49 protein-coding genes (1 of these 49 cut by a window edge) are annotated in these 57253 nt (G+C 63.1%); 38 read left to right on the forward strand and 11 right to left on the reverse strand.

Annotated elements, in window-relative coordinates; translation table 11 throughout:
• On the reverse strand, positions 1-251 hold a 251-nt coding region (locus tag BLR77_RS24075; protein WP_139202984.1), incomplete at its 3' end, for an Ohr family peroxiredoxin.
• Between the two features lie 314 nt (positions 252-565).
• Here BLR77_RS24075 and BLR77_RS24080 point away from each other — a divergent pair.
• From BLR77_RS24080 to thrC, 3 genes are all read left to right on the forward strand, one after another.
• Positions 566-1294: a thioredoxin fold domain-containing protein gene (locus BLR77_RS24080; RefSeq protein WP_074682550.1), complete on the forward strand. Its 729-nt coding sequence runs from the start codon at positions 566-568 to the stop codon at positions 1292-1294.
• A 102-nt stretch (positions 1295-1396) separates the two neighbouring features.
• A complete protein-coding gene (locus BLR77_RS24085; protein ID WP_074682552.1) occupies positions 1397-2701 on the forward strand; it encodes a homoserine dehydrogenase in 1305 nt (434 codons plus the stop codon).
• Between the two features lie 57 nt (positions 2702-2758).
• The gene (thrC, locus tag BLR77_RS24090) at positions 2759-4168 is read left to right on the forward strand and encodes a threonine synthase (protein WP_074682554.1); all 1410 of its coding nucleotides are present in this window, start codon (positions 2759-2761) and stop codon (positions 4166-4168) included.
• Positions 4169-4226: 58 nt separating this feature from the next.
• Here thrC and BLR77_RS24095 read toward each other — a convergent pair whose 3' ends face one another.
• Positions 4227-4478 (reverse strand): hypothetical protein, encoded by a 252-nt coding sequence (locus BLR77_RS24095; protein ID WP_074682556.1) that lies wholly within the window; start codon positions 4476-4478, stop codon positions 4227-4229.
• Positions 4479-4771: 293 nt separating this feature from the next.
• Here BLR77_RS24095 and bacA point away from each other — a divergent pair, with 293 nt between their 5' ends.
• The 13 genes from bacA to BLR77_RS24160 all read left to right on the forward strand — a co-directional run bounded on the left by bacA (position 4772) and on the right by BLR77_RS24160 (position 23465).
• A complete protein-coding gene (gene bacA / locus BLR77_RS24100; RefSeq protein WP_074682558.1) occupies positions 4772-5392 on the forward strand; it encodes a biofilm formation regulator BacA in 621 nt (206 codons plus the stop codon).
• 14 nt (positions 5393-5406) lie between these two features.
• Positions 5407-6102, forward strand: coding sequence for a PspA/IM30 family protein (locus BLR77_RS24105; protein WP_064495348.1), 696 nt, complete (start codon positions 5407-5409; stop codon positions 6100-6102).
• Positions 6103-6152: 50 nt separating this feature from the next.
• Positions 6153-6794 carry an OB-fold-containig protein gene (locus tag BLR77_RS24110; RefSeq protein ID WP_074682560.1) on the forward strand — a complete coding sequence of 214 codons (642 nt, stop codon included), beginning with the start codon at positions 6153-6155 and terminating at the stop codon, positions 6792-6794.
• Between the two features lie 84 nt (positions 6795-6878).
• A complete protein-coding gene (locus tag BLR77_RS24115) occupies positions 6879-8924 on the forward strand; it encodes a flotillin family protein (RefSeq protein ID WP_074682562.1) in 2046 nt (681 codons plus the stop codon).
• Positions 8925-9030: 106 nt separating this feature from the next.
• Positions 9031-9270, forward strand: a complete 240-nt coding sequence (locus tag BLR77_RS24120) for a hypothetical protein (protein WP_074682564.1) — start codon at positions 9031-9033, stop codon at positions 9268-9270.
• Positions 9271-9447: 177 nt separating this feature from the next.
• Complete coding sequence (locus BLR77_RS24125; protein ID WP_074682566.1) at positions 9448-14685, forward strand: DNA repair ATPase; 5238 nt, start codon at positions 9448-9450, stop codon at positions 14683-14685.
• Positions 14686-14735: 50 nt separating this feature from the next.
• Positions 14736-15233 (forward strand): rhomboid family intramembrane serine protease, encoded by a 498-nt coding sequence (locus BLR77_RS24130; RefSeq protein ID WP_139203091.1) that lies wholly within the window; start codon positions 14736-14738, stop codon positions 15231-15233.
• Between the two features lie 12 nt (positions 15234-15245).
• On the forward strand, positions 15246-15935 hold the full coding sequence (locus BLR77_RS24135) for a phospholipase D-like domain-containing protein (protein WP_074682570.1): 690 nt from the start codon (positions 15246-15248) through the stop codon (positions 15933-15935).
• Positions 15935-18646: a DEAD/DEAH box helicase gene (locus BLR77_RS24140; protein ID WP_074682572.1), complete on the forward strand. Its 2712-nt coding sequence runs from the start codon at positions 15935-15937 to the stop codon at positions 18644-18646. The genes BLR77_RS24135 and BLR77_RS24140 overlap by 1 nt, the downstream gene beginning before the upstream one ends.
• An 84-nt stretch (positions 18647-18730) precedes the next feature.
• Positions 18731-20170: a sucrose phosphorylase gene (gene gtfA / locus BLR77_RS24145; protein ID WP_074682574.1), complete on the forward strand. Its 1440-nt coding sequence runs from the start codon at positions 18731-18733 to the stop codon at positions 20168-20170.
• A gap of 64 nt (positions 20171-20234) precedes the next feature.
• Positions 20235-20774 carry a YaeQ family protein gene (locus tag BLR77_RS24150; protein WP_074682576.1) on the forward strand — a complete coding sequence of 180 codons (540 nt, stop codon included), beginning with the start codon at positions 20235-20237 and terminating at the stop codon, positions 20772-20774.
• An 89-nt stretch (positions 20775-20863) separates the two neighbouring features.
• The gene (gene recJ, locus BLR77_RS24155; RefSeq protein WP_074682662.1) at positions 20864-22573 is read left to right on the forward strand and encodes a single-stranded-DNA-specific exonuclease RecJ; all 1710 of its coding nucleotides are present in this window, start codon (positions 20864-20866) and stop codon (positions 22571-22573) included.
• A 166-nt stretch (positions 22574-22739) separates the two neighbouring features.
• Positions 22740-23465, forward strand: a complete 726-nt coding sequence (locus tag BLR77_RS24160) for a tellurite resistance TerB family protein (RefSeq protein WP_074682578.1) — start codon at positions 22740-22742, stop codon at positions 23463-23465.
• Positions 23466-23479: 14 nt separating this feature from the next.
• Here BLR77_RS24160 and BLR77_RS24165 read toward each other — a convergent pair whose 3' ends face one another.
• Positions 23480-25252, reverse strand: a complete 1773-nt coding sequence (locus tag BLR77_RS24165; RefSeq protein WP_074682580.1) for a SulP family inorganic anion transporter — start codon at positions 25250-25252, stop codon at positions 23480-23482.
• Positions 25253-25431: 179 nt separating this feature from the next.
• Here BLR77_RS24165 and BLR77_RS24170 point away from each other — a divergent pair, with 179 nt between their 5' ends.
• The 10 genes from BLR77_RS24170 (at position 25432) to BLR77_RS24215 (ending at position 35449) form a co-directional block, all read left to right on the forward strand.
• Positions 25432-27084: a GMC family oxidoreductase gene (locus BLR77_RS24170; RefSeq protein WP_074682582.1), complete on the forward strand. Its 1653-nt coding sequence runs from the start codon at positions 25432-25434 to the stop codon at positions 27082-27084.
• Between the two features lie 135 nt (positions 27085-27219).
• A protein-coding gene (gene prfB / locus BLR77_RS24175) for a peptide chain release factor 2 (protein ID WP_139203088.1) occupies positions 27220-28315 on the forward strand; the annotation gives its coding sequence in 2 pieces (ribosomal slippage) (positions 27220-27291 and positions 27293-28315; 1095 coding nt in all).
• A gap of 113 nt (positions 28316-28428) precedes the next feature.
• Positions 28429-29931: a lysine--tRNA ligase gene (gene lysS / locus BLR77_RS24180; RefSeq protein WP_074682584.1), complete on the forward strand. Its 1503-nt coding sequence runs from the start codon at positions 28429-28431 to the stop codon at positions 29929-29931.
• A gap of 165 nt (positions 29932-30096) precedes the next feature.
• Entirely contained in the window at positions 30097-30810 is a 714-nt protein-coding gene (locus tag BLR77_RS24185) for a TetR/AcrR family transcriptional regulator (protein ID WP_074682586.1), read from the forward strand.
• Positions 30811-30853: 43 nt separating this feature from the next.
• Complete coding sequence (locus BLR77_RS24190) at positions 30854-31417, forward strand: hypothetical protein (RefSeq protein WP_074682588.1); 564 nt, start codon at positions 30854-30856, stop codon at positions 31415-31417.
• Positions 31414-32703, forward strand: a complete 1290-nt coding sequence (locus BLR77_RS24195; RefSeq protein WP_074682590.1) for a flavohemoglobin expression-modulating QEGLA motif protein — start codon at positions 31414-31416, stop codon at positions 32701-32703. The genes BLR77_RS24190 and BLR77_RS24195 overlap by 4 nt, the downstream gene beginning before the upstream one ends.
• Positions 32704-32750: 47 nt before the next feature.
• Positions 32751-33410 (forward strand): Bax inhibitor-1 family protein, encoded by a 660-nt coding sequence (locus BLR77_RS24200; RefSeq protein ID WP_074682592.1) that lies wholly within the window; start codon positions 32751-32753, stop codon positions 33408-33410.
• A gap of 89 nt (positions 33411-33499) precedes the next feature.
• On the forward strand, positions 33500-34246 hold the full coding sequence (locus BLR77_RS24205; protein ID WP_074682594.1) for a TIGR00266 family protein: 747 nt from the start codon (positions 33500-33502) through the stop codon (positions 34244-34246).
• The gene (locus BLR77_RS24210) at positions 34197-35129 is read left to right on the forward strand and encodes an alpha/beta hydrolase (protein ID WP_394328077.1); all 933 of its coding nucleotides are present in this window, start codon (positions 34197-34199) and stop codon (positions 35127-35129) included. The genes BLR77_RS24205 and BLR77_RS24210 overlap by 50 nt, the downstream gene beginning before the upstream one ends.
• The gene (locus BLR77_RS24215; protein WP_074682596.1) at positions 35126-35449 is read left to right on the forward strand and encodes a PA3694 family proteiin; all 324 of its coding nucleotides are present in this window, start codon (positions 35126-35128) and stop codon (positions 35447-35449) included. Before BLR77_RS24210 ends, BLR77_RS24215 begins: the two co-directional genes overlap by 4 nt.
• 115 nt (positions 35450-35564) lie before the next feature.
• Here the strand turns inward: BLR77_RS24215 and BLR77_RS24220 are convergent, their stop codons facing one another.
• The 3 genes from BLR77_RS24220 to BLR77_RS24230 all read right to left on the reverse strand — a co-directional run bounded on the left by BLR77_RS24220 (position 35565) and on the right by BLR77_RS24230 (position 37507).
• Entirely contained in the window at positions 35565-36350 is a 786-nt protein-coding gene (locus BLR77_RS24220) for a lipotoxin F family OmpA-related lipoprotein LptF (RefSeq protein ID WP_074682598.1), read from the reverse strand.
• A 47-nt stretch (positions 36351-36397) separates the two neighbouring features.
• Positions 36398-36811, reverse strand: coding sequence for a DUF4398 domain-containing protein (locus tag BLR77_RS24225; protein ID WP_074682600.1), 414 nt, complete (start codon positions 36809-36811; stop codon positions 36398-36400).
• A gap of 351 nt (positions 36812-37162) precedes the next feature.
• The gene (locus tag BLR77_RS24230; RefSeq protein ID WP_074682602.1) at positions 37163-37507 is read right to left on the reverse strand and encodes a pilin assembly protein; all 345 of its coding nucleotides are present in this window, start codon (positions 37505-37507) and stop codon (positions 37163-37165) included.
• A gap of 167 nt (positions 37508-37674) precedes the next feature.
• Here BLR77_RS24230 and ppc point away from each other — a divergent pair, with 167 nt between their 5' ends.
• The 7 genes from ppc (at position 37675) to BLR77_RS24265 (ending at position 45009) form a co-directional block, all read left to right on the forward strand.
• Positions 37675-40311 carry a phosphoenolpyruvate carboxylase gene (gene ppc, locus BLR77_RS24235; RefSeq protein ID WP_074682604.1) on the forward strand — a complete coding sequence of 879 codons (2637 nt, stop codon included), beginning with the start codon at positions 37675-37677 and terminating at the stop codon, positions 40309-40311.
• A 223-nt stretch (positions 40312-40534) separates the two neighbouring features.
• Positions 40535-41182 carry an adenylate kinase gene (gene adk, locus BLR77_RS24240; protein WP_017675094.1) on the forward strand — a complete coding sequence of 216 codons (648 nt, stop codon included), beginning with the start codon at positions 40535-40537 and terminating at the stop codon, positions 41180-41182.
• A 181-nt stretch (positions 41183-41363) separates the two neighbouring features.
• On the forward strand, positions 41364-42125 hold the full coding sequence (locus BLR77_RS24245) for a 5'-nucleotidase, lipoprotein e(P4) family (protein ID WP_074682606.1): 762 nt from the start codon (positions 41364-41366) through the stop codon (positions 42123-42125).
• 116 nt (positions 42126-42241) lie between these two features.
• On the forward strand, positions 42242-42925 hold the full coding sequence (gene tsaB, locus BLR77_RS24250; protein ID WP_074682608.1) for a tRNA (adenosine(37)-N6)-threonylcarbamoyltransferase complex dimerization subunit type 1 TsaB: 684 nt from the start codon (positions 42242-42244) through the stop codon (positions 42923-42925).
• 113 nt (positions 42926-43038) lie between these two features.
• Entirely contained in the window at positions 43039-43383 is a 345-nt protein-coding gene (locus BLR77_RS24255; RefSeq protein WP_074682610.1) for a hypothetical protein, read from the forward strand.
• 42 nt (positions 43384-43425) lie between these two features.
• Positions 43426-44295 carry a DUF72 domain-containing protein gene (locus tag BLR77_RS24260; protein WP_074682612.1) on the forward strand — a complete coding sequence of 290 codons (870 nt, stop codon included), beginning with the start codon at positions 43426-43428 and terminating at the stop codon, positions 44293-44295.
• 12 nt (positions 44296-44307) lie between these two features.
• Positions 44308-45009, forward strand: coding sequence for an extensin-like domain-containing protein (locus tag BLR77_RS24265; RefSeq protein WP_074682614.1), 702 nt, complete (start codon positions 44308-44310; stop codon positions 45007-45009).
• Positions 45010-45100: 91 nt separating this feature from the next.
• On the opposite strand, the gene BLR77_RS24270 is transcribed toward BLR77_RS24265, so the two are convergent.
• The gene (locus BLR77_RS24270; protein WP_238380623.1) at positions 45101-45868 is read right to left on the reverse strand and encodes a hypothetical protein; all 768 of its coding nucleotides are present in this window, start codon (positions 45866-45868) and stop codon (positions 45101-45103) included.
• A 106-nt stretch (positions 45869-45974) separates the two neighbouring features.
• Between BLR77_RS24270 and BLR77_RS24275 the strand changes: the two genes are divergently transcribed.
• Positions 45975-46766: a class I SAM-dependent methyltransferase gene (locus BLR77_RS24275; RefSeq protein ID WP_074682618.1), complete on the forward strand. Its 792-nt coding sequence runs from the start codon at positions 45975-45977 to the stop codon at positions 46764-46766.
• Between the two features lie 4 nt (positions 46767-46770).
• Here BLR77_RS24275 and BLR77_RS24280 read toward each other — a convergent pair whose 3' ends face one another.
• Positions 46771-47406 carry a TetR/AcrR family transcriptional regulator gene (locus BLR77_RS24280; RefSeq protein WP_074682620.1) on the reverse strand — a complete coding sequence of 212 codons (636 nt, stop codon included), beginning with the start codon at positions 47404-47406 and terminating at the stop codon, positions 46771-46773.
• A gap of 149 nt (positions 47407-47555) precedes the next feature.
• On the opposite strand from BLR77_RS24280, the gene BLR77_RS24285 reads away from it, so the two are divergent.
• Together BLR77_RS24285 and BLR77_RS24290 are read left to right on the forward strand one after the other, a co-directional pair.
• Complete coding sequence (locus BLR77_RS24285; protein WP_074682622.1) at positions 47556-48659, forward strand: efflux RND transporter periplasmic adaptor subunit; 1104 nt, start codon at positions 47556-47558, stop codon at positions 48657-48659.
• A gap of 6 nt (positions 48660-48665) precedes the next feature.
• Entirely contained in the window at positions 48666-51740 is a 3075-nt protein-coding gene (locus tag BLR77_RS24290) for an efflux RND transporter permease subunit (protein ID WP_074682624.1), read from the forward strand.
• Positions 51741-51869: 129 nt separating this feature from the next.
• Here the strand turns inward: BLR77_RS24290 and bfr are convergent, their stop codons facing one another.
• From bfr to BLR77_RS24305, 3 genes are all read right to left on the reverse strand, one after another.
• A complete protein-coding gene (gene bfr / locus BLR77_RS24295; RefSeq protein WP_003462607.1) occupies positions 51870-52340 on the reverse strand; it encodes a bacterioferritin in 471 nt (156 codons plus the stop codon).
• A gap of 269 nt (positions 52341-52609) precedes the next feature.
• Complete coding sequence (gene glpD / locus BLR77_RS24300; RefSeq protein WP_074682626.1) at positions 52610-54139, reverse strand: glycerol-3-phosphate dehydrogenase; 1530 nt, start codon at positions 54137-54139, stop codon at positions 52610-52612.
• A gap of 148 nt (positions 54140-54287) precedes the next feature.
• Positions 54288-55046, reverse strand: coding sequence for a DeoR/GlpR family DNA-binding transcription regulator (locus BLR77_RS24305; protein WP_074682628.1), 759 nt, complete (start codon positions 55044-55046; stop codon positions 54288-54290).
• A gap of 98 nt (positions 55047-55144) precedes the next feature.
• Here BLR77_RS24305 and ybaK point away from each other — a divergent pair, with 98 nt between their 5' ends.
• Together ybaK and glpK are read left to right on the forward strand one after the other, a co-directional pair.
• Positions 55145-55615, forward strand: a complete 471-nt coding sequence (ybaK, locus tag BLR77_RS24310) for a Cys-tRNA(Pro) deacylase (protein ID WP_074682630.1) — start codon at positions 55145-55147, stop codon at positions 55613-55615.
• A 226-nt stretch (positions 55616-55841) separates the two neighbouring features.
• Positions 55842-57253 carry the 5' portion of a glycerol kinase GlpK gene (glpK, locus tag BLR77_RS24315; protein ID WP_074682632.1) on the forward strand. The gene runs 76 nt beyond the window's last position, so 1412 of the gene's 1488 nt are visible here — the first part of the coding sequence; the start codon lies at positions 55842-55844; its stop codon lies off the right edge, out of view.

Genomic DNA, 57253 nt, shown 5'->3' on the forward strand with positions numbered 1-57253 from the left:
CCTTCGATGAAGGTGTCAGCGGGGATGCTCAGCTTGTCGCGGGCGGCGACGAATTTCAGGGCGCCGAGGAAGCAGGCGGAATAGCCGGCAGCGAACAGCTGCTCCGGGTTGGTGCCGTTGCCGCCAGCGCCGCCGAGTTCTTTCGGGGTGGTCAGGGCGATGTCGAGGATGCCGTCGGAGGAGACGGCGCGGCCTTCGCGGCCACCAAAGGCTTCAGCGGTTGCACGGTAGAGAACGTTTTCGATGGTCATGGCATTGATCCTTGTCGGTGGGGTAGTGATGGATTGGCTTGCTAATCTTTTGTGTGCTAACCGTTTCCATGGAGCGAACTATATTGCGCAAAACATTAGTGCGCAATATAAATATATGGACGATTTGGCTATATGCACATTGGCTATTGGAATAAGCGTGGGATGGGGTGTGTATAAGGTTGGTGTGGGCGAGCGGAGAGTGAGAGGTATGCCGGCCGGATGATGCGTCGTCTGCTGCCTGGTCGGCTGTCTAAAGCGCCATCTGTGGTAGGCTGTAGCGATTTTCACAGGTCCGTCGTTCGACAGGAGTGTTCATGTCCCTGACCCGTATTTCCATTGCCCTGGCGCTCGCGTTGGGCAGTAGTGTCACTCTGGCTGCTGATCCCGATCAGGTCATCCGCCAGACGCTGAAGTCGCTCGACGCCAGCTTGCCGATCGAGGCCATTGCCGAGAGCCCGATGCCTGGTGTCTATCAGGTTCAGCTGGAAGGTGGGCGCCAGCTTTACACCAGCGCCGATGGTCAGTTCCTGATTCAGGGCTATCTGTTCCAGGTCAAGGACGGCAAGGCCGTGAACCTTACCGAGATCGAAGAAAGCCGCGCGGTGGCTCAGCAGATCAATGCCATTCCGGCCAAGGAAATGGTGGTGTTCGCGCCCAAGGCACCGAAGACCCATATCACCGTGTTCACCGATACCGACTGCGGCTATTGCCAGAAGCTGCACAGCGAAGTGCCGGAGCTCAATCGCCTGGGCGTGGAAGTGCGTTATGTCGCCTTTCCGCGCCAGGGCCTGAGCAGCCCGGCCGCCAAGGAGCTGGTCAACGTCTGGTGCGCCAAGGATCAGCAGGAAGCGATGAATCGTGCCAAGGCTCGCCAGAGCGTGGCTGACGCGACCTGTGACAATCCGGTGGCCAGGCAGTATCAGCTCGGTCAGATGATCGGAGTCAATGGTACGCCAGCCATCGTTCTGGCCAACGGCAAGATGATTCCGGGCTACCAGCCGGCGCCGCAGTTGGCCAGGATTGCCCTGGAGTCAAACGACTGAGCGTGGATTGACTAACAAACAGCCGCTTCGTAAGGTGCGGCTCTTTATCCGCGGCCGGGGCATGCTCCGGCCGTTTCGTGCAGTGCTGATGGGGAATTGAGTGTGAAGCCGGTCAAAGTGGGCATCTGTGGGTTGGGCACCGTCGGTGGCGGTACGTTGAATGTACTCAAGCGCAATGCCGAGGAGATTACTCGGCGCGCCGGTCGCGGCATCGAGATTGCCCAGATCGCCATTCGTTCACCCAAGCCTCAGTACGACACCACCGGCATTACCATGACCAGCGACGTGTTCGAGCTGGTTAACAACCCTGAGATCGATATCGTCATCGAGCTGATCGGCGGTTACACCCTGGCCAAGGAGCTGGTGCTCAAGGCCATCGACAACGGCAAGCATGTGGTCACCGCCAACAAGGCGCTGATCGCCGTGCACGGCAACGAGATCTTCGCCAAGGCGCGCGAGAAGGGCGTGATCGTCGCGTTCGAAGCGGCTGTGGCCGGCGGTATCCCAGTGATCAAGGCGATCCGTGAAGGCCTGTCGGCCAACCGTATCAACTGGCTGGCCGGCATCATCAACGGCACCGGCAACTTCATTCTCACCGAGATGCGCGAGAAGGGCCGTGCCTTCGAAGACGTGCTCAAGGAGGCGCAGGCGCTGGGCTATGCCGAGGCCGATCCGACCTTCGACGTCGAAGGCATTGATGCTGCGCACAAGCTGACCATCCTGGCATCCATCGCTTTCGGTATTCCGCTGCAGTTCGACAAGGCCTACACCGAAGGCATCACCAAGCTGACCACGGCTGATGTGAACTACGCCGAGGCGCTGGGTTATCGCATCAAACACCTGGGTGTGGCTCGTCGTACCGAAGCGGGTATCGAACTGCGCGTGCACCCGACGCTGATCCCGGCCGACCGACTGATCGCCAACGTCAATGGTGTGATGAACGCGGTCATGGTCAATGGTGATGCCGTTGGCAGCACCCTGTATTACGGTGCTGGCGCCGGTATGGAGCCGACCGCTTCGGCGGTGGTGGCCGACCTGGTCGACGTGGTTCGTGCGCTGACCACCGATCCGACCAATCGCGTGCCGCATCTGGCTTTCCAGCCGGACTCGCTGTCCGATCACCCGATCCTGCCTATCGAGGAGTGCGAAAGCGCCTATTACCTGCGTATCCAGGCCAAGGATCATCCGGGTGTGCTGGCGCAGGTAGCGAGCATTCTCTCCGAGCGTGGCATCAACATCGAGTCGATCATGCAGAAGGAAGTCGAGGAGCAGGACGGCCTGGTGCCGATGATCCTCGTGACCCACCGTGTGGTCGAGGCGCGTATCATCGAGGCCATCGCCGCCATGGAAGCGCTGGATGGCGTGACCTCGCCGGTCATGCGTCTGCGCGTCGAGCAGCTCAACTAATCCCGTGTCCACCCGCAGGTTTTGCCCTGCGGGTGCTGCAGAACGAAGGTTTATCCCATGCGCTATATCAGTACCCGCGGCCAGGCGCCGGCCCTGAATTTCGAAGATGTGCTGCTGGCTGGCCTGGCCAGCGACGGCGGCCTCTATGTGCCGGAAAATCTGCCGCGTTTCACCGTCGAGGAAATCGCTTCCTGGGCGGGCCTGCCGTATCACGAGCTGGCCTTCCGGGTGATGCGCCCGTTCGTTGCTGGCAGCATCAGCGACGCCGATTTCAAGAAGATTCTCGAAGAAACCTACGGTGTGTTCGCTCACAACGCCGTGGCGCCGCTGCGTCAGCTGAATGGCAACGAGTGGGTGCTGGAGCTGTTCCATGGCCCAACCCTGGCGTTCAAGGATTTCGCTCTGCAACTGCTCGGTCGCCTGCTCGATCACGTGCTGGCCAAGCGTGGCGAGCGCGTGGTGATCATGGGGGCCACCTCCGGTGATACCGGTTCGGCGGCCATCGAAGGCTGCAAGGCCTGCGACAACGTCGACATCTTCATCATGCACCCGCACAACCGCGTGTCCGAGGTGCAGCGCCGGCAGATGACCACCATCCTCGGTGACAACATTCACAACATCGCCATCGAAGGCAACTTCGACGACTGCCAGGAGATGGTCAAGGCCAGCTTCGCCGACCAGGGCTTCCTCAAGGGCACTCGCCTGGTGGCGGTCAACTCGATCAACTGGGCGCGGATCATGGCCCAGATCGTCTACTACTTCCACGCTGCGCTGCAGCTCGGTGCGCCGGCGCGGTCCATCGCCTTCTCGGTGCCGACCGGCAACTTCGGCGACATCTTCGCCGGCTACCTGGCGCGCAACATGGGGCTGCCGGTCAGCCAGTTGATCGTCGCCACCAACCGCAACGACATCCTGCATCGCTTCATGAGCGGCAATCAGTACGTCAAGGAAACCCTGCACGCGACGCTGTCACCGTCGATGGATATCATGGTCTCGTCAAACTTCGAGCGCCTGTTGTTCGACCTGCACGGTCGTAACGGTGCGGCCATCGCCAGCCTGATGGACAGCTTCAAGCAGGGTGGCGGTTTCAGTGTCGATGAAGATCGCTGGACCGAGGCGCGCAAGCTGTTCGATTCACTGGCGGTGAACGACGAGCAGACCTGCGAAACCATCACCGAGGTGTACCAGGAGTGCGGCGAGCTGCTCGACCCGCACACGGCTATCGGTGTGCGTGCCGCCCGTGAGTGTCGTCGCAGCCTGGCGACGCCGATGGTGGTGCTGGGCACCGCGCATCCGGTCAAGTTTCCCGAGGCGGTGGAGAAGGCCGGTATCGATGCCGTTCCGGCGCTGCCGGCGCATCTGACCGATCTGTTCCAGCGCGAAGAGCGTTGCACGGTGCTGGCCAACGACCTGCGTACTGTGCAGCAGTTCGTTGCTGCTCACGGCAATCGCGGCAAGCCTCTCTGAGGTTTTCTGCTTCGACGAAACCGGCGCCTTAGTGGCGCCGGTTTCGTTTGTGCGCCGCTCAAAGGGCGAAGATCAGCGCCAGGAGCGCCATCAGAACGATCAGTATCAGCCAGATCAGGGCATTGAGGCGGCTGGCGCGGAGAATACCTGCGCCGCGCAGGTGGATGGGTGGGGCGTCCTCCAGGTACTGATCGATGCGGCGTTCGGCTTCCTGCTGGTCGTTTGCCAGGTACTCGCTCAGCAGGTCGATGGCCGCCTGGCGTTGATTGGCATGCAGTAGCTGACGTACGGCAGGTGGGAGTTCATTCATGATGCTGCCTGTCTATTGGGTTGGCTGGGCAGGGGGCTTAACTGCGACCCGGTTAGCGCTTTTTTCCGTGCGCAACGGAAGCGTCTGAGGTTTAATTTGACCCCCCGCGAATGGAAGCGTTTTGGTCGAATCATGGATGAGTCTAGGTGCCTGCCTCCCGTGTTCCCATTCTGAGCTGCCCTTCGGCTGTTTTGCGCCGAGGATTACGCGTGCGCGCTCATCTGACGAACGGCATCACATTTATCACATGTGATTACTTTACGGCTCACATGTAAGGGTCTAGGCTGTGACTCATGGACAACAAATCATCAGCCCATTACCAGCGTCTTTATCGCCAGCGCCTGCGTGAGCAGGGGTTGGTGAAGAAGGAAGTCTGGATCTTGCCCGAGCATGCGCCGCTTTTGGTCGCGTTCGAGCGCAAACTGCGCCAGCCACAGTCGCTGCTGGCTTCGATGGAGAAGGAGGAGGGTATGAATATGCCTCAAGTTTGGACCGCTCAGGCGCTGCATGAAGCGCTGGCGGCAACGGAACTGTTCCAAAGCGGCCAGGCCGGCATCGAGCTGATCCAGGGCGCCGAGGCCAGTCTGCACATCACCATGCGCGAGTATGGCGACCTGCCGCTGTTCATCGCCGTGTTCGGCGAGCAGATCGTCGTCGAGGCGCTGCTCTGGCCGGCAGTGGACGTCAAGAACGCGGCGGCCTTCAACGAAGAAGTATTGCGCACCCACAAGCTGTTCCCGCTGTCGTCCATCGGCCTGGAAAAAATGGGCGACGGGCGTGATTGCTACACCATGTTCGGTGCGCTGAGCTCGTCCTCGAGCCTGTCCGACGTGGTGTTCGAGATCGAGCTGCTGGCGGACAACGTGATCAAGGCCACCGAAGCCTATGAAGGCTTCCTCAAAACTGGCGCCTGAGAGGAGATGAGACGATGAATGTCTGGAGCAAGATGCTGACGGCGCTGCGTGGCGGCGCCAATGAAGTGGGTGAGGCGGTGGTCGACAGTCAGGCCCTGCGTATCCTCGATCAGGAAATCCGCGACGCTGATGTCGAGCTGCGCAAGTCCAAGGAAGCGCTGGCCGAGATCATGGCCAAGCAGAAGCTGGCCAGCGACAAGGTGAACAAGAGCGCGGCGAGCATTGCCGAGTACGAACAGTACGCGCTGAAGGCGCTGGACGCGGGCAACGAAACCCTGGCCAAGGAAGTGGCCGAGAAAATCGCCAACCTGGAAGTCGAGCAGGCCAGCGAACGCGAGCAGGCCGAAGGTTTCGCCGCCAGCGTGGCACAACTGCGCAAGGCCGTGACCCAGGCCGAGGGCAACATCAAGCGCCTCAAGCAGCAGGTGGATACGGTCAAGGCTACCGAAAGCGTGCAGAAGGCGCAGATGGCCGTAGCCCAGCGCTATGGTGGCTCGCAGGCCAAGCTGCAGACAGCGGTCGAGTCGCTCGAGCGGATCAAGCAGAAGCAGGCCGAGCGTGCGGCGAAGATGGAGGCTTCGGCCGAGCTCGCCGCCACCAGCGCGCCGGACGATTCGCTGGAAGCCAAGCTGCGCGCGGCCGGGATCAAGGCCGACAACGCCAGTGCCGACAGCGTGCTGGCCAGGCTCAAGGACAAGTCCAAGGCTTGAATGATGCGGGGCGCTCGCGCCCCGTTTCCCTACATCAGGGAAAGGAATAAATGGAACTCTTCCTGCAAACTGCGCTGTCATTTCCCACCGCCATCTACAGCTTTCTGCTGTGTGTGGCAGTCATCTACTGGCTGGTCGTCGCCGCCGGCCTGCTCGAGGTCGATTTGCTCGACGTCGAAGCCGATTCTGTGATGGAAGGCAGCGGCCAGACCGAAGGCCTCGCCGGCCTGCTCTACAAACTCAAGCTCGATGGCGTGCCGGTCACCCTGGTGCTGACGCTGCTGTTCTTCTTCGCCTGGTTCGCCTGCTACTTCATCGAGCTATGGCTGCTGCGTCACCTGCCGTTGGGCATTCTGCGTTACCCGCTGGGGCTGGTGGTCATCGCCGGCGCCTTCGTGCTGGCTGCACCGCTGTGCGCGGTGATCTGCCGGCCGCTGCGGCCGCTGTTTCACAAAGTCGAGGCGATCAGCAGTAAATCGGTGCTGGGCCAGGTGGCGGTGGTTCGCAGTGGTCGCGTTACCATCAGTCATGGTGAGGCGGTGCTGGAAGATGGCGGCGCTGGTTTGATCCTGCGGGTACGTGCCGATGAGGCGCTGGGCTTCAAGCGCGGCGACCGCGTGGTGCTGCTCGAATATCTGGCGGCCGAACACGCCTATCGCATCATCACCGAAGAAGAGTTCCGAGGCGTCTAGCCTCTGCCCACAATCCGTACGTAACAGAGGGCAGGCAGGGTATGCCGAACCTGCCTGCACAACTAGCAAAGGAGTACAGCTGTAATGGAAAACGTTATTCCCTTTATCGTCGGAGCAGGGCTGGTCGTCCTCTTCATCATTGCCCTGATCGCCCTGTTCAAGGCCTTCTACATCAAGGTTCCACAGGGCACCGCGCTGATCGTCAACGACATGAGCTCGACGCCCAAGGTGCATTTCACCGGTTCCCTGGTCTACCCGGTGATCCACCTCAAGGAGTTCATGAAGATCTCCCTGATCACCCTGGAAGTCGACCGCCGTGCGAAGGATGGCCTGATCTGCCGCGACAACATGCGCGCTGATATCACCGTGGCCTTCTACCTGCGTGTCAACGAGACCCAGGAAGACGTGCTCAAGGTGGCCAAGGCCATCGGCGTGGAGCGTGCCTCCGACCGCGCGGCGGTCAACGAACTGTTCAACGCCAAGTTCTCCGAAGCGCTGAAGACCGTCGGCAAGCAGTTCGACTTCGTCCAGCTGTTCGAGAATCGTCAGGAGTTTCGTGATCGTATCGTCGAGGTGATCGGCAACGACCTCAACGGCTACGTGCTCGAAGACGTGGCCATCGACTACCTGGAGCAGACTGCCAAGCATTCGCTGGACCCGAGCAACATCCTCGACGCCGAAGGTATCCGCAAGATTACCGAGCTGACCGCTGCGCAGAACGTCATCACCAACGAGCTGGAGCGCAACGAAGAGCTGGCGATGAAGAAGAAGAACGTCGAAACCCGCGAAGCGACCCTGTCGCTGGAACGCCAGCAGGCCGATGCCGAAGCGCGCCAGAAGCGCGAGATCGAGACCATCCGTGCCCGCGAGGAAGCGGAAACCCTCAAGGTGCGTGAGGAAGAACGCCTGAAGGCCGAACAGGCCCGTATCCAGACCCAGCAGGAGCTGGATATCCGCGCCGAGAACCATCAGCGCGAAGTGGAAGTGGCCCAGCAGAACCGTCAGCGCGCCGTGGTCATCGAGGTAGAGAAGGTCACCCGTGCCAAGGATCTGGAAGTGGTCGCCCGCGAGCGCGAAGTCGAGCTGCAGCGCATCGAGAAGGAAAAGGCGCTGGAAGAAGAGCGCAAGAACATCGCTGGGGTGATCCGCGAGCGCGTCGCGGTCGAGAAGACCGTGGCCCAGGAAGAAGAGCGCATCAAGGAAGTGCGTGAAGTCTCCGAGGCCGAGCGCCTCAAGCAGGTCACCGTGCTCAATGCCCAGGCCGAAGCCGAGCAGGAGCTGGTGCGCCAGGTCAAGCAGGCCGAAGCCGACGAAACCCGTTCCAAGCACAAGGCGGTGGAAATCAACAACCTGGCCCAGGCCGAGCTGGAAGCGGCGGCCAAGGGTGCCGAAGCCAAGAAGAAAATGGCCGAAGGGATCGAGGCCGAGCGCGCTGCACCTGGCCTGGCCGATGCGCGCGTGCGTGAAGTCACCGCTGCGGCCAAGGAGAAAGAAGGCCTGGCTGAGGCCCGCGTGCAGGCCGAGCGCTTGATCGCCGAGGCCAAGGGCGAGCAGGAGAAAGGTCTGGCGCAGGCGCGTGTTACCGAAGCGCAAGCGGCTGCCAAGGAAAAAGACGGCCTGGCCGACGCCAAGGTGCTGGAAGAGAAACTCGGCGCCCAGGCGCGCGGTGAAGAACAGCTCGGCACCGCCAAGGCCAAGGCGACCCAGGATCTGGGTATGGCCGAAGCGCAGGTGCTGCTGGAGCGTCTGAACGCCGAAGCAGAAGGTCTGGGCAAGAAGTTCGGTGCTCTGGATTCGCTCAGCGACAACGCGCGTGCTCACGAAGAGTTCCGCATGCAGCTGGAGAAGAGCTTCGAGGAAGCCATGGCCGCCATCGCCGCGAACAAGGAAATCGCCAAGGATCAGGCCGAGGTGCTGGCCACCGCGCTGGCCAAGGCGAAGATCGAGATCGTCGGCGGCGAGGGCGACTTCTTCAACTCCTTCGCCAAGTCGCTGTCGGTGGGCAAGGCCATCGAAGGTGTGGTCGGCAAGAGCCCGGTGGTGCAGGACGTGTTGTCGCGTCTGCTGGCTGGCAAGGCGGCGCCCGCTGCCCCGGTGGCAGCGCCGAGCGCCGGGCCTGATCAGGCCTGAGCCCTGTCTGTAGGGTGGGCTTCAGCCCACCATTGCTCACTGTGGTCGGGGCTTTAGTTGCCCCCGCCACATGACCACCTAATTTCGACCAATCAGGGAACATGTGATGTCAGAGCCAAGAGATTATCTGGAGATGACCTTCCGCTCGATCCAGTGCTTCAGCAATGACGGCCGTCTGGATGCGCAGGAACTCAAAGCGCTGCTGGAGATCGCCGAGCGAGATGGCGTGATCGACGACAACGAGGTGCGGGTGCTGCGCAAGATCATCGCCCAGGTGCGCCCAGAAGAGATCGACTCGGCGCTGCGCGACAAGATCGCCATCGTCGAGAAGAAGATCGGCGCATAGCCCGCTGGGTGGACAAGCTTCGCATTGTCCACCCTACCCACTCTCCTGGCTTGTAGGGTGGGCTTCAGCCCACCATGTTGGCCTTCATGGTGAGCTGAAGCGGAGCCACGCCCGGCCCAACCTGCCAGCCCCTCTGCGGAGGGGCGTTTCAGACGCAGCAGATTCAGGATGACTACGATGTCGGACGCACACACACAGGACGTATTGGACAAGGCCGTCGCCGAAGGCGGCGCCTACGAGGTGTTGCAGCGGCGCCTGCAGGAGCAGGGCCAGCGCCTGCGCAGCTTGACCGAAACGCTCAACGGCCAGCGCCTGGCCGAGTTCGGCAGCAGCGCGATGGAGGCCATTGGTCGGGTGCGTATCCGCACCGAGAACAACTGCATCGCCCGCGATATCGTCCAGGTCGGCGAGTGCCTGCTGTTCGGCTACAACGTGTTCCTGGGGTTGAAGAAGGAAACCAGCGTCGCCGACGTGTTCTCCCTCTATCGCCTGGTGGAAACCCCAGACGGCTTCGATGCCGAATCGGTGCCGCTGGACGGCAGCTTCCTGGCCCAGGCCAGCTTCGTCGCCGATTTCAACGAGCTGTACACCTACTACAAGAACACCCGCCTGCTGCAGTTGGCCATCCGTGACGGCAAGCTGCTGGCGAGTTTCCAGATCGGTGAGCGCATCACCGACATCCGCGTGTTCCGCTGGTCGATCTCCACCGACGGCAAGGACGTGCGCTATATCGACAACCGCGGTGAGCGCGATATCGCGCTGCCGGCGCCGTTCGACTTCGAGTGGCAGAAGACCACCCGCGAGATGGTGGTCATGGGCCGCCATCCGCACGTCAACATCCTCGACACCGTATTCGTCGAGACCGTTGGCGGCGACCTGACCATCAAGGTCGAGAACAACACCCAGGACGGCCAGGGTATCTACCGCGAAGCCGTGGTCGACAAGACCCAGTCGCTGGATGATGCGCAGATCGAATATGCACGGCTGGGCAGTTTGATTCTGCTCAAGATCCTGCCGTACCGCGAAGAACAGTGGCGCTACCTGGTGTTCAACAGCCTGACCAACCAAGTCGAGCGTATCGATGCCATCGGCCTGGCCTGCGTGCAGCTGCCGGAAGACCACGGCATCATCTTTCCCGGCGGTTACTACCTGCAGAGCGGCGAGTACAAGACCTTCGAGCAGCCCATGGGCGGCATGCGCTTCAAACGCTCGGTGCGTTCGCCCAACGGCGAGGACGTGCAGTACATCTTCTACCACCCGGAAGAAGGCCGCTCGGCGCTGTTCACTTACAACATGATCAACCGCCAGCTGCACAACCCAATCTTCGGCCACGGTTACGCGCGCCTGGAAGACGGGCGCATGGTGATCTTCGCCGCCGAGGGCAGCGAACCGACGCGCATCCACCCGATGCAGATCTGGCAGACGCCGTTCGAGAGCGAGGACCATGCTGCTCGCCAGCCTGCGCGCAGTGGCTTCTTCGGGCGCATCGGCAACGCCGAGCTGGTGCGTGGCGTGTCCGATCTGCTCAATCTGAGCCGCGAGATCGACAGCCGCGAAGTGTCGGTGGCGCGTTACACCCAGCTGTGCCAGAACACTCGTCGCCTGTTCGACATCTACCACTGGCTCGGCGACGCCCAGTGCGCCGATCTGGCGCCGTTGCTGCGCGAAGTGGCCGCTACGTCCGAGCTGGTACTGGATGAGTTCGAGAAGGTCGAGAGCATTCGCCAGCAGTCCAGCCGGGCCATGGCCGAGGCCGAGTCGCGGCAGAAGAGCCTGCTCTCGGGCCTGCTGGTGGACAGCTGGGACGAGGTGCAGCATTTCGTCGAGGCGCTCAACGCCATCACCGCGCAGCGCGGCCAGTTGCTGACCATTCGCGACTACCGCTACATCGACGTGGCGCGTATCGACGCCATGGAGACCGAGCTGCTCGAAGCGCAAGAGCGCGTGGCCGGCGCAACTTCGGCCTTCCTCGCCAGCGATGCGGCGCTGCAACCCTATGTACAGCGCCTGGGCGAGCTGGATGCCCTGGCGCAGAAGGCCGATACCGTCACCCAGCTCAATGAGCCGCTGGTCGAGATGCAGGAGATGGCCGGCAACCTCGACATGCTGTCGAGCCTGATGGCGTCGCTGAAGATCGATGACGCCACCCAGCGTACCGCCATCGTCGAATCGATTTCCGAAGTCTACGCCCGCCTCAACCAGGCCAAGGCGCGCGCTGAGCAACGGCGCAAGGGCCTGGGCTCGGCCGAGACCGTGGCGCAGTTCGGCGCCCAGTTCAAACTGTTCGGCCAGGGCATCACCAACGCCCTGGCGCTGGCCCAGGACCCGGAGAAGTGCGACGAACAGCTGTCGCGCCTGCTGGTGCAACTGGAAGAGCTGGAAAGCCAGTTCGGTGATCAGGAACAGTTCCTCAGCGATATCCTCGGCAAGCGCGAAGAGCTGCTGGAAACCTTCGAGTCGCACAAGCAGAGCCTGCTCGACGAGCGTCAGCGCCGCGCCCAGGGTGTGCTCGATGCCGCCCAGCGCATCCTCGACAGCCTCGTCCGGCGCACCGCGCGCCTGACCCAGATGGACGAGCTCAACGCCTTCTTCGCCGCCGACCCGCTGATTCTCAAGCTGCGCGAAATGGCCGAACGCCTGCGCGAGCTCAAGGACAGCGTCAAGGCTGACGACGTCGAGGCGCGCCTGAAGGCCGCCCGCGACCAGGCGGTGCGGGCACTGCGCGACAAGAGCGAGCTGTTCGAAGAGGGCGGCAACGTCATCAAGCTCGGCCCGCGCCACCGCTTCAGCGTCAACACCCAGGAACTGGATCTGACCCTGATGCCGCGTGGCGATGCGCTGTATCTGCACCTGACCGGTACCGATTTTCTCGAACCGCTGCGCGACGAAACCCTTGAGAGCCTGCGCGACTACTGGCAGGTCTCGCTGGAGTCCGAATCGCCCTCGCTGTACCGCGCCGAATACCTCGCCGGGCTGGTACTGGACGCCGCTCTGAGCGGGCGTGAAGGCCTTAGCCTGGATCTGCTCAAGACTCATCTGGCGCAGCCGGATGACCTGACCCGGCTGATCCGCGACTTCGCCGCGCCGCGCTACAAGGATGCCTACGAGAAGGGCATCCACGACCACGATGCCGCGCTGATCCTGATCCAGCTGTTGCCACTGCGCGAAAGCGCCGGGTTGCTGCGCTATGCGCCGGCCGCCCGTGGCTTCGCCGCGCTGTTCTGGAACCGCTGGGGGGCGGACATCGAGGCCGAGCTGTGGCCCGAGCGCGCGCGCAGCAGCCTGCACCTGCGGCAGATGTTCGGCAGTGAAGATGGTGTGCTGCGCCTGCAGGAGGAGATCGGTGCAGCGATGCAGCGCTTCCTCGCCCAGCACCCGCTGGCGGTGACTACCGCGCAGCGCCAGGCGGCCGCGGCCTACCTGGTCGAGGAGTTGGCGGCCAAGCCCATCGAGTTCACCTTCAGCAAGTACGCCCGGCAACTGCTCGACACCCTGCAGCAGCGCATGCAGGCCAGCCATGTCTGGGATGACTACCGTGAGGCGCTGGACAACCTGCGCGGCCGGCCGGTGCAGCGCTGGTCGCTGGCGCAGACCTGGCTCGATGGCCTGTGCGCGCAGGATCAAGCGCTGGGAGAACTGATCGAATACATTCCCGAAGCCGTGGCCATCAGCCTGCTGGACGACGAGTTCCCGCGTCGCTTCACCGAGGTCGACCTGCGCTTCACCGTCAGCGGCCTGCTCGGCGACCATCCGCGTGTGCAGGACGGTGCACTGGTGCTGGCCATCGACGACTACTTCGCTCGCCTGCAGCAGCACCGCGGCGATTTCGTGCCGCAATTGCAGCGCTACCAGGCGCTGCGCCAGGAGGTGATCAACCGCGAGCGCCAGGCCCTGCGCCTGTCCGAGTTCAAGCCGCGGCCGCTGTCGTCCTTCGTGCGTAACAAGCTGATCAACGATGTGTATCTGGGCTTTATCGGCGACAACCTGGCCAAGCAGATGGGCACCGCTGGCGAGAACAAGCGCACCGACCTGATGGGCCTGCTGATGCTCATTTCGCCGCCTGGCTACGGCAAGACCACGCTGATGGAGTACGTGGCGCATCGCCTGGGCCTGATCTTCATGAAGATCAACGGCCCGGCCCTGGGCCACGAGGTGCGCTCCATCGACCCGGCGCAGGCGCCGGACGCCACCTCGCGCCAGGAACTGGAGAAGCTCAACCTGGCGTTGGAGATGGGTAACAACGTGATGCTCTATGTCGACGACATTCAGCACACCCATCCCGAGTTCCTGCAGAAGTTCATCTCGCTCTGTGACGGCACCCGGCGCATCGAGGGCGTGTGGAAGGGCAAGACCAAGACCTACGACATGCGCGGCAAGAAGTTCTGCGTGGTGATGAGCGGCAACCCGTACACCGAGTCCGGCGACGTGTTCAAGATCCCCGACATGCTTGCCAACCGTGCCGACATCTACAACCTGGGGGATACCCTGGGCGGCATGCAGGAAGCCTTCGCCCTGTCCTACATCGAGAACAGCCTGACCTCCAACCCGGTGCTGGCGCCGCTGGCCACCCGCGACATGGCCGATGTCTATCGCTTCGTCGCCAAGGCCGAGGGCAAGCCGTTCTCCGCCAACGAGCTGTCGCACACCTACAGCGCTGCCGAGATCAACGAGATCACCTCGACCCTGCAGCGCCTGATGCAGATTCGCGACGTGGTCGGCCGGGTCAACCAGCAATACATCGTCAGCGCTGCGCAGGCCGATACCTACCGTACCGAGCCGCCGTTCAAGCTGCAGGGCAGCTACCGCAACATGAACAAGATGGCCGAGAAGATCAGCTCGGTGATGAACGATGCCGAACTGCTGCAACTGATCGCCGACCACTACCAGGGCGAGTCGCAGCTGCTCACCACCGGCGCCGAGGAAAACCTGCTCAAGCTCGCCGAGCTGCGCGGCAACCAGACGCCCGAGCAGGCCGAGCGCTGGGCGCAGATCAAGCGCGATTTCATGCGCAACAAGGCCATGGGCGGCAGCGATACGGACGTCGGTGGCCGCGTGGTGGCGCAACTGGTCGATCTGGTCGAAGGCGTGCGTGGCCTGGCGGCCAACAAGCCGAGCGCCGAGACGCCGAGCGTGCCCTGGGAACAGTTGCTGGCCGGTCTGGACCATCTCGGTAAACTGCGCCCGCATGTGGAGGTGGTCGCACCACCGCAGCCGGGTACGCAGAAACTGCTGGAGAGCCTGGCCGACAGCCTGGAGAACAGCTTCCTGCCGCTGATCAAGTCGATGGACAAGAAGATCGACATCGATCTGCGCACCCATAACCGCATGTTGGAAATCTCCACCCAGCTGCGCGACCTGAGCGCGCACCTGGGGCAAGAGCAGCGCGATGGCGCTGCGGACGACGAGGCGCCGTGAGGCGAGATGGGCTGAAGGTATTGCTGCCGCTGCTGGCGATCGCCGGCGGCATGCTGCTGGTGCAGCTGGTCAATGGCGCCTTCGCTGGCGCCTTGAACGTCTGGGGGCTGGTGCCCCGGCACGTCGAGGCGCTGCCCGGCATTCTCTTCGCGCCCTGGCTGCATGGCAGTTGGGCACATCTGCTCAGCAACCTCAGCGGTCTGCTGGTACTCGGCAGCCTGGTGTTGCTGCGCTCGCGTCGCGACTTCTGGTTCGCCAGCGCTTTTATCATCCTCGGCAGCGGGGCGCTGGTGTGGCTGTTCGGTCGCACCGGCCTGCATATCGGCGCCAGTGGCTGGCTGTTCGGCTTCTGGGGGCTGCTCCTGGCGCGCGCCTGGTTCGAGCGCAGCCTGCTCGACCTGCTGTTGGCGGTGCTGGTGTTCTTTCTCTATGGCGGCTGGTTCTTCGGTTTGCTGCCGCGTGCTGGCGTCTCCTTCGAATATCACCTGGCGGGGGCTTTTTGTGGCGTGCTTTACGCCGCCCTGAGCCGCCGCCGTCTCACTCGATGAAAAGGACTTTATATGGATTTCAACCGTCTCGATCAGCAACTGCGCGACAGCCTGGCCGACCTGCGTCTGAGCAACGAGGAGCGCGACGAACTGCGCCAACTGGGCAGCGAACTGAGCAGCGATCAGGTGCGTTTCATGCGCAACCGTGCTTTCGCTCTGGCCCGTGAATTGATGCGTGAGCCGCAGAACGTCGAGCCGGTGCTGAAGTGGCTGGAGCAGGTGATCAAGACCCTCGACAGCGTCGGCAGTGCGCCGCGCGTGGAGCATGCCAGCGCTCACTTCAGTCCGGGCGAGAGTTGCCGGCGCAAGATCCGCGAGCTGTGCCGCCAGGCACGCAAGAGCGTGGATATCTGCGTCTACACCATCTCCGACGATCAGCTCAGCGAAGAGGTGCTCGCCTGTCATGAGCGCGGTATCGCCGTGCGGGTGATCACTGACAACGAAAAACAGTTCGATGCCGGCAGCGATATCCAGTGGCTCCGTGACAAGGGTGTGCCGCTGCGTATCGACGCCGGGCCTTATCACATGCACCACAAGTTCGCCCTGTTCGATGGCCGTCTGCTGCTCAACGGCAGCTTCAACTGGACGCGCAGCGCCACCACCAGCAACGAGGAAAACCTGCTGGTGATCGACCATCCGCAACTGCTGGCAGCTTACAGTCGTGAATTCGAAGCGCTCTGGGCACGCTACGCAGGTAATTGATGACTCATCCTCACGCTCGCCAGCTCCTCGGTTTCTATCGCAGTTGCTACCTGGCCGACAGCCGCGACCTGGACCTGGATAACCTCGGCAAGCTGCCCGCCAACCGCTGGGCCTGGCTCGACGGGCGTGAGGAACTGGCCAGCGGCGGCATACCACTGTTGCCATTGTCGGCCGAGCTGGGGCGCAGCCTGGCCGAGGCGCAGGCGTTGTATCAGCGTGAACTGCAACTGGTCTATGGCGTGTTGCCGATCTGCGGCCGCCTGCAATTGGAGAGCGGTGGTTCACAGACGATCTGCGGCCCGCTGTTCTATTACGAGGCGAGCCTGCAACCGACGGCGGACGGGCAGAGCCACTTGCTCGCCATCGACCCGCAGCAGGTGCATGGCAACTGGCGTCTGCTGCGCCGTCTGTTCGATGAACGCGGCAACGCTAGCTTAGATGGCCTGCCACTGCCGACGGGAACGCTGGATGCTGCCTCGCTGGGCCAGTTGCTCGCCTGGGTGGCGCGCACTACACAGGTGCGCGAGGTCAGCGAGGCCGCTGGTTTCCCGCAACTGGTGAGTGGCGAGGTATTGGCCAAGGCCCAGCGGCGTCGCAGCTTGTCGCTGCAGGCCGGTGCCTTCGTCGCGCTGGTACCGCGCGGCAGCGGTAGCCGTGGCATCGCCCATGAGCTGCAACTGCTGCAGGACGCCGAGCGACTGTCGCCTGCCTTGTTGCAACTGCTGGGCGAAACACCAGCCGTGCAGACAGCGGGCTCGTCCAGCAGGCCGCAGCGTTTGCCGGCGCAGCTCAGCGCGGCCCAGTGCCAGGCGCTGGCCAATGCCGCGCGCCATCCGTTGAGCCAGATTTCCGGCCCGCCCGGTACCGGCAAGAGCTACAGCCTGGCTGCCCTGGCGCTGGATCGTTATCTGCAGGGTGAAAGTGTGCTACTGGTCAGCCGCAGCGCCCAGGCGGTGCGAGTGATCGCGCACAAGTTGCGCGAAGACTTCGGCCTGCGTGACGGCGTACTCGAAGGGGATGGCCAGAGCCTGCGTCAGGCCTTGCGCGAGCGTCTGGAGCGGTTGCTGCAGGGTGAGTTCGAGTGGGTGTCGGAACAGGTCGAAGAGCGTCAGCGCAGCGAACTCGAGGTGCTGACGCAGGCCGAGCTGCGCCTGTCGGCTGATTTTCGCAAACGCTGCGAGCGGGCCGTGCGCTGGAGCCGTCTGCTGCTACGTGCCGAGCGCGGCAGCCTGGCCTTCTGGCAGCGCTGGCTGCAGGTGCCCTGGGTGCGCAAGCGTATCGGCAGCAGCGTGCGGCCCTGGGCCTTGCTGGACGAGTTGCGCGATTGCCAGCAGCGCCGCCAGCTTCTCAGTCGTGAGCACCTCAACAGTCATCGCGCCCTGAACCTCAAGCGTCTGCTGGTCAGCGACCGCGCGTTGTTCGTGCGCTACAACCAGGCCATCCGCGCGCGCAATTCGCAGCGCCAGCTGGCGTTGTTCGAGGGGATCGACCCGGCGCGCCTATTGGCCGCGTTCCCGATCTGGGTAGTGACCCTGGACGAGCTGCATCGCCTGCTGCCCCTGCGTCCGGAATTGTTCGACGTGATGGTGATGGACGAGGCGACGCAGTGCGACATTGCCTCGGCGCTGCCGGCCTTCCAGCGCTGCAAGCGTGCCGTGGTCACTGGCGATGCGCGTCAGTTGCGGCACATTTCCTTCCTGTCCCGCGTACGCGAGACGCAACTGCTGCAACGCGCCGGCCTGCACGCCGAGGAGCGCGAGGCCTGGAGCTATCGCGACAACAGCGTGCTGGATCTGGTCGGTCTGCAACTGGCCAGCCAGGAGGCGGTGGTGTTTCTCGACGAGCATTTTCGCAGCCGCCCGGCGCTGATCCGCTTCAGCAACGAGCTGTTCTACGACCAGCGCCTGCGGGTGATGAAGGAGCGGCCCGGCGTTGATGCCTGCGACAGCTTGCAACTGCTGCGTATCGAGGGCCAGCGCGGGCGCAACGGTGCCAATGAGGCGGAAGTCGAGCGGGTACTGGAACTGATCACGGCGCATCTGGCCGAATACCAGAGCAGCCCGCTCAAACCGAGCATCGGCGTACTGTCGCCATTTCGCGATCAGGTCGAGCGCATCCGCATGCGCATCGGCGAAACGCTGCCGCTGGAGCAACTGCGCGAGTTCCGTCTGCTGGTGGATACGCCTTACGGCTTCCAGGGCGAGGAGCGCGACCTGATGATCATCAGCTTCGCCATCGATGCTGACGCCAGTCAGGCGGCCAGCTACCTGAATCGTGCCGATCTGTTCAACGTCGCCATCACCCGCGCTCGCGAGCGTCAGTTGCTGCTGTTCAGCGGCGATGAACGGCAACTGCCGGCTACGCACCTGCTGCGTCGTTACCTGGAGTTCTTGCAGAAGCCCGGCGCCGTCTGGCAACCCGGTGCCACCGACACGGTGCGGCAGAGCCTGTGTGAAGCGCTGCAGGGGCAGGGCGTCAGCGTATGGAGTCACTATCCGCTGGCCGGGCAGGTGCTGGACCTGTTCTGCCGGCGCGGCGACAAATGCCTGGCCATCGACCTGATCGGCTTTCCGGGGGAGGGCGAGGGCTTTCTCGAACTGGAGCGTTACCTGGTGCTGGCGCGCGCCGGTCTGGAAACTCTGCCGCTGAGCTACGGTCTCTGGCAGGAGGCGCCAGAGCAGACGTTGCAGGCGATACTGGCGCGACTCTGACGCTTCAGCTCATTGACCCGATGCCACGGGTTCTCTTGAGGCAGAGGCGATCGAGTCCTAGACCATCAATGTCCCGGGGGGCTCATGGCGCTGCGCAACGCTGTTCAACTGATCACCTATCCTGACCGCCTGGGGCGTAATCTGGGGGAGCTTTACCAACTGCTGGATCGGCATTTGGGTGACGCGCTTGGTGGGGTGCATATCCTGCCTTTGTATCCGTCAAACGCCGATGGAGGGTTCTCCCCGCTCACGCACATGGAGGTGGATCCACGCTACGGCGACTGGGCGGATGTCGAGCGCATCTCCGCACGTTTCGACCTGTGCGTCGATCTGGTGATCAGTCATATCGCGGACGAGTCGCCGGAGTTTCTCGATTTCGTCGCACATGGCCAGGACTCGCCCTACGCGGATCTCTTCGTTCAGGTGGATCGCTTTGGCGAAATCACCCATGACGACCTGGCCAGGATCCATATCCGCAAGGAAAAGGAGCCTTTCCGCGAGGTACGGTTGGCCAATGGTGAAACCTGCCGGGTCTGGTGCACCTTCACCGAACGGCAGATCGACCTCAATTACGATTCGCCGAAAACCTACCAGTTGATGGAGCAGTACATGGCCTTTCTCGCCGCGCGCGGGGTCAAGCTGTTTCGCCTGGATGCCTTCGGCTACACCACCAAACGTATCGGTACCAGCTGCTTCCTGGTAGAGCCGAACGTGTATCGCATCCTCGAGTGGTTCCGTGAGACCGGGGCCAAGTACGAGGCCGAGATGCTGCCGGAGGTGCATGACCACATCAGCTACCAGTACGCCATCTCTCGGCGGCAGATGCGTCCCTACGGCTTCGCTCTGCCGCCTTTGGTCTTGCACGCATTGCTCAGTGGCAGCAGCCGCTATCTCAAGAACTGGTTGCGGATGTGCCCGCGTAACCAGATCACCGTGCTCGATACCCATGACGGCATCTGCATTCCGGATGTCGAAGGCATGCTGCCCGAGGCGCAGATCCAGTACCTGATCGATGAGGTCTCGACACGCAGTGCCGATCCGATCATGCGCCGCTCGGCGGTGAACGTGCACAGCGTCGGGGCCATCTACCAGCTGACCTGCACCTTCTACGAAGCGTTGATGCGTAATGACGAGGCCTATATCGCCGCACGTGCCATACAGTTCTTCGTGCCCGGTATCCCGCAGGTTTACTACGTTGGCCTGTTGGCTGGCTGCAACGACTTCGACCTGCTCGAGCAGACCGGCGAGGCGCGCGACGTCAATCGCCATTACTACAGCCTCGAGGAGGCCGAGCAGGCCTTGCAGCAACCCCTGGTGCAGCGTCTGCTGGCGCTGATGCGTTTTCGTTGTCAGCATCCGGCCTTCGAGGGGCGTTTCGAGCAGAACTATTCGGCTGACGACCAACTGCTGCTGGCCTGGCGTCATGGCGAGCATTACTGCCGTTTGCACCTCGATCTGAGCAGCCTGCAGGGGACCATCGAGTACACCGATGAGCAACTGAGGATCTGCCGTATGGCCTGCTGAAGATCGGCGTTGGCCATGCTTTCGCGTTAGACTTGCGCTCTTTCGACCAGCCAAGAAGCCCGCCATGGCCCTGCCATCGACCACCTACAAGATCGACCTGAACCTCACCGACATGGATCGCAGCGTCTACCAGAACCTGCGTTTCACCGTCGCCCGTCACCCGTCGGAGACCGAGGAGCGACTGGCTGCGAGGCTGATCGCCTATGCGCTGTTCTATCACGAGCAGCTGGCGTTCGGTCGCGGCCTGTCGGATGTCGACGAGCCGGCGCTGTGGGAAAAGAGCCTGGACGATCGCGTGTTGCACTGGATTGAAGTGGGCCAGCCCGACAGCGAACGCATCACCTGGTGCTCGCGGCGCACCGAGAAGTTCAGCCTGGTGGCCTACGGCAATCTGCGCGTGTGGCAGGGCAAGTGCCTCGACCCGGTGCGCAGCCTGAAGAACATCAACGTGGTTGCTCTCGGTCAGGAGGCCTTGGCCGACCTGGCGCTGGACATGCCACGTTCGCTGAACTGGAGCGTGATGATCAGCGATGGCGAGTTGTTCGTCACCGACGAGCGTGGTCAGCACGAGATCCCCATTGAGTGGCTTGCTGGTCAGCGTTGAAACCGTAGCCCGGATGCAATCCGGGAAAATGGTTTTGCACATTCCCCGGATTGCATCCGGGCTACATCAAGAAAAGCGACACCTTGCTCATGCGTATCGAAGCCCGTCCCTTACCCGCCCAACTGCCTGATCTGGGCAATCTGCCGCCTTTGCTGACCCGCCTCTACGCCGCTCGTGGCGTGCAGTCTGCCGAGGAGCTGGACAAGGGCCTGGCACGGTTGATCCCCTACCAGCAGCTCAAGGGCATCGACGCCGCCGTCGAGCTGCTGGTCGAGGCGCTGGCGCAGCGTCAGCGCATCCTCATCGTCGGCGACTTCGATGCCGACGGCGCCACTGCCAGTTCGGTTGGCGTGCTCGGCCTGCGTCTGCTTGGTGCGGCGCATGTCGATTACCTGGTGCCGAACCGCTTCGAGTACGGCTATGGCCTGACCCCGGAGATCGTCGCCGTGGCGCTGCAGCGCCAGCCCGACCTGCTGCTGACCGTGGACAACGGCATCTCCAGCGTCGACGGCGTGGCGGCGGCCAAGGCCGCTGGGCTGACGGTGCTGGTCACCGATCACCACCTGCCGGGGCCGGAATTGCCGGCCGCGGATGCCATCGTCAACCCCAACCAGCCGGGTTGCGACTTCCCGAGCAAGGCCATGGCCGGCGTCGGGGTGATGTTCTACGTGCTGCTGGCGCTGCGCGCGCGCCTGCGCGAAACCGGCTGGTTCGCCAGCCGCCAGGAGCCCAATCTGGGCGAGCTGCTCGACCTGGTGGCACTGGGTAGCGTCGCCGACGTGGTGCCGCTGGATGCCAACAACCGCATCCTGGTGCATCAGGGCCTGGCGCGCATTCGTGCCGGCCGGGCACGGCCGGGTCTGCGCGCAATTCTTGAAGTCGCCGGGCGCGATCATCGGCGTATCACCTCCACCGATCTCGGTTTCATCCTCGGGCCGCGCTTGAACGCAGCCGGGCGCCTGGATGACATGAGCCTCGGCATCGAGTGCCTGCTTTGCGACGATGAGGCCCTGGCCCGCGATATGGCCGTGCAGCTCGACCAGCTCAACCAGGATCGCAAGGCCATCGAGCAGGGCATGCAGCGCGAGGCGCTGGCCCAGCTCAAGGATCTGTCCCTGGACGACATGCCGTTTGGCCTGTGCCTGTTCGAGCCCGACTGGCACCAGGGGGTGATCGGTATCCTCGCTTCGCGTCTGAAGGAGCGCTATCACCGTCCGGCCATCGCCTTCGCCGATGCCGGCGACGGCATGCTCAAGGGCTCCGCGCGCTCGGTGCCTGGGCTGCATATCCGTGATGCGCTGGACGCCGTAGCGGCGCGTCATCCCGGGCTGATCAGCAAGTTCGGCGGGCACGCCATGGCCGCCGGGATGTCGCTGCCGCAGGAAAACTTCGGCGCCTTCGCCGTTGCCTTCGATGCCGAGGTACGCCGCCAGCTGTGCGAGGACGATCTGACCGGCCGCCTGCTTTCAGACGGCCAGCTCGATGCCACCGAATTCCATCTGGAACTGGCCCGCGCCCTGCGCAACGCCGGGCCCTGGGGGCAGCACTTTCCAGAACCGCTGTTCCACGGCGTGTTCCAGATCGTGGGCCAGCGGATCGTCGGCGAACGTCACCTGAAACTGGTACTCAAGACCGAATGCGGCAGCGTGCAGCTCGACGGCATCGCCTTCAACATCGATCGTGAGGTCTGGCCCAACCCGACGCTGCGCTGGGCCGAAGTGGCGTACAAGCTCGACCTCAACGAGTTTCGCGGTAACGAGACGGTGCAACTGATGGTGGCGCATATCGCGCCGCGCTGATCACGGTTGCGATGAAATCCGGCGTTACCAATCTGCCCGTCCGGCTCGGGCGAACTCTGCTAGAAACTCTCGTCAATTCAACCGATGTCGGTTGAGGGGCATCCGGAATTTCCCTGCACTATCTGGGGTCGGATGCACCGGTGCCTACTTTTCAGGAGAGTTCGCGATGAACACCAGCAATCTGCTCGACCAACTGCTCAAGGCCGGCCAGCAGGCCATGCAGAAACCTGCGGCGAAGAGCCCTCAGGTGCAGCAGGCAGGCGGTTTGGGTGGCCTGCTTTCTGGCGCAGGCCTGGGTAGCCTGCTCTCGGGTGCCGGGGGCGGCGCGTTGGCGGCCGGTGCCGTCGGTCTGCTGCTGGGCAGCAAGAAAGCGCGCAAGATGGGCGGCAAGGCGCTGACCTACGGTGGCCTGGCTGCTCTCGGGGTGATGGCGTACAAGGCCTATGGCAACTGGCAGGCGCAGCAAGCCCAGCAGGGCGGCGCGCAGCCGGTCGAACCGCAAACCCTGGACCGTTTGCCGGCACCGCAAGTCGAGCAGCACAGCCGCGCCATTCTCAAGGCGCTGGTAGCGGCGGCCAAGGCCGATGGTCATGTCGACGAGCGTGAGCGCCTGCTGATCGAAGAGGAGTTGGGCAAGCTGGCGCAGGACGCCGAACTGCAGAGCTGGCTGCACACCGAGCTGAACAAACCGCTGGATCCGGCCGACGTGGCGCGTGCCGCCAGCACACCGGAAATGGCCGCCGAAATGTACCTGGCCAGCGTGCTGATGGTCGACGAGGAGCATTTCATGGAACGCACCTACCTCGAGGAGCTGGCGCGTCAGCTGAAACTGCCGCTGGAGCTGAAGAGCGAGCTGGAAGCTCAGGTGCGCTCGCTGCCGGTTGGTGCCTGAGCCGTCCTCTCGTTTCAGTCCGCATGCCGGGCATGACCCGGCATCGCGTCATCACCATGATCGCTCAGGTAGGCTTCGACGGCCGCACTGACCGTTGGTTGAAGATGCTGCGCTTGATCGCCATGCAGCAACCCGAAGCGCCGCAGCTTGTCCTTGAGCGGCCCCTTGACCTCCGCGAAGTGCAGTTCGATGCCGGCGTCCGCCAGCATTCGTTCCAGGTCGCCAAGCATGTCGGCAGAGGTCACGTCGATGCTGGTAACCGGCTCGGCAGCGATCACCACGCGGCGCACCGGCGCGGGGGCTCGCTCCAGCGCCTGCAGCAGGCATTGCTGGAAGAGCTCGGCATTGGCGAAGAACAGCGGGGCGTCCCAGCGAAACAGCAGCAGGCCGGGTATCTGCCTTGCATCGGGGTGTCGCTTGATGTCATGGAAACCGCGTATGCCCTCTACCTGGCCGAGAACGGTGTAGTAAGGGCGCCAGCCGTCCCAGAGAAACTCGATCACCGCCAGCACCACGGCAATGCCGATGCCGGGGATCACGCCGAAGGTCACCACGCCGGCGAAGCAGGCCATCGACAGCCAGAACTCCCATTGCTGCACACGGAATATGCGCCGCAGGTCGGTGACCACGAACAGGCCGATGACAGCGGCAATCACCACCGCGGCCAGCGCACTGGTAGGCAGGTGCTGCATCAGGTCCGGGGCTAGCACCAGCAGCAGGGCGACGCTCAGGGCGCCGACGATACCGGCGACCTGGGTCATGGCGCCTGCCGCCTCGGCGACCGGCGTGCGTGACGAGCTGCTGCTGATGGGAAAACCCTGGAACAAGCCGCCGGCCAGGTTCGCCGCGCCAAGGGCGACCAGCTCCTGATTGGGGTCTACCTGGCGTCCGGTACGGGCTGCATAGGTACGCGACAGCACGCTGGTGTCGGCGAATGCGACCAGTGCGACGGCGATGCCGCCCAGCACCACGCTGGCCAGATCGACGCCGCTCAGCCAGGGCAGGGTGAAATTGGGCAGCCCCTGGGGGAGTTCGCCGAGCACCTGCACGGCCTGAGTATCGAGATCGAACAGGGCGACAGCCAGGGTTGCCAGGGTCACGGCGATGAGGATGCCGGGCAATTGCTTGAAGCGGCTCAGCAGCAGGATCAAGGCCAGTGTGCCGGCGCCGACGAGCAGGCTGTAGAGGTGGGCCTGGCCCTCGATCAGCGCGCTGGCGATTGCCCGGATGTCACTGAGCGGACCCTGGCTGTCGATGCTAAAGCCGAACAACTTGGGCGCCTGGCTGATCAGCACGCTCAGCGCAATACCGTTCATGTAGCCATAGCGGATGGGCTTGGACAGCAACTCGGTGATGAACCCCAGGCGCAGTAGCCCGGCAATCAGGCAGGTAAGGCCGGCCACCACGGCCATCATGCTGGCCAGGGTAACCGCACGCACCGGGTCGCCGCCGGAGAGTGGCAGCACCACGGCGAGAATCAGCGCCGCCAGGGCCGAGTCCGGGCCGAGCACGAGAATACGGCTGGGGCCGAACAGGGCGTAAGCCAGCAGTGGCACGATGGTCGCGTACAGACCGTAGATGCCTGGCACGCCGGAGGCCTCGGCATAGGCAATGCCCACCGGCACCAGCATGGTGGTCAGCACCAGGCCGGCGGCAATGTCCTTCGGCAGCCAGGCGAGGCGATAGTCCTTGAGCAGTTGCAGGCCCGGAAGCCAGCGTAGCCAGCCGCGCTGTTGCGAAGTGGCAGGAAGCGGCGTGTGTGGCTTGCTTGCAGGGGCTGGTGGCATCGCGGACGGGCTCAGGCAGGAATGCTTGCAAGTAAAGCGCAGAGCGCAGGTGCTGCACCATAGCTGCGAGTCGATGGGCGCGCATTCAGCCGCTGCATCAGACCAAAAGATCATGCATCCTCGCCCCCGGCTTGTTTTAGGCTGTTGGCCAATTACAAGAACGACGCGCGAGGATGCTTATGTCGCAACTGCCACTGGATGCATACGACTACCTGATCGTCGGCGCTGGCCCCGCTGGCTGCCTGCTGGCCAATCGGCTCTCAGCCGAGCCTGGCGTCAGCGTGCTGCTGATCGAGGCGGGTGGGCGCGATAATTACCCCTGGATTCATATTCCGGTCGGCTACCTCTACTGCATCGGCAACCCGCGCACCGACTGGTGCTACAACACCGAGGCCGACCCTGGCCTGCATGGCCGCTCGCTGAAATATCCGCGTGGCCGCGTGCTCGGTGGCAGCTCCTCGATCAACGGCATGATCTATATGCGCGGCCAGGCCGCCGACTACGACGGCTGGGCCGCTGCGGGCAATCCCGGCTGGGCCTGGCGCGATGTGTTGCCGCTGTTCAAGCGTTCGGAGAACCATTTTGCCGGCACGAACGAGTTGCACGGCGGCGATGGCGAGTGGCGAGTCGAACGCCAGCGTCTGTCCTGGGAGATTCTCGAAGCCTTCCGGGATGCAGCGGCGCAGAGCGGTATCGCCAGCGTCGATGATTTCAACGGTGGGGACAACGAAGGCTGCAGCTACTTTCAGGTCAACCAGAAGCGCGGCGTGCGCTGGAATGCCTCCAAGGCCTTTCTGCGTGACATTCGCCAGCGTCCCAACCTGCATGTGCTGACCGGCGCCGAAGCCGAACGGTTGGAGCTGGACGAGGGGCGTGCCCGTACCCTGCATGTGCGTTGCCAGGGGCGTGCGCTGCACGTCACGGCGCGCCGCGAGATCATCCTGTGTGCCGGTGCCATCGGCTCGCCGGCATTGCTGCAGCGCTCCGGTATCGGTCCCAGGCCGCTGCTCGAAAGCCTGGGTATCGGCGTGCGCCATGAGCTGGCTGGCGTCGGCGAGAACCTGCAGGATCACCTGCAACTGCGTCTGATCTATCGCGTCGAGGGCGTGAAAACGCTCAACCGCATCGTGGCCACGTCCTGGGGCAAGCTGGGCATGGGCCTGGAGTATCTGCTCAGGCGCAGCGGGCCGCTGTCCATGGCGCCCAGCCAGCTCGGCGCCTTCGCCAAGTCCGACCCCGGCCAGGCGCGCGCCAACCTGCAGTATCACGTGCAGCCATTGTCGCTGGAGCGCTTCGGTGAGCCCTTGCACGATTTCCCGGCCTTCACCGCATCGGTATGCAACCTGCGCCCGCTCAGCCGCGGTAGCGTTCAGATCGCCTCGGTCGATGCCAGCGTCGCCCCCCTGATTCGCCCCAACTATCTCAGTGATGAGCGGGATCTGTGCGTGGCCGCCGACGCCATCCGTCTGACCCGGCGCATCGTTGCCGCGCCCGCCCTGGCGGGCTACCGGCCCGAGGAATACAAGCCGGGGCCGCAGTACCATAGCGAGGAAGACCTGCAGCGCGCGGCGGGCGAGATCGGCACCACCATCTTCCATCCGGTCGGCACCTGCGCCATGGGCCAGGGCCGTGAGGCGGTGGTCGATGCCCGTCTGCGTGTGCATGGTATCGCCGGTTTGCGTGTGGTCGACGCGTCGATCATGCCGAGCATCACCTCGGGCAACACTTGCTCGCCGGTACTGATGATCGCGGAGAAGGCGGCGCAGATGATCACCGAGGACGCGCAGCGTCAGGTCCGGGCTTCCTCGGTGCGCGAGCTTCAACCCAGTTGAGGTCGCGCTTGGGCGAACGCATGCGCCGTTGATCCAGAGATCACTGATTGGTCGCCCAGAACGGGCTGCCAGCCCGCGCTGGCTCGGGTATAATCGCCGGCTTTTCCGTCCGATTTGCCGCGAGCGCCGACTACCATGGAAATCAATCCGATCCTCAACGCCATCAAGGACCTGTCCGAGCGAACCCAGTCAATTCGGGGGTATCTTTGACTACGATCACAAGCATGATCGTCTGGTCGAAGTAAACCGCGAGCTGGAAGACGCCAGCGTCTGGAACAAGCCCGAGTACGCGCAAGCCCTGGGCCGTGAGCGCGCCATGCTGGCGCAGATCGTCGAAACCATCGACGACCTCACCGGCAGCCTGGCCGATTCCAAGGATCTGCTGGACATGGCCGCCGAAGAGAACGACGAAGGCGCGGTGAACGACATCGCCGCCGAAGTCGAGCGCCTGCGCGAAATCCTCGAGAAGCTCGAATTCCGCCGCATGTTCAGCCACGAGATGGACCCGAACAACTGCTACCTGGACATCCAGGCCGGCTCCGGCGGTACCGAGGCGCAGGACTGGGCCAACATCCTGCTGCGCATGTACCTGCGCTGGGCCGACAAGCGCGGCTTCACTGCCGAGATCGTCGAGCTGTCCGAGGGTGAAGTCGCCGGCATCAAGGGCGCCACCGTGCACATCAAGGGCGAGTACGCCTTCGGCTGGCTGCGTACCGAGATCGGCGTGCACCGCCTGGTGCGCAAGAGCCCGTTCGACTCCGGCGCCCGTCGCCACACCTCGTTCTCGGCGGTGTTCGTATCGCCCGAGATCGACGACAAGGTCGAGATCGAGATCAACCCGGCTGACCTGCGTATCGACACCTACCGCTCCTCCGGTGCTGGTGGTCAGCACGTCAACACCACCGACTCGGCGGTGCGTATCACCCACGTGCCGACCAACACCGTGGTCGCCTGCCAGAACGAACGTTCCCAGCACGCCAACAAGGACACCGCCATGAAGATGCTGCGGGCCAAGTTGTACGAGCTGGAGATGATGAAGCGTAACGCCGCGTCCCAGGCCCTGGAGGACTCCAAGTCGGATATCGGCTGGGGCCATCAGATCCGTTCCTACGTGCTCGATGACTCGCGTATCAAGGATCTGCGTACCGGCGTCGAGCGTAGCGACTGCCAGAAGGTCCTCGATGGCGACCTCGACGGCTACCTCGAGGCCAGCCTCAAGCAGGGTCTTTAACCGCACCACTGTAGGAGCCAGCTTGCTGGCGATGCTCTTCGAGAGTGTGATCGCCAGCAAGCTGGCTCCTACCAAACCCAATTGCATATACACGCCAGGCAGATAAAGCGACCATGAGCGACCAACAACTCGACCAGAACGAACTGCAACAGGAAGAAAACAAGCTGATTGCCCAGCGCAAGGAAAAGCTTGCTGCCGTCCGTGAGCAGGGCATTGCCTTCCCCAACGATTTCCGCCGCGACCGCCTGTGCGCCGACCTGCAGAAACAGTACGAGGGCAAGAGCAAGGAAGAGCTGGAGGCCGCTGCCATTCCGGTCAAGGTCGCTGGGCGCATCATGCTCAACCGTGGCGCCTTCATGGTCATCCAGGACACGTCCGGGCGCCTGCAGGTCTATGTCAACCGCAAGACCCTGCCGGCCGAGCAGCTGGAAGCGGTCAAGCACTTCGACCTGGGCGACATCATCGCCGCCGAGGGTACCCTGGCCCGCTCCGGCAAGGGCGATCTGTACGTCGACATGCAGAACGTGCGCCTGCTGACCAAGTCGCTTCGCCCGCTGCCGGACAAGCACCACGGCCTGACCGACACCGAGCAGCGCTACCGCCAGCGCTACGTTGACCTGATCGTCAACGAGGACGTACGCCACACCTTCCGCGTGCGCTCGCAGGTGATCGCGCACATCCGCCGTTTCCTCAACGAGCGCGGTTTCCTCGAAGTGGAAACCCCGATGCTGCAGACCATCCCTGGCGGCGCGGCGGCCAAGCCGTTCGAGACCCATCACAACGCGCTGGACATGGCCATGTTCCTGCGTATCGCCCCGGAGCTGTACCTCAAGCGTCTGGTGGTCGGTGGTTTCGAGAAGGTGTTCGAAATCAACCGCAACTTCCGTAACGAAGGCGTTTCGACCCGGCACAACCCCGAGTTCACCATGCTCGAGTTCTACCAGGCCTACGCCGACTACCGCGACAACATGGACCTCACCGAGGAACTGTTCCGCGAACTGGCCCTGGCCGTGCTGGGCAGCACCGACGTGCCGTACGGCGACAAGGTGTTCCACTTCGGCGAGCCGTTCGTGCGCCTGTCGGTGTACGACTCCATCCTCAAGTACAACCCGGAGATCACCGAGGCGGACCTGAACGACGTCGAGAAGGCCCGTGCCATCGCCAAGAAGGCTGGCGCCAAGGTGCTCGGCCACGAAGGCCTGGGCAAGCTGCAGGTGATGATTTTCGAAGAGCTGGTGGAGAGCAAGCTGGAGCAGCCGCACTTCATCACCGAGTATCCGTTCGAGGTGTCGCCGCTGGCGCGTCGTAACGACGACAATCCTAACGTCACCGACCGCTTCGAACTGTTCATCGGTGGCCGCGAGATCGCCAACGCCTATTCCGAGCTCAACGACGCCGAAGATCAGGCCGAGCGTTTCCTCGCCCAGGTGGCCGAGAAGGACGCCGGTGACGATGAGGCGATGCACTATGACGCCGACTTCGTTCGCGCCCTGGAGTACGGCATGCCGCCGACTGCCGGTGAAGGCATCGGCATCGACCGCCTGGTGATGCTGCTGACCAACTCGCCGTCGATCCGTGACGTCATCCTGTTCCCGCATATGCGTCCGCAGGCTTGATGCCAGACAGAAAGCCGCCTTCGGGCGGCTTTTTGCTACTTGTCGTTGCACTTTTCACGGCGATTTCACTGGGCGCCCGGCCTGTAAGCGAAACGGAGCCTTTTGCTTGCATGTCCAAGCCATTACTCTCCCTGTCATAACTAGAACCTAGAGGGTCGACCCACCGTGAGCTCCGTGCCTGCGTCCCCGAATGCCACCCAGGCAGCCAACGCCGTCGCCGAAAGCGTCCAGTACCAGGGCCGCAAGGCCAGTCGCCAGGGCAGTGAGCAGCGCCGTCAGGCGATTCTCGATGCGGCCATGCGCATCATCGTGCGCGATGGCGTGCGCGCGGTGCGCCATCGCGCGGTGGCGGCCGAGGCGCAGGTGCCCTTGTCCGCCACGACCTACTATTTCAAGGATATCGACGACCTGATCACCGATACCTTCGCCCAGTTCGTCGAGCGTAGCGCGGCGCATATGGCGGCGTTCTGGGCCAGTACCCAGGGGGCGTTGGAGGAGATGGTCGGGCGCCTGGATGGCGGCGAGCAGGCGCGTCGGCAACTGGCCGACGAGATCGCTGGGCTGGCGGTGCAGTACGTGCAGCGTCAGTTGCGTGAGCGTCGTGATCACCTGATCGTCGAGCAGGCGTTCCAGCAGGAAGCCCTGCTCAATCCGCGTCTCAGCGAGCTGGTGCGAGCCCACCGGCAGATCCTGCAGCAGGGGGTCACCCACTTCTTCGAGGTGCTGGGCTCGCGCCAGCCCGAGCAGGATGCCGTGCTGTTGACGGCCGCCATCGTGCGGATGGAGTATCAGGGCCTGCTGGACGGCGTAGAACACCTGGACAGCCAAGGAATGCTGGCCATCCTTAAACGCTACATGAATCTGGTTCTGGGGTTGTAAACCGTCGATCATCGGGTCGAACGGTCTTCACAAGGAGAGCGTAATGAAAGCCTGGCGCGCACTGGTCGCCCTGTCCTTCCTGCTGTTGAGTGGTTGCCTGGTCACCTTCAAGGACCCGATCCCGGCCAACGAGGCCGCACCCATCCCTCTGCTGGGCGAATGGACCCGGCAGGACGAGTGGGGCGATCAGCTGTTTCTGGAGATCACCCGTGCCGGCTCCAACCTCTACTTGGCGCGTATCTACGAAGGCAGCGCGGACAACGAAGGTGGCCTCGAGGAGTTCGGTTTCACCGTCGCTCATCATGGCCGCCGCTGGTATCTCTCGGCGGGCTTGCCGAAGAGCCTGGGTGCCAACTTCGCCATCGCCGGTTTCGAGCTGACCAAGAACAATGAACTGGTGCTTTACAACCTCGACACCGATCGCATCCTTCAGGACATGGGCAAGGGCCTGCTCGAAGGGCAGACCGTCCCCATGCCCGAAGCTGACGGTGCATTGATCACCAGCCCGCTGGACAAGGTGTTCGCCTACCTCGACGACCCGGCCAATGCCGATCTGTTCGTCGAGGTGGCGCGTTATCAGCGGGCCGCCGAGCAGGAATCGCAATGAACAGCCAGCAAAAACTGGACGACTATCAACTCTGTATTCGTGCTCTCAGCGACCGTATCGTCGAAGCACAAACGCCCATCCGTGTACTCGATGCAGTGAAGTGGGACGACGGCATCCGCGACGGCTTTCTCAAGGCCAAGGGCAAGCAGCCGCCGGCAGTGAATCGCGACTACTACCTGAGTCGGCCGCTGGCCTTCGATGCCGCCGCGAAGAAGTTGGAATTCCAGAACATCGAGCGCGACATCACCCGCCAGCTCGGTCAGTTCAATCCGGTCGGTCAGATCATGCGGCGCATGTGCAAGGAATACCGCATGGTGATCCGCATGCTCGAGGCCCGTGGTACCGAGGATTTCGGCCTGATCAGCCAGGAGCTGTATGGCGCTGCCTCCGACGCCTTCCATGCCGGTGATCCGACCCTGGCCGACCTCGGCCTGATGCTCTCCGACTACCTCAACAACATCGCCGCGCGAGGTGACCTGGAAGACGAGGCCAAGACTCTCGGTGCCAGTGATGCGGTGAATATCCTGCAGCAGCGTCTGGCCGGGGTGTTCGGCGACGACACCATTCGCGTGTTCGAGTCCGACGGTATTCTCGCCGATGCCGCGGCGGGCGCTGACTACATCAAGATCCGCAGCGATGCGCGTTTCAACGAGCGCGACGTCAAGGCGCTGGAAGTGCATGAAGGCCTGGTGCATGTCGGCACCACGCTCAACGGGCTCAACCAGCCGATCTGCACCTTCCTGGCCAAGGGGCCGCCTTCGTCGACCGTGACCCAGGAAGGTCTGGCCATTCTCATGGAAGTGATCGCCTTCGCCTCCTACCCGACGCGTTTGCGCAAGCTGACCAACCGCACTCGTGCCATCCACATGGCCGAGGAGGGCGCGGATTTTCTCGAGGTATTCGAGTTCTTCCGCGAGCAGGGCTATGGCCTGGAAGGGGGCTACAGCAACGCCAGCCGGGTGTTCCGCGGCTCCTTGCCGAACGGGTTGCCGTTCACCAAGGACCTGTCGTACCTGAAGGGTTTCATCCTGATCTACAACTACATCCAGTTGGCGGTGCGCAAAGGCAAGCTGGAGCAGATCCCGCTGCTGTTCTGCGGCAAGACCACCCTGGAAGACATGCGCACCTTGCGCAAACTGGTGGACGAGGGCCTGGTGCAGCCGCCCAAGTATCTGCCAGCGCAGTTTCAGGATATGAACGCGCTGTCGGCCTGGATGTGCTTCTCCAACTTCCTCAACCATCTGAGCCTGGATCGCATCGAAGCGGACTACGCCAATATCCTCTGATCGGTGCCGCTCTGGCATCAGACTACCTCTGTAAAGGGATTTACCTCATGGAACACTCGGTTTTCGAGCGACAAGGAAAGCTCACGGATCGGCTCATCAGCCCGGCTGCCTATAACCTGGTCATTGGCCTGACCCTGCTCTGGGGCTTTCTGTGCAACTGGTGGATGGTGGGTAACATCAGCACCGAGTGGATACGCGGCATCAATCCCTGGGTATTCTTCGGCGGCTACTTCGCTTCGTGCATGCTTGGCGTCTCGCTGTTCGCCCGTTCCAGCAACCCATTGGTCAGCTTCGCCGGCTACAACCTGGTGGTGGTGCCATTCGGCCTGATCGTCAACCTGGTGGTCGACCGCTACGACCCGAAGCTGGTGCAGGAGGCGATCCGTATCACCGCGCTGGTCACGGTGGGCATGATGATCCTGGGCACGCTGTTTCCTGCCTTCTTCAAGCGCATCTCCTCGGCATTGACGGTGGCCCTGCTGGTGGTGATCGTCGTGGAACTGGTGGAGATTTTCGTGTTCCGTGCTCGTCACGGCATCCTCGACTGGATCGTGGTGCTGATCTTCTGTGGCTACATCGGCTACGACTGGGGGCGCGCCAACCAGATTCCGAAGACGCTGGACAACGCGATCGACAGTGCGGCTGCGTTGTACATGGACATCATCAACCTGTTCCTGCGCATCCTGCGAATACTGGGCCGCAAATGATTGGCTGATCCCGTGGTCTGTTTGCTGGAGTGGGAAAGCGTCCAGACCCGATAACCGTCGTGCCCGATAGACCAAGGAGATTTGCCCCTGTGCCCAGCCATCAACTCGAATACGAAATCCTCGGCGCTTCGGCGCAATCGGTGGAGATCATCCTCGATCCCGGCGAGACGGTGATCGCCGAGGCCGGTGCGATGAACTACATGACCGACGGCGTGCGTTTCGAAACACGCATGGGGGACGGTTCGTCCAGCGGTCTGCTGGGCAAGCTGTGGAGCGTCGGCAAACGCATGCTCACCGGTGAGTCGCTGTTCATGACCCACTTCAGCAACAGCGGGAAAACCCAGGCGCGGGTCGCCTTCGCCGCGCCTTATCCGGGCACTGTGGTGCCCATCGACCTGGCAAAGATCGGCGGCCGGTTGATTTGCCAGAAGGACGCCTTCCTCTGTGCGGCCCACGGCACCAGCATCGGTATCAGCTTCGCCAAGCGTCTGGGCGCTGGCTTCTTCGGCGGCGAGGGCTTCATCCTGCAGAAGCTCGAAGGCGATGGCCTGGCTTTCGTGCATGCCGGTGGCACGGTGATCCGCAAGGAGCTGAACAACGAAACCCTGCGCCTGGATACCGGCTGCCTGGTGGCCTTCAGCAGCGGCATCGACTACGACATCGCCCTGGCCGGCGGGCTGAAGAGCATGTTGTTCGGCGGCGAAGGCATCTTGCTGACCACGCTCAAGGGCACCGGCACCGTGTGGATTCAGAGCCTGCCGTTCTCGCGTCTGGCCGAGCGCGTCTATGCGGCGACCGTGCAGGCCCGCGAGGAGGTGCGTGCTGGTGGCAAGTAGCCTGCGAGCACTGGCCTTGTTGCTGGCCAGCCTGTGGTTGGCCGGTTGCAGTGGTCTGTTGTTCTACCCCGAGCCAGGGCTGCCGATCACTCCGGATCGCGCTGGCCTGGAATACCGTGATATCGAACTGTACGCCGCGGATGGCACGCGCCTGCATGCCTGGTGGTTGCCGGCCAAGGCAGGGGTGCATGTCAAGGGCACGGTGCTGCATCTGCATGGCAATGGCGGCAATCTGGCCTGGCACCTGGGCGGCGTTCACTGGCTGCCGGAACAGGGCTATCAGGTGCTGATGCTGGATTATCGCGGCTACGGCCTGTCCGAAGGCAAGCCACGTTTGCCCGAGGTCTATCAGGATATCGACGCGGCTTTCGCCTGGCTCGATCAGGCGCCGCAGGTAGAGGGCGCGCCGCTTTTCCTGCTTGGGCAGAGTCTCGGTGGCGCGTTGGCCGTGCATTACCTGGCCGAGCATCCCGAGCGCCAATCGGCCTTGCAGGCCATCGCTCTGGACGGTGTGCCGGCCAGCTATCGTGATGTCGCCCGCTATGCGCTGAGCAAGTCCTGGTTGACCTGGCCGCTGCAGGTGCCGCTGTCCTGGCTGGTGCCGGAGGGTGACAGCGCGATTCACAGCATCGATCGACTCGAAGGTGTGCCCCTGCTGATCTATCACAGCATTGACGATACGATCGTGCCGCTTTCCAATGGCCAGCGTTTGTATCAAGCTGCGCGCCCGCCACGCGCCTTTCAGGCGACCCGTGGGCCGCATGTGCAAACCTTTTCCGAGTCTGCCTGGCGTCAATCGCTGCTGGCGTTCTTCGTCGCGCCGCAGGCCTACGTCGAGCGCCTGGGGCCGGCTACCGAATCCGCAACAGAGAGTCCGCAATGACCGAACGTAATCCCATCCCTCTGATCCTCACGGGTGTCGCCAGCATCATCGGCACCATCGGCGTGCTCTGGTACTACGGCTACCTGCATTTCGCGAAACCGGAAGACGCGTTGCTGCTGTCCGATTTCACCATGCTCAAGACCGTCCCCGGTGAGGACTACAAGGTGTCGCTGAAGCCGGCCAACCAGGTGGCACAGTGCATCGACGGCGTGCTGGTGTTGTTCGACATGCAGCAGAAGGGGCTGACCGGCGTGCTGGTGGACAACAGGAAGCAGGCCGTACGCTGCATGGGCCAGGAGACTCCGCAGCTGGAGCAGTAAGGCAAAGCGCTTATGTAGGGTGCGCCGTGCGCACCGAAGCGTCGGCGTGAGTGTCATCGGTTGCGCCAAAAAAGAAACCCGCCTGATGGCGGGTTTCTTCGTTGCAGCGGTGCGATCAGGCGCCGGTAGAGGAGCGCGGAGCGACCGGCTGGTTGTCGTTGGAGATGGTCACCTCCACACGACGGTTCTGCGCACGACCGGAGTCACTGGAGTTGTCCGCGACCGGATACTCCTTGCCATAACCCTGGGCGACGATGCGCGTCGGCTCCACGCCGGCGCGAATCAGTGCGCGACGTACGGACTCTGCGCGACGCTCGGACAGGCCCTGGTTGTAGCTGGCCGAGCCGACGCTGTCGGTATAGCCCTCGACGATCACCTGACGCTCCGGGTTTTCCTGGAGGAAGCGCGCCAGCTGGGTGACGTTGGGCAGTGCGCTGCTCTTGAGTTCGGCCTTGTTGAAGTCGAACAAGACGTCACCGAAGGTCACCAGGGTGCCGCGTTCGGTCTGCTTGGCGTTGAGGCTGTCCTGCAGCTTGCGGATCTGCGCGTCGCGAGCATCGAGCAGGGCCTGGGCGCGCTGCGCCGAAGAGTTCTTCAGCTCGGCTTCGGCATTACGCAGGGCGATGGTCTGCTTGGCTACCTCGACGCGCTTGTTGGTCAGGTAGGCCAGCTGGTCGACCTTCTTCTCGTCTTCCTTTTCCATGTAGGCCTTGTCTGCCTTGTTCAGCCATTCCTGGGCTTCCTTGGTTTCCAGCGCTGCAACCTTGCTCGCCTGCGGATCGCTCTGCAGCGAGGAGAAGTTGCTACGCGCCGACTCCAGGTTGGCATTGGGCTGGTGCGAGCAGGCGGCCAGGCCGACGCTCAGGGCCAGAAGGGCGGGGATCATCACGTGTTTACGCATGGCGTTCATCCTTTGATCTGTCAGCGAATGGGTGGGGTGCATGCCGCTCACTGAGCGTTACGCATGCCTTCCTCACGCAGTTCCTGAACACCCTGACGGGCGTCCTGCAGCGCTCGCTCGGCTTTGGCAGCCTGGGCCTTGCGCTCGGCGAGTCGGGCATCCCATTCAGCCTGTTCAGCCAGGCGGCGGGCTTTCTCGTACTCTTTCTCATGCATGGCCAGCTCGGCTTCTTTGAGCTTGTCCTGCGCGGACTTCATTTCCACGGCGGCGAATTCGGTACCGCCGGCGCTTATTGCCGAGTTCACGGCAGACTGAGTCACGGCGTATTGCTCGCTGGGCGGGTTACCCGCACAGCCGGCGAGTATCAGGCTGCTACCCAGTGCCAGGGCAGCCAGTTTGATCCCGTGCAGGCGGCTGCGCGGGGCTTTCTCGGTATGGGTCTTCATGGCGGCTAACTCCATTTGAAACACTCCTATGAACGACTATATCCGTAGCGTTTGGCCCATCGTTTTGTGCGCCTGCCAAGGCTCTTGGCGATGTTGGCGTGTCACGATGGCCTGCAGTTGGGACCCGTACGGTTTTTGAATGGTTCAGAAAAAAAGACAGTTAGCTCATGATTTTTGCGATGACCGGTCGGTCAAGTTATTGCGCTATTTCAGCGTTAACGGCAGGCAGGTAGGCGCACGAATAGGGCACGCGTCGGGAGCGCAGGGAAGCTGCCGCTGTCGAATGAAGCGGCTTGGCATCCGGCGTTTACACTGTAAGTAGGCGAAATTGAACGATATATCGAACGAATGCGCGCCGTTCCAGCATCAGTGACTCGTGCCCTTGCCAGTTTCACTGAGTTCACGCAGATATTTGCGCGACAGGGCCAGGAAGCGCGGTGTAGGCCCTATGTCCTCGTACAGCGGATCACCCTGTTCATCCAGCGCCACGACCTTGCTGCCGCGCACATAGGGCAGGCTGGCTTCCAGTTCCTCCAATGCCGCGCCGATCAACTCGCCGAGCAGTTCCTCGCTGTGATGCTTGGGATACATCTCGGTGAGCGCCGCCAGGCGAGCGGCCGACTCGACATCCAGGTGAATGTGATAACGGGTTGGGGTCAGGTGCCCCTTGGCGTTCTGTTCCCAGTGTTTTGCCAGTTCGCGAATTCTCATCTCGTCATTCCTCACGGGTAGCGCAGCTGGTGCCGGTTAGCGCATCCACTACGCCTATCAGCAAGCCTAGTCCCAGCACGCAGGCCTGCCTTGGTGCGCGTCGCACGCTTGTAAGAAGTTGGCGCGCTGGGCACTCTGTTGACACTGGACAGGAGAAGGAGTGCGACATGGCGGAAATCGATGCGCGCCTACGTGAAGAGGTGCACCTGCTGGGCGAGTTGCTCGGGCATACCATCAGCACCCAGCTGGGCGACGAGTTTCTCGACAAGATCGAACGCATACGCAAGTCGGCCAAGGCCGGTCGGCGCGGCTCTGCCGCGGGTGCCGAGCAGTTGACCAGCACCCTGGGAGATCTGGGCGATGACGAGCTGCTGCCGGTGGCGCGGGCCTTCAATCAGTTTCTCAACCTGGCCAACATCGCCGAGCAGCAGCATCGCGTGCGCCGTCGCCGTGCCGGTGAACCCGAGCCGTTCGAGTTGCGCGTGTTCGACGAGCTGCTCAAGCGCCTGCTCGCCGCCGGGCAGGGCAGCGATGAACTGGCGCGCCAACTGGGGCGTCTGGACATCGAACTGGTACTGACTGCACACCCCACCGAAGTGGCGCGGCGTACGCTGATCCAGAAATACGATGCGATCGCCGCGCAACTGACGGCACTGGATCACAGCGACCTGTTGCCAGCCGAGCGTGAGCGCATTGCCCAGCGTCTGCAGCGGCTGATCGCCGAGGCCTGGCACACCGAGGAAATTCGTCGTAGCAGGCCCAGCCCGGTGGACGAAGCCAAGTGGGGCTTCGCTGTCATCGAGCATTCGCTGTGGCAGGCTGTGCCGCAGTTCCTGCGGCGTGCCGATCAAAGCCTGCAAGCCGCCACCGGCCTGCGTCTGCCGCTGGAGGCTGCGCCGATTCGCTTTGCTTCATGGATGGGCGGTGACCGTGACGGCAACCCCAATGTCACGGCGCGGGTGACCCGTGAGGTGCTGCTGCTGGCGCGCTGGATGGCCGCCGATCTCTACCTGCGCGACGTCGACCAACTGGCCGCCGAGCTGTCCATGCAGCAGGCCAGTGACGAACTGCGTGCGCAGGTGGGCGACAGTGCCGAGCCTTACCGTGCCTTGCTCAAGCAGCTTCGCGAGCGGCTGCGCGAAACGCGCAGCTGGGCGCAGCAGGCGCTCACTGCCGATGTGGCGCCCAGCGCTGCAGTGCTGCGCGACAATCATGATCTGCTGGCACCGCTGCAACTCTGCTACCAGTCGCTGCATGCCTGCGGTATGGGCGTGATCGCCGACGGGCCGCTGCTCGACTGTCTGCGTCGGGCGGCGACTTTCGGTTTGTTCCTGGCACGCCTCGATGTCCGTCAGGATTCCGCCAGGCACGCTGCGGCGATGTCGGAAATCACCGATTACCTCGGTCTCGGTCGCTATGCCGAGTGGGATGAAGAGGCGCGCCTGAGTTTTCTCCAGCGCGAGCTGGAAAACCGCCGGCCGCTGCTGCCAAACGACTATCGTCCCTCGGCCGACACGGCAGAAGTGCTGGCTACCTGCCGCGAAGTGGCGGCGGCCCCTGCTGCCTCGTTGGGGTCCTACGTGATCTCCATGGCCGGTGCTGCTTCCGACGTGCTGGCCGTGCAACTGCTGTTGAAAGAGGCCGGGTTGCGCCGGCCGATGCGGGTGGTGCCACTTTTTGAAACCCTGGCCGATCTGGACCACGCCGGGCCGGTGATCGACCAGTTGCTGGGGTTGCCCGGCTATCGCGCGCGGCTGCATGGCCCGCAGGAAGTGATGATCGGTTATTCCGATTCGGCCAAGGACGCCGGTACAACCGCCGCCGCCTGGGCGCAGTACCGCGCACAGGAGGAACTGGTGCGTCTGTGTCGCGAGCATCAGGTCGAACTGCTGCTGTTCCATGGTCGCGGTGGCACCGTCGGTCGTGGTGGTGGCCCCGCTCACGCGGCCATTCTGTCGCAACCGCCCGGCTCGGTTGCGGGGCGCTTCCGCACCACCGAGCAGGGGGAAATGATCCGCTTCAAGTTCGGCCTGCCGGATATCGCCGAGCAGAACCTCAACCTCTATCTGGCTGCGGTGCTGGAAGCCACGCTGCTACCGCCGCCCGCGCCGGAGCCCAGCTGGCGGGCGATGATGGATTGTCTCGCCGATGTTGGCGTAAAGGCCTATCGCGACGTGGTGCGCGAGCATCCGCAGTTCGTCGAGTACTTCCGCCAGGCCACGCCGGAGCAGGAGTTGGGCCGTCTGCCACTGGGCAGTCGCCCGGCCAAGCGACGCGAAGGCGGCGTGGAGAGCCTGCGGGCGATCCCGTGGATCTTCGCCTGGACCCAGACGCGACTGATGTTGCCGGCCTGGCTCGGCTGGGAGCAGGCCCTGGGACAAGCCCTGCAAGGCGGTGACGCCGAGCTGCTGAAAAGCATGCGTGAGCAATGGCCGTTCTTCCGCACTCGCATCGACATGCTGGAAATGGTCCTGACCAAAGCAGACGCCAATATTGCCGCCCTGTATGACGAACGCCTGGTCGAACCGGCACTGCAGCCACTGGGTGCGCAGTTACGCGACCTATTGTCGCAGGCCTGTGCTGCCGTGCTGGAACTGACCGGGCAGACGCGCCTGCTCGCCCATAACCCGGAAACCCTGGAATCGATCAGCGTGCGCAACACCTACCTCGACCCGCTGCATCTGTTGCAGGCCGAGCTGCTGGCGCGCTGCCGGCAACGTGAACAGGCGCCCGAGAGCCCTCTCGAACAGGCCTTGCTGGTCAGCGTGGCAGGTATTGCTGCGGGCTTGCGCAACACCGGCTGAGGGCGGCAGCGCGCTGGTGGACAGCTGCCTGACCTGCGCCGCGTAGCAGGCCCAGGCCGCTGCGAGGAGGGTTTTTATCCGACTTTTGGCGGCTTGTGCGCCTGGGGTGCGCTGTGTATCTTGAGCAGCCTTTTGGCCGCTACGGCTGCCGCACTACATTCAAGAGATTGGCCCCACGAGGCGAGTCCGACCGATTACTACATAACTCTTGAGGAGCACATCGATGCGCGTGATTCTGCTGGGGGCGCCCGGTGCCGGCAAAGGTACCCAGGCTCGCTACATCACCGAGAAATTCGGCATTCCGCAAATCTCCACTGGCGACATGCTGCGTGCTGCGGTCAAGGCTGGCACCGAGCTCGGCCTGAAGGCCAAGAGCGTGATGGACGCTGGCGGCCTGGTCTCCGACGACCTGATCATCAATCTGGTCAAGGAGCGCATCGCTCAAGCCGATTGTGCCAATGGTTTCCTGTTCGACGGTTTCCCGCGCACCATTCCGCAGGCTGAAGCCCTGCGCGATGCTGGCGTCGCGCTGGATCACGTGGTTGAAATCGCCGTGGAGGACGAGGAAATCGTCAAGCGTCTGTCCGGCCGCCGTGTTCACCCGGCTTCCGGCCGCGTCTACCACACCGAGTACAACCCGCCGAAGGTCGCCGGCAAGGACGACATCAGCGGTGAAGAGCTGGTTCAGCGCGAAGACGACAAGGAAGAAACCGTGCGTCATCGCCTGTCCGTCTACCACTCGCAGACCAAACCGCTGGTGGACTTCTATCAGAAGCTCTCCGCTGCATCCGGTACCCCGAAGTACAGCCATATCCCGGGTGTCGGCAGCGTCGAAGAGATCACCGCGAAGACCCTGGCGGCGCTGGACTGAGTCCACATCGCCCGTTGTCATCGCAGCAAGGCCCCGAAAGGGGCCTTGCTCGTTTATGGAACCTGGTACGTTCTGGTCGTTCTCAAGCATGGCCGCGCAACGCGTGCCGGTTAGTATCGACGATGCAGCCTCCGGTCTGCGCCGGGGATGTGTCGATAACCTATAAGGAAGAGGGCATTCAATGACCGAGAAACGCATCTGGCTGGGCCTTGCGGTATCGCTGCTGGCCACTCCGTTGGCATTTGCCGACACCGCGACTGATTGTTCCGTCGCCGAATTCACCATGGGCTTGCGCTTTCAGCAGCAGTCGGCGGAGGTCCAGGCGCTGCAGTTGCAGGCCTATAACATCGCCACGGAGAAACTCGACAAGGCCGTGGCAGCGGCCAAGGATCCATCGAAGCTGGCCATCGTCACCGATCTCGATGAAACCGTGATCGACAACAGCGCGCTGCTGGCGCGCGATCTGGCCAATTGTCACCAGTACGACGCCTGGGACACCTGGCTGCCCTGGGAGCGCGACGGCACGCCCGAGCTGATTCCTGGCGCGAAGAAATTCCTCGAGCACGCCGACAAGCTCGGCGTGACTATTCGCTACATCTCCGACCGCGCCGACGAGCAGAAGAAATACACCCTGGCCACGCTGAGCAAGCTGGGTCTGCCGCAGGTGTCGGAAGAGAGCGTGCTGCTGCTGGGGCCGCCCAAGGTCGAACGCCGCGCCATCGTCAGCGCCGATCAGCAGATCATCATGCTGCTGGGCGACACGCTGCATGACTTCGACGCGCGCTTTCGCAAGACGCCGCTCGATGCGCAGCGCAAGACGGTCGCCGAAGAGTCGGGCAAGTGGGGCGTCGAGTGGATCGTGTTCCCCAATGCTGGCTACGGCACCTGGTCCAAGGCGCCGCTCAAGGGCTGGGAGGCCGAGCCGGTGGTCGAGCCTTGGTAACGCGGCGCTGAACCCCCGTCGGTCGCTCGGCGCAAGCCGGGCGCCGTCATGACGCTGGAAAAAAACTCGTCGAGCCGGTCTAATGCCGGCTCTTTTTCTTCAGCTGTCCGAACGCAATGACCACTCTCCTGGCCCTCGATACCGCTACCGAAGCCTGCTCCGTCGCGCTGCTGCATGACGGTCGCGTGCTCAGCCACTACGAAGTCGCCCCGCGTATGCACGCGCAGCGCCTGTTGCCGATGATTGAGCAACTGCTTGGCGAGGCGGGCATCGCTGCATCTACGCTGGACGCCATCGCCTTCGGCCGTGGCCCTGGTGCTTTCACCGGTGTGCGCATCGCCATCGGCGTGGTGCAGGGACTGGCCTTTGCCCTGGAGCGACCGGTGCTGCCGGTATCCAATCTGGCTGTGCTGGCCCAGCGTGCGCTGCGTGAGCAGGGCGCGACTCAGGTCGCAGCCGCTATCGATGCGCGCATGGACGAAGTCTATTGGGGCTGCTACCGCGCCGAAGCCGGCGAGATGCGGCTGCTCGGTCAGGAGGCGGTGTTGCCGCCGGAGCAAGCTGAAGCGCCGCGTGGCAGCGAGGGTGAGTGGTTTGGCGCCGGCACCGGTTGGGGCACCTTTGCCGCGCGTATCGCCCTCAAACCCACCAGCATGGATGGCGGCATGCTGCCGCACGCCGAAGACCTGCTGACTCTGGCCCGTTTTGCCTGGGCACGCGGCGAGGCGTTGCCGGCCGATCAGGCGCAGCCGGTGTACCTGCGTGACCAGGTCGCCACGCCGAAAGCACCGCCGGCATGACAACTGGTCGGATGCCTGGCGTCAAGATCCCTTCGGCATTTGCCAAGGGCGCAGCCCGCCGCTACATTGCCACCACTGTCCCTTGTTCAGCCGAGCCCACCGAGCAGTCCTAGATGCGGATCGACGGTTACTTACCCTCCTACTCGCCAGATCGCGGCCCCCGTTCGGGAACTGCGGTCACGCCCTATCGCGAGGCGCAGCGGGAGGTCGAGGCTCAGCGTGAACAACCGGCTGCCCCGGCCAGCAGCCAGGGCCTGGAACAGACGCCGCAGATTCGCCGCGTGCAGGCCAGCAGCAGTAACACCGATAGCCTGCCGAGCCGTTCCCAGGACCTCGGCTTTCAACAGCCCGCGCTGAGCAACCGTGCTGCTCAGGCGTTGGCCAGCTACAGCACCACCGCCGCTTACGCCAGCGAATCCGATGCGCAGGAAGTGCTCGGCCTCGATCTCTACGCGTAACCCCGTTTCACGCCCCCTCAGCCAGGTTCGCCAAACAAACCGATGAGCGCTGCGCTTCCCTATTTTCTTGGTTGTCCGTCATGGAGCGAAGCGGCCTGGCGTGCCACGCTGTATCCGCAGGACACCCGGCCAACCGAGTTTCTCAGTCGCTACACCGAGGTGTTCAACGCGGTTGAGGGCAATACCACGTTCTACGCCAGACCCAGCGAGCAAACGGTGGCGCGCTGGGCGCAGGCGATGCCGGCGCACTTTCGTTTCTGCGCCAAGTTGCCGCGAGACATCAGTCACAGCGAGGACCTGTGCCAGCAACTGGATGAGGTCACGCAGTTTCGCCAGTTGCTGGCGCCGCTTGGCGAACGGGTGGCGCCTTACTGGCTGCAGTTGCCGGCCAGCTTCGGACCGTCGCGGTTGGCGGAGCTAGCGGCGTTCATCGAGCAGTGGGGTGACTGGCCTCTGGCGATAGAAGTGCGCCATCCGGAATTCTTCGCCAAGGGCGATGCCGAGCGCGTGCTCAATCGCCTGCTGCACGAGGGGGGTATCGAGCGCATCTGCCTGGATTCGCGTGCGCTGTTCAGCTGCGACTCGCAGGCGCCCGCCGTGCTGCATGCGCAAGCCAAGAAGCCGCGCCTGCCGACTCGGCCCACCGCGTTCAGCCAGAGCCCGCAGCTACGCTTCATCGGTCATCCCGAGTTGCTGGCCAACGATCCCTTCATGCTGCCCTGGCTGGACAAGGTCGCCGGCTGGATCGAACAGGGGCTGTCTCCTTACGTATTCGCTCATACCTCCGATAACCGCCTGGCGCCCGAGCTGGCACGGCGTTTTCACCAGCAGCTGATGCTGCGCTTGCCGGGCCTGCCCGAACTGCCGGTTCTGCACAGGGAACAGGAACTGGAGCAGCTCGGTTTACTCTGATGGAGCATGGATATGCTGATACGGATAATCGGTCGTTTGCTGTTTCTCTCTCTGCTGCTGGGCGCGGCGCTTCTGGTGGCGCTGTGGCGTGGCTGGGTGGATGTGGCGCCGCGTTATAACCCCTGGGCACCGCTGGATGTGCGAGAGACGCCGAACCTGCTGACCCCATTCAAACTCTGGCGCTTGAGCGAGGATCGTGAGTTGTGCGACCTGGCGCTGGCGACTTCTGACCTGCGTTTTACCCGTCTTGCCGACAGCACGCCGTACCCGGGCTGCCCGGTGGAAAACGCCGTGCGTATCCAGGGCGCCAGCGTTGGCCTGAGCAGCAGTTTCATGGCGACCTGTCCGCTGGCGGTGAGCTTCGCCCTGTTCGAGCGACATGGGCTGCAGCCGGCTGCGCAGGCGGTATTCGGCCAGCCGGTGACCCGCGTCGAGCATGTCGGCAGCTTCGCCTGTCGCAGCATTGCCGGCAGCCAGCGACCCAGCCAGCATTCCTATGCCAACGCGCTGGATATGGTCGGTTTTCGTCTGCGTGACGGCCAGCATGTCAGCGTGCTGCGAGACTGGCCGGGGCAGGGCGACAAGGCGCGCTTCCTGCGCCTGGTGCAGGAAGCGGCCTGCGACAGTTTCAACGTGACTCTGGGGCCGGACTACAACGCCGCCCACCGCGATCACTTTCACGTCGATATGGGCATGTGGCGGATGTGTCGCTGAGGCGCTTACGATCCGTAGGGCGGGTGTAACCCGCCATAGCGCCAATGGCGGGTTACACCCGCCCTACGGCAACAAAAAAGCTTCGCCATCCCTAGCGTTTGGCCAACAGCAGGTCGGCCGCCTGTCCGCTGCGCCCATCGGCGAACTCGAATCGGCCCAACTGGGCGATCCGGTCGTAAGCGCCGAGTGCGATGCTGACATCACGGGCGCGCAGGTCGATGGCGCTGACGCCAGCCTCGCCGAGCGTCTGCAACTGCTGGCGGCCCTGTGCGTCGAAACGCAGCAGGCGCAACTTGTCGAATACTGCATCGGCCGCATCGATACGGCCGTCGCCGTTATCGTCGAAGCGCGCCAGTTCGGCGAAGCCGTTGGCAGCGCCATGCTGATCGCCGAACAGCTCGCGGCCATCGTCGATACGCCCGTTGCCATTGCGATCCAGCGCCAGTAGTGCGTCATCACCGGTGGGCACGCTGATCGAGTCCATGCGTCCGTCGGCATCCAGATCGAAGCGCACGGGGCGACTCAAGCCGCTGGTGGAGAAACCGTTGCCAGCCAAGTCCAGCACCAGTGGGTCGACCAATTGCGGTGCCTGCCCGGTGCTGACATTCAGCTCCAGGCCTCGCTGATCGATCACTGCCTGGCTGACGGCGGCTGCACTGCTGGATACTGCCGGTTGCTCCTGCGTCTGCTGGAGCTCGCGGGCAATGTCGCCGGGCCTTTGCTCGTCCTCGATACCCAGAGTACGGCGCAAAATCTGATAGTTGATGGATTCGTGGGCTGCGCGGTCGAGTTCATCGTCCAGCGGGCGCGGGCTGGCAGGGCTGCTGCTTGGGCGTGGAGCGGAGAGGGCGTCGAACATGTTCACTCTCGATGCGGCTGTCGGCGGCCGGGTCTGGCAGAATGCCGCTTCTTCGATATCGGCCGCGTGGTCGATGCTTTGAGTGATTTTTGAGCAGAACGAGCCAATGACCGACGAGCGGCATAACGCCAGTATCCGTATCCATCCCTTGCATCCTCAGTACGCCGAAGCGGCTGCGCAATGGGCGTCGCGCCTGGGTTTGGCGCAAGAGGGGGAAACCGAGTTCGCCCTGCAGTTGGGAGATGACGGGTTGCAGCTGGTGGAGCTGGGCGACAAGGCTCCCGGGCCGGTGCGGGTAGATTTTGTCGAGGGCGCAGCGGCGCATCGACGTCAGTTCGGCGGCGGCAGTGGGCAAATGATCGCCAAAGCGGTGGGGGTGCAATCGGGTATTCGGCCGAAGGTTCTCGATGCCACGGCTGGCCTGGGACGTGATGCTTTCGTGCTGGCCAGTCTGGGCTGCGAGATGACCCTGATCGAACGCCAGCCGCTGGTCGCCGCCCTACTGGAGGACGGCCTGCAACGTGCTGCGCTGAGCCTCGATGTGGCGCCCATCGTTGCGCGCATGCATCTGCTCACCGGCAATGCCATTGAACTGATGCAGAACTGGCAAGGGGAGGCGCCGCAAGTGATCTACCTTGATCCGATGTTCCCGCATCGTGACAAGAGCGCGCTGGTGAAGAAGGAAATGCGCCTGTTCCGTCCGTTCGTCGGTGATGATCTTGACGCGCCGGCGCTGCTCGAAGCGGCGCTGGCGCTGGCCACTCATCGCGTGGTGGTCAAGCGCCCGCGCAAGGCGCCGGCAATCGAGGGTGGCAAGCCGGGCTACGTGCTGGAGGGCAAGTCCAGCCGTTATGACATCTACCCGAAGAAGAAACTGGAGCCCGGCGCCCAGGTGTAAGCGCTCAGGGCCTGTAGGCGCGCAGAAACAATTGCACCGCATCCTGCACATGGTGCTCGGCGGCTTCACCCTCCAGCGGTTCGCCACAACCGATCAGCAGGCGGAAATGCGCGCCGCCCTTGAGCAGGCTGAAGAAGTGATCCGCGGCCAGGTGCGGATTATCCAGGCACAGCAGGCCGCGCTTGGCGGCCTTGTGCAGGAGCACTTCCATTTCTGCTTGCACCCGCTTCGGGCCGGCCTCGTAGAACATCTGCGACAGCTTCGAACCCTGGCTGGCCAGGTTCACCATCATCCGATGCATTTCTACCGATTCGCGGCTGTTGACCAGCGCCAGAAAGCCGCGCGCGATTTCCAGGAGCTGGCTTTCCAGCGGCACGTTATCCGGCAGTTCGAACAGCAATTCGGGCAGTTGCTCCTCGCACTTGGCCTTGATCGCCGCAGAGAACAGGGTCTCCTTGTCGGTGAAGTGGCTGTAGACCGTGAGTTTGGAAACTCCGGCCTCTGCAGCGATGGCGTCCATGCTGCTGCCGTCGTAACCGTTACGCAGGAACAGGCTCTTGGCCGCCTCGAGAATGGCGCGACGTTTGGCGGGATCCTTCGGACGGCCGGGGCCGGAAGGTTGTAACAACTTGTCAGGCATTGGCGGATTTTAATACTGGACTGGCGAGTTTGCTATTTTTACTATACCCGGCAGTACAAATATTCCAAAGGGCAACACCATAAGCGTCGCCGTAGCAGTGCAGGTCGCTTTTGGATCCAGCCCCAAACCTTCTTCGAAAGGTCATACCCATGTCCCGCCACGTTCTCCCTCTGGTTGTTTCTCTGGGTTTCGTATTCGTGTTGTCTGCCTGCGGCAATGGTGAGCAGATGGAGCAGCCGATTCGTCCTGCCATGGTGGTGCAGCCGCAACCGGCCGCTGCCCTGGTCGACAGCTATCCGGGCGAGGTGCGTGCGCGTTACGAGCCGGAGTTGGCCTTCCGTATCGCTGGCAAGGTGAGCAAGCGCATGGTCGATGTTGGTGATCGGGTGAAGAAGGATCAGGCGTTGGCCGAGCTGGATCCACAGGACGTGCGCCTGCAACTGGAGGCCACTCGCGCGCAGATGGCTGCAGCCGATGCCAACCTGCAGACCGTGCGCGCCGAGCGTGAGCGTTACAAGACGCTGCTCGAGCGCAATCTGGTCAGCCGCTCGCAGTTCGACAACGTCGAGAATCAGTACCGTGCTGGCGAAGCGCGTCTGAAACAGGTCAAGGCCGAGTACGACGTGGCCCGCAATCAGACCGACTATGCCGTGCTGCGAGCTTCGCAGGACGGCCTGATCGCCCGTCGTACGGTCGAGGTGGGGCAGGTGGTGGCGGCCGGTCAGACGGTGTTCACCCTGGCTGCCGATGGTGAGCGTGAGGTGTCGATCAACCTGCCGGAGCAGAGCTTCGGCCGTTTCGAGATTGGTCAGGTGGTCGAGGTGGAGCTGTGGTCGCAGCCCGATCAGCGTTTCCCCGGACGCATCCGTGAGATGGCGCCGGCTGCTGATCCGCAATCGCGTACCTTCGCCGCCCGTGTCGCCTTTACCGAGGGCAAGGTGCCGGCCGAGCTGGGGCAGAGCGCGCGGGTATTCATCGCCAGCAACGGTGAGGTGCCACTGGCCGTGCCGCTGTCGGCACTCAGCGCCGAGCGCGGCCAAGCGTTCGTCTGGGTTGTCGATCCCAAGGCGAATACCGTGCAGCGCCGCCCGGTACGTGTCGGCGCCTATGGTGACGACCGTGTGCCGGTGCTGGAGGGGCTGGTCGCTTCCGACTGGGTGGTCGCCGCCGGGGTGCAGATTCTGCGCGAGGGTCAGCAGGTACGCCCGGTCGATCGGGACAATCGCAACGTCGAACTGGCAGCCAAGGAGTAAGCCGGCATGAGCTTCAACCTGTCTGCCTGGGCGCTGCGCCATCGCCAGATCGTCCTCTACATCATGCTGCTGTTCGCCGTGGTGGGGGCGCTGTCATACACCAAGCTGGGCCAGAGCGAGGACCCACCGTTCACCTTCAAGGCCATGGTGATCCGCACCAACTGGCCAGGCGCCAGCGCCGAAGAGGTGTCGCGCCAGGTCACCGAGCGTATCGAGAAGAAGCTGATGGAGACCGGCGAGTACGACCGCATCACCAGCTTCTCCCGACCTGGCGAATCGCAGGTCACCTTCATGGCGCGCGACTCGATGCGCAGCTCCGAGATTCCCGAGCTGTGGTATCAGGTGCGCAAGAAGATCAGCGACATCCGCCACACACTACCGCCCGGTATCCAGGGGCCGTTCTTCAACGATGAATTCGGCACCACCTTCGGCAATATCTATGCGCTGACTGGCAACGGTTTCGACTACGCGGTGCTCAAGGACTACGCCGACCGCCTGCAGCTGCAGCTGCAGCGGGTCAAGGATGTAGGCAAGGTCGAGCTGGTGGGGCTGCAGGACGAGAAGATCTGGATCGAGCTGTCCAACACCAAGCTGGCGACGCTGGGCTTGCCACTGTCTGCCGTTCAGCAGGCGCTGGAGGCGCAGAACGCGGTAGCGGCCGCCGGATTTTTCGAGACGCCCAGCGAGCGTATTCAACTGCGCGTGACCGGGCGTTTCGAATCGGTGGAGGAGATTCGCGATTTTCCCATTCGCGTCGCCGACCGTACTTTCCGTATAGCCGATGTGGCCGAGGTCAAGCGCGGCTTCAACGATCCACCCGCGCCGCGCATGCGCTTCATGGGCGAGGATGCCATCGGCATCGCCGTGGCGATGAAGGACGGCGGCGACATTCTGGTACTGGGCAAGGCGCTGGAAGGTGAGTTCGCCCGGTTGCAGCAAACGCTGCCGTTGGGCATGGAGCTGCGCAAAGTGTCGGATCAGCCGGCGGCGGTGAAAACCGGCGTGGGCGAGTTCGTCAAGGTGCTGGTGGAGGCGCTGGTGATCGTGCTCGCGGTCAGCTTCTTCTCTCTGGGTGTGCGCACCGGCCTGGTGGTGGCGTTGGTGATCCCGCTGGTGCTGGCGATGACGTTTGCCGCCATGTACTACCTCGGTATCGGCCTGCACAAGATCTCTCTCGGCGCGCTGGTGCTCGGCCTCGGCCTGCTGGTGGACGACGCGATCATCGCGGTGGAGATGATGGCGATCAAGATGGAGCAGGGCTACGACCGCTTCAAGGCCGCCAGTTTCGCCTGGACCAGCACGGCTTTCCCGATGCTTACCGGTACGCTGATCACCGCTGCCGGGTTCCTGCCCATCGCCACGGCGCAGTCCGGTACGGGCGAGTACACCCGGTCGATCTTCCAGGTGGTGGCCATTTCGCTGATCGCCTCATGGATTGCTGCGGTGATGTTCGTGCCCTATCTGGGCGACAAGCTGCTGCCCGATCTGGCCAAGCTGCACGCGGCAAAACATGGTGGCAGCGCAGGCGGTCACGACCCTTATTCGACCCCGTTCTACCGCCGTGTTCGCGCCACGGTGCAATGGTGCGTGCGCCGTCGGGGCATCGTGATCCTGCTGACCATTGCACTGTTCGTCGCCTCGGTGCTGCTGTTCCGTTTCGTGCCGCAACAGTTCTTCCCGGCCTCCGGGCGTCTGGAATTGATGGTCGATATCAAGCTGGAGGAGGGCGCGTCGCTGAGCGCCACCGAGGCCGAGGTGCGTCGCCTGGAGCAACTGCTCAAGGAGCAGTCTGGCATCGACAACTACGTGGCCTATGTCGGCACCGGCTCACCGCGTTTCTATCTGCCTCTGGATCAACAATTGCCTGCGGCGAGCTTCGCTCAGTTCGTGGTGCTGGCTTCGAGCATCGAGGAGCGCGAGCGCCTGCGTGGTTGGCTGATCAAGGTGATGAATGACGAGTTCCCCAGCCTGCGCAGTCGCGTCAGTCGCCTGGAGAACGGGCCGCCCGTGGGGTACCCGATCCAGTTCCGTGTCAGCGGCGAGCATATCGACGAGGTGCGCACCCTGGCCCGCCAGGTGGCGGACAAGGTGCGTGAGAATCCGCATGTGGTGAACGTGCACCTGGACTGGGAAGAGCCGAGCAAGGTGGTGATCCTCAATATCGATCAGGATCGCGCGCGTGCCCTGGGGGTCAACACCGCCGAGTTGTCGCGCTTCCTGCAGGGCTCGCTATCCGGTACCAGCGTCAGTCAGTACCGTGAGGGTAACGAGCTGATCGAGATTCTGCAGCGCGGTACGCCGCAGGAGCGCAAGGCCCTGAGCCTGCTGCCGAGCCTGGCGGTGCCGACCGACAGCGGTCGCAGCGTAGCGCTATCACAGGTGGCGACGCTGGAGTACGGCTTCGAGGAAGGCATCATCTGGCACCGCAATCGTCTGCCCAACGTTACCGTACGTGCTGACGTGTATGGCAAGCAGCAGCCGGCTAGTCTGACCCAGCAGATCCTGCCGACGCTTGAGCCGATCCGTGCCGAGTTGCCGGATGGTTATCTGCTGGAAGTCGGCGGCACAGTGGAGGACTCGCAACGCGGCCAGAAGTCGGTGAACGCCGGTATCCCGCTGTTCATCGTGGTGGTACTGACGTTGCTGATGCTGCAACTGAAGAGTTTTTCGCTCTCGGCGATGGTGTTTCTCACAGCGCCGCTGGGTCTGATCGGCGTCACCCTGTTCCTGCTGATTTTCCGCCAGCCCTTCGGCTTCGTCGCCATGCTCGGCACCATTGCCCTGGCGGGCATGATCATGCGTAACTCGGTGATTCTGCTCGATCAGATCGAACAGGACATCAGCAGTGGCCTGGATCGCTGGCACGCCGTCATCGAGGCCACGGTGCGTCGCTTCCGCCCCATCGTGCTCACCGCGCTGGCGGCGGTGCTGGCGATGATTCCGCTGTCGCGCAGTGTCTTCTTCGGGCCGATGGCGGTAGCGATCATGGGCGGCCTGGTGGTCGCCACGGCTTTGACGCTACTGTTCCTGCCGGCGCTTTATGCGGCGTGGTTCCGGGTCAAGGAAAACGAGGCGCAGTAAGTTGTGGGAGGCGCTTTAGCGGCGAGCTTTTAATGCTGTCGCGGCTTTCAAGCTCTTCCCCGCAAAGTTGCTGATAGCAATAAAAAAACGGGAGCCAGTGGCTCCCGTTTTTCGTCGAGCGGATCGGACTTATTCGTCCATCTGCGATTGCAGGTAGTTCTGCAGACCGACGGCCTCGATCAGGCTGAGCTGGGTTTCCAGCCAGTCGATATGATCTTCCTCGGAGCAGAGGATTTCTTCGAGCAGTTCGCGACTGGCGTAGTCACCGATGCTCTCGCAGTAGGCGATGGCTGCCTTCAGGTCACCGTGGGCCTTGTGCTCGATCTTCAGGTCGCACTCGAGCATTTCCTTGGTGTTTTCACCGATCAGGATCTTGCCCAGGTCCTGCAGATTGGGAATACCTTCGAGAAAGAGAATGCGCTTGATCAGCTTGTCGGCATGCTTCATCTCGTCGATGGATTCGTGGTACTCGTGCTCGCCGAGTTTCTTCAGGCCCCAATCTTCGTACATGCGTGCATGCAGGAAGTACTGGTTGATGGCGACCAGTTCGTTACCAAGAATCTTGTTCAGGTGTTGAATGACCTTCTTGTCGCCTTTCATGTCCGCTCCTGCTGTTTCAATGACCGTGATGATCTCGAATTTTCGGCCTGGTTCTTCCTTATGTCAAACTTAAGTGGTTGAAACATAAGTAAAAATAAAACTGAATAAGAATGTTTTTATTCCGCATCATGACGCCAAGTTATTGAATCAACGCAATAAAAAAGTTGCTGAAAGTTCTGCGCTGACTAAAACGGGTAAAGGAAGTCGATATTTTATTTTTCCGCGCCCATAAAAAAGCCCCGCAAAGCGGGGCATGGGGCACGCAGAATTCAGGCGGCGTGAGCCGAATGCGGGTCGCGGCTGTTCAGGTAGTCCTGCAAGCGGGCCTGCTGCACCGGGGTCATGAACAGGCCCAGTTTGCTGCGCCGCCAGAGAATGTCGGCACTGCTGCGCGCCCATTCTTCACGGCGCAGGTATTCCACTTCGCGGGTGTAGAGCCCGGCACCGAGATGCTCGCCGAGGTCGGTCAGGTTGTGCACACCATCGAGCAGGCGCCAGGTGCGGCTGCCATAGCTGGTGGCCCAGCGTCTGGCCAGGCTGGTGGGTAGCCAGCCATGGCGTTCGCATAGCGCTTCGACCAGGGCGCTCTGGCTTTGCAGATCCTCGCCACCGGGGAGCGGGGCGTTGGCTGTCCAGCTCGGGCCCAGATTGGTGAAATGTGCGGCCAGCTCATGCATGGCGGACTCGGCCAGCTTGCGATAGGTGGTCAGCTTGCCACCGAAGACTGACAGTAGTGGTGCTTCGCCCGGCGCGCCGGAGAGCGACAGGGTGTAGTCGCGGGTAATGGCTGACGGCTCATCGGATTCGTCATCGCACAGTGGGCGCACGCCCGCGAAGCTGTGCAGCACATCGTCACGGCTGAGCTGTTGCTTGAAGTGATCATTGACCACCTTGAGCAGATAGTCGGTTTCCTCGGCGGTGATCGTCACCTGGGCAGGGTCGCCCTGATATTCGCGGTCAGTGGTGCCGATCAGGGTGAAGCGCTCCAGATAAGGAATGGCGAAGACGATGCGACGGTCTTCGTTCTGCAGGATGTAGGCTTGCTCACCGTCATACAGGCGCGGCACGACGATATGGCTGCCCTGGATCAGGCGAATGCCGTAAGGCGATTGCTGCTTGAGGTCTTCACGGATGAAGCGGGCGACCCAGGGGCCGGCAGCGTTGATCAGCGCGCGTGCGCGAATCGACAGCAGGCTGCCATCGCTGCGCTCCAGATGGATATGCCACAGGCCTTTGCTGCGCCGGGCACTGACGCAGCGAGTGCGCGGGTGGATGTGCGCGCCTTTCTCCCGTGCGGCCATGGCGTTGAGCACCACCAGGCGCGCATCGTCCACCCAGCAGTCGGAATATTCGAAGCCGCGGCTGATTTCCGCCTTCAACGGGCTACCCGCGCCGAAGCGCACGCCGCGCGAAGCCGGCAGGCGCTCGCGCTTGCCCAGATGATCATAAAGGAACAGGCCGGCGCGGATCATCCAGGCCGGGCGCAGGTGCGGGCGGTGCGGCAGAACGAAGCGCATCGGTTTGACGATATGCGGCGCTTTGGCCAGCAGTACCTCGCGTTCGGCCAGGGCCTCGCGCACCAGACGAAATTCATGATGCTCCAGATAGCGCAAGCCGCCGTGGATCAGCTTGCTGCTGGCAGAAGAGGTATGGCTGGCCAGATCGTCCTTTTCGCAAAGGAACACGGACAGGCCACGGCCGGCAGCATCGGCGGCGATGCCCACGCCGTTGATGCCGCCGCCAACGACGGCGAGGTCATAGACTTCCGCAACAGGGCTGGCGAACTGGTCGTGGGGCATGTGGCACGCTCGGCTATTGGATTCGAATGTGTTTATGTTCACTTTCGAAAATATGCTAGACGAAGATGCGCAGCTTCGCTACCCCGGCACGCGAATGCGCGCCGAGCGGTCGTTGACGGAGGTTGGGTGTAACTCGGATCGAGCGCAATCAGACCAGGTCTAGCTGGACCTTGTGGCTGTGCAGCAGGCGGGTGATGGCGGTTGAAGGCGCGCTGTCGGTGAAAACGCGGTCGACCAGCGCGATAGAGCCCAGGCGCACGACTGCGTTGCGGCCGAACTTGCTGGAGTCGGCCGCAAGGAGTACCTGCCGAGCGTTGTCGATGATCGCCTGGGAAACCCGTACTTCCTGATAGTCGAAATCGAGCAGGCTACCGTCGTCGTCGATACCGCTGATACCGACGATGGCGTAATCGACCTTGAACTGCTGGATGAAATCCACCGCCGCCTGGCCGACGATGCCGCCGTCGCTGCGCACCGTGCCGCCCGCCACCAGGACCTCGAAATCGGCCTTGGCGCTGAGTTGCGCGGCCACATGCAGGTTGTTGGTGATGATCTTCAGGCCCTTATGGTTCTGCAGTTCGCGGGCGATGGCCTCGGTGGTGGTGCCGATGTTGATGAACAGGGAGGCGTGATCCGGAATCTGCGCGGCCACGGCTTCGGCGATGCGCTGTTTTTCCTCGCGCATCTGCCCGGCGCGCATGCCGTAGGCGGTGTTCTGAATGCTCGATGATTCGCACGCCGCGCCACCATGGGTGCGGCGCAACAGTCCGTGCTCGGCCAGTTGGTTGATATCGCGGCGAATGGTCTGTGGGGTAACGGCGAAGGCTTGGGCCAGCTCGTCGATGCTGACGTAGCCGCGCTCGCGGGCGAGGTTGAGGATGTCGTGCTGGCGGGGAGCGAGATTCATGAGCGCTTCCTGTGGTGGTCACCCATTATAGGCTGTAGATGCGGAGGATTTCGGCCTGTTAATGTAGGGCATCTTTCATCTCGTTTTCACATTCGAACATGACTCCAGCCATCGATCTATTGAAGAAGGCTAAGGCCGAACACCGTGTGCACAGCTATCAGCATGACCCCAAGGCGCCGTCCTATGGGCTGGAAGCTGCGGAAAAGCTCGGTCTGGCGCCCGAATGCGTGTTCAAGACCCTGCTCGCGGCGACCGAGAAAGGCGAGCTTCTGGTGGCCGTGGTGCCAGTGGCTGGCAGCCTCGATCTCAAGGCGCTGGCTGCAGCGGCTGGCGCCAAGAAGGCCGACATGGCCGACCCGACTGCCGCGCAGCGCGCCACTGGTTATCTGGTCGGCGGCATCAGCCCGCTGGGGCAGAAGAAACGCTTGCGCACCTTTATTGACGAATCGGCACGTCAGCATCCCACCATTCACGTCAGTGGCGGTCGGCGCGGGCTGGAGCTGGAGCTATCGGCCGAGACCCTGGCGCAACATACCCAGGGGCAGTTCGCCGCTATCGGCAAAGCCTGAACCGAGCAGTATGCTGCCAGCAAAATAAGCCAGTCTGCAGTCAACTGCAGTGAACGCTAGCAGATCATTGAAAAACGTAGGCGAGGCAGCCAGTGCAAGGAAAAAATAGGCGAAAAAGCGGAGTTTACGCGTTGTAAATGAGCATTTTGAGCCTGTTTTTGACGCAGCAATGGCAACGCAGGTAGTTTTTCAACAGCCTGCTACCGATAACAACAAGGAATCTTGCATGACCCAATACCTGCTAGCCATCGACCAGGGCACCACCAGCTCCCGCGCCATCATCTTCAGTGCCCAGGGCTTGCCGGTTGCACGTGCCCAGCAGGAGTTCAAGCAGTACTTCCCGCAGGACGGCTGGGTCGAGCACGACGGCCAGGAAATCTGGCTGTCCACGCTCAAGGTTTGCCGCGACGCCATTGCCAGCAGTGGTCTGCAGCCCGAAGCGATCGCCGCCATCGGCATCACCAACCAGCGCGAGACTACCCTGGTGTGGGATGCCGTCAGTGGCACGCCGATCCATCCCGCCATCGTCTGGCAGGATCGCCGCACGGCTGATTATTGCGCCGGGCTCAAGGACCAAGGCCATGAGTCGATGGTCTCGGCCAAGACCGGCCTGCTGATTGACCCGTATTTCTCGGCCACCAAGCTGCGCTGGATCCTGGAGAACGTGCCTGGCGCCCGCGAGCGTGCCGAGCGCGGTGAATTGCGCTTCGGCACGGTCGACAGCTTCCTGCTGTGGCGCCTGACCGATGGCAAGGTGCATCGCACCGATGCCAGCAACGCCTCGCGCACGCTGATGTTCAACATTCATACCCAGCAGTGGGACGACGAGCTGCTCAAGCTGTTCGAGATCCCCGCCAGCCTGCTGCCGGAGGTGCTCGATTGCGCGGCCGAGTTCGGCCATGCCGAAGCCGGGTTGCTCGGTGCCAGCATTCCGGTGCTGGGCATGGCTGGCGATCAGCAGGCTGCCTTGATCGGCCAGGCCTGCTTCGAGCCGGGGATGGTCAAGAGTACCTACGGCACGGGTTGCTTCATGATCCAGAACACTGGCGAGCAGCCGGTGAGCTCGAAGAATCGCCTGCTCACCACGGTCGGCTATCGCCTCGATGGCAAGGTGACCTATGCGGTGGAGGGCAGCATCTTTGTGGCCGGCGCGGCAGTGCAGTGGTTGCGTGACGGTATCAAGCTGATCAGCCATGCGCGCGAGAGCGAGGCGCTGGCCGAGGCGACCGGTGAGGCCTGCGGCGTCTATCTGGTGCCGGCGTTCACCGGCCTGGGTGCTCCGTATTGGGACCCCAAGGCGCGTGGTGCCATCTTCGGCCTGACCCGCGACACCGGGATCAAGGAGATCGTCACTGCCGGCCTGCAGTCCGTGTGCTACCAGACCCGCGACCTGCTCGAGGCCATGCGCCAGGACGGTGCCGCGGCGCCCAGTGCGCTGCGTGTCGACGGTGGCATGGTGGAGAACAACTGGGTCATGCAGTTTCTTGCCGACATTCTTGGGGTCAGCGTCGAGCGCCCGGAGGTTACCGAGACCACCGCGCTCGGCGTCGCCTACCTGGCGGGTCTGAAGCTAGGCCTTTACCAGGACCTGAATGCCATCGCCAGCCACTGGCATCGCCAGCAACGTTTCGAGCCGCG

It is taken from the genome of Ectopseudomonas alcaliphila, assembly GCF_900101755.1.
In the GTDB taxonomy this organism is placed as follows: domain Bacteria; phylum Pseudomonadota; class Gammaproteobacteria; order Pseudomonadales; family Pseudomonadaceae; genus Aquipseudomonas; species Aquipseudomonas alcaliphila.

What these genes read in the sequence shown, in the direction of transcription:
- BLR77_RS24080 (WP_074682550.1), top strand. Translation starts at nt 566, where the DNA reads ATGTCCCTGACCCGTATTTCCATTGCCCTGGCGCTCGCGTTGGGCAGT.
- thrC (WP_074682554.1), top strand. Translation starts at nt 2,759, where the DNA reads ATGCGCTATATCAGTACCCGCGGCCAGGCGCCGGCCCTGAATTTCGAA.
- BLR77_RS24095 (WP_074682556.1), bottom strand. Translation starts at nt 4,478, where the DNA reads ATGAATGAACTCCCACCTGCCGTACGTCAGCTACTGCATGCCAATCAA.
- bacA (WP_074682558.1), top strand. Translation starts at nt 4,772, where the DNA reads ATGGACAACAAATCATCAGCCCATTACCAGCGTCTTTATCGCCAGCGC.
- BLR77_RS24105 (WP_064495348.1), top strand. Translation starts at nt 5,407, where the DNA reads ATGAATGTCTGGAGCAAGATGCTGACGGCGCTGCGTGGCGGCGCCAAT.
- BLR77_RS24110 (WP_074682560.1), top strand. Translation starts at nt 6,153, where the DNA reads ATGGAACTCTTCCTGCAAACTGCGCTGTCATTTCCCACCGCCATCTAC.
- BLR77_RS24115 (WP_074682562.1), top strand. Translation starts at nt 6,879, where the DNA reads ATGGAAAACGTTATTCCCTTTATCGTCGGAGCAGGGCTGGTCGTCCTC.
- BLR77_RS24120 (WP_074682564.1), top strand. Translation starts at nt 9,031, where the DNA reads ATGTCAGAGCCAAGAGATTATCTGGAGATGACCTTCCGCTCGATCCAG.
- BLR77_RS24125 (WP_074682566.1), top strand. Translation starts at nt 9,448, where the DNA reads ATGTCGGACGCACACACACAGGACGTATTGGACAAGGCCGTCGCCGAA.
- BLR77_RS24130 (WP_139203091.1), top strand. Translation starts at nt 14,736, where the DNA reads ATGCTGCTGGTGCAGCTGGTCAATGGCGCCTTCGCTGGCGCCTTGAAC.
- BLR77_RS24135 (WP_074682570.1), top strand. Translation starts at nt 15,246, where the DNA reads ATGGATTTCAACCGTCTCGATCAGCAACTGCGCGACAGCCTGGCCGAC.
- BLR77_RS24140 (WP_074682572.1), top strand. Translation starts at nt 15,935, where the DNA reads ATGACTCATCCTCACGCTCGCCAGCTCCTCGGTTTCTATCGCAGTTGC.
- gtfA (WP_074682574.1), top strand. Translation starts at nt 18,731, where the DNA reads ATGGCGCTGCGCAACGCTGTTCAACTGATCACCTATCCTGACCGCCTG.
- BLR77_RS24150 (WP_074682576.1), top strand. Translation starts at nt 20,235, where the DNA reads ATGGCCCTGCCATCGACCACCTACAAGATCGACCTGAACCTCACCGAC.
- recJ (WP_074682662.1), top strand. Translation starts at nt 20,864, where the DNA reads ATGCGTATCGAAGCCCGTCCCTTACCCGCCCAACTGCCTGATCTGGGC.
- BLR77_RS24160 (WP_074682578.1), top strand. Translation starts at nt 22,740, where the DNA reads ATGAACACCAGCAATCTGCTCGACCAACTGCTCAAGGCCGGCCAGCAG.
- BLR77_RS24165 (WP_074682580.1), bottom strand. Translation starts at nt 25,252, where the DNA reads ATGCCACCAGCCCCTGCAAGCAAGCCACACACGCCGCTTCCTGCCACT.
- BLR77_RS24170 (WP_074682582.1), top strand. Translation starts at nt 25,432, where the DNA reads ATGTCGCAACTGCCACTGGATGCATACGACTACCTGATCGTCGGCGCT.
- lysS (WP_074682584.1), top strand. Translation starts at nt 28,429, where the DNA reads ATGAGCGACCAACAACTCGACCAGAACGAACTGCAACAGGAAGAAAAC.
- BLR77_RS24190 (WP_074682588.1), top strand. Translation starts at nt 30,854, where the DNA reads ATGAAAGCCTGGCGCGCACTGGTCGCCCTGTCCTTCCTGCTGTTGAGT.
- BLR77_RS24195 (WP_074682590.1), top strand. Translation starts at nt 31,414, where the DNA reads ATGAACAGCCAGCAAAAACTGGACGACTATCAACTCTGTATTCGTGCT.
- BLR77_RS24200 (WP_074682592.1), top strand. Translation starts at nt 32,751, where the DNA reads ATGGAACACTCGGTTTTCGAGCGACAAGGAAAGCTCACGGATCGGCTC.
- BLR77_RS24210 (WP_394328077.1), top strand. Translation starts at nt 34,197, where the DNA reads ATGCGGCGACCGTGCAGGCCCGCGAGGAGGTGCGTGCTGGTGGCAAGT.
- BLR77_RS24215 (WP_074682596.1), top strand. Translation starts at nt 35,126, where the DNA reads ATGACCGAACGTAATCCCATCCCTCTGATCCTCACGGGTGTCGCCAGC.
- BLR77_RS24220 (WP_074682598.1), bottom strand. Translation starts at nt 36,350, where the DNA reads ATGCGTAAACACGTGATGATCCCCGCCCTTCTGGCCCTGAGCGTCGGC.
- BLR77_RS24225 (WP_074682600.1), bottom strand. Translation starts at nt 36,811, where the DNA reads ATGGAGTTAGCCGCCATGAAGACCCATACCGAGAAAGCCCCGCGCAGC.
- BLR77_RS24230 (WP_074682602.1), bottom strand. Translation starts at nt 37,507, where the DNA reads ATGAGAATTCGCGAACTGGCAAAACACTGGGAACAGAACGCCAAGGGG.
- ppc (WP_074682604.1), top strand. Translation starts at nt 37,675, where the DNA reads ATGGCGGAAATCGATGCGCGCCTACGTGAAGAGGTGCACCTGCTGGGC.
- adk (WP_017675094.1), top strand. Translation starts at nt 40,535, where the DNA reads ATGCGCGTGATTCTGCTGGGGGCGCCCGGTGCCGGCAAAGGTACCCAG.
- BLR77_RS24245 (WP_074682606.1), top strand. Translation starts at nt 41,364, where the DNA reads ATGACCGAGAAACGCATCTGGCTGGGCCTTGCGGTATCGCTGCTGGCC.
- tsaB (WP_074682608.1), top strand. Translation starts at nt 42,242, where the DNA reads ATGACCACTCTCCTGGCCCTCGATACCGCTACCGAAGCCTGCTCCGTC.
- BLR77_RS24255 (WP_074682610.1), top strand. Translation starts at nt 43,039, where the DNA reads ATGCGGATCGACGGTTACTTACCCTCCTACTCGCCAGATCGCGGCCCC.
- BLR77_RS24260 (WP_074682612.1), top strand. Translation starts at nt 43,426, where the DNA reads ATGAGCGCTGCGCTTCCCTATTTTCTTGGTTGTCCGTCATGGAGCGAA.
- BLR77_RS24265 (WP_074682614.1), top strand. Translation starts at nt 44,308, where the DNA reads ATGCTGATACGGATAATCGGTCGTTTGCTGTTTCTCTCTCTGCTGCTG.
- BLR77_RS24270 (WP_238380623.1), bottom strand. Translation starts at nt 45,868, where the DNA reads ATGTTCGACGCCCTCTCCGCTCCACGCCCAAGCAGCAGCCCTGCCAGC.
- BLR77_RS24275 (WP_074682618.1), top strand. Translation starts at nt 45,975, where the DNA reads ATGACCGACGAGCGGCATAACGCCAGTATCCGTATCCATCCCTTGCAT.
- BLR77_RS24280 (WP_074682620.1), bottom strand. Translation starts at nt 47,406, where the DNA reads ATGCCTGACAAGTTGTTACAACCTTCCGGCCCCGGCCGTCCGAAGGAT.
- BLR77_RS24285 (WP_074682622.1), top strand. Translation starts at nt 47,556, where the DNA reads ATGTCCCGCCACGTTCTCCCTCTGGTTGTTTCTCTGGGTTTCGTATTC.
- BLR77_RS24290 (WP_074682624.1), top strand. Translation starts at nt 48,666, where the DNA reads ATGAGCTTCAACCTGTCTGCCTGGGCGCTGCGCCATCGCCAGATCGTC.
- bfr (WP_003462607.1), bottom strand. Translation starts at nt 52,340, where the DNA reads ATGAAAGGCGACAAGAAGGTCATTCAACACCTGAACAAGATTCTTGGT.
- glpD (WP_074682626.1), bottom strand. Translation starts at nt 54,139, where the DNA reads ATGCCCCACGACCAGTTCGCCAGCCCTGTTGCGGAAGTCTATGACCTC.
- BLR77_RS24305 (WP_074682628.1), bottom strand. Translation starts at nt 55,046, where the DNA reads ATGAATCTCGCTCCCCGCCAGCACGACATCCTCAACCTCGCCCGCGAG.
- ybaK (WP_074682630.1), top strand. Translation starts at nt 55,145, where the DNA reads ATGACTCCAGCCATCGATCTATTGAAGAAGGCTAAGGCCGAACACCGT.